The following is a 42,331-nucleotide window of genomic DNA, read 5'->3' on the forward strand; positions in this document are numbered from 1 at the left end:
GACGGGGTGACGGGGAGACTGGGGTGATAAGGTGCACGGGAAAAACGGACACAGGAAATAATAAGCGCACAAGATAATAAATACGCGAACTTCGTACGGCTTTCCTGAAAAAAAACGGGAGATTGCCGTATCGATAAGAAAGAATATGTGGTCAATTTTTCTCAGAGAAACAACAGCTTAACAGGATTTATTTATTCAAATCCGTATTACGCAATCAGTCTGTTATAATCTCTTCAGCGCTTCTTTAATTACGCCCTCCACCGGTAATGCGGGTGAATCCTTTAATATCTTTGATACTACTTTCTGTGAAGCGGATTGTACGAATCCGAGCATCACCAGTGCAGATACTGCCGCATGGCCGGTCTCGGAAAGGTCGCTTTTCGTGGGTAGTTGAAGGGTTCCGCTTTCGTCGGTCATTTTGATTTTGTCTTTCAAGTCGACGATAATCCTTTGTGCCGTCTTGGCTCCGATTCCTTTTACCGATTGCAGTACGGAGGCATTCTCGGTGGCAATCACATTTTCCAGTTCCCTTGAATTGAGGGAGGACAGGATTATCCTTGCGGTGCTGGGACCTACGCCTGATACCGAGATAAGGTGAAGGAACAATTCCCGTTCATGTTTATCCCTGAACCCGAACAACACATGGGCATCCTCACGGATGGACTCGTATACGTAGAGTTTTGCCGTAGGTTCCTGGCTGATCGCACCGTAAGTGTTCAGCGAGATATTCAGCTGATAGCCGATGCCGCCGCATTCAAGTGTCACATTGGTCGGAGTAAGATCCGTCACCTCCCCTTTGATATAATCTATCATTTTAATTGTATTGAGTTCTGACTATTTGCAGTAACGGCAGAACCCTGCTTACACAGCATCTGTCCATGTTACATGATGAAATAGTTTTAACAGGTTGATTACGTAATACCGCTGTTATAACGGTAAAATTAAAAGAAAAGTATATGGGATCCCCGCAAAATATCCAAAGGTCTTCCCGCTTAACCACCTAACCACTTAGGCACCTAACCACTTAACCACTTAGGCACCTTTCCACTAAAACAAATGTCCCTTCGCCAATCCTCCTTCGCCGGTTTCCTTATAGAGTGAAGGCAGGTCGTGCCCCGTCTCCTTCATTACATTTACTACACGGTCGAACGAAACCCTGTGGATCCCGTCGGTGAACGACGAATAGAGGTTCGCATCCAAGGCTCTTGCGGCAGCATAAGCATTCCGTTCGATACAGGGGATCTGTACTAATCCGCATACCGGATCGCAGGTCATTCCCAGATGGTGCTCCAGCCCCATCTCCGCCGCATATTCTATCTGGGCGGGACTTCCTCCGAAGAGTTGGCTGGCTGCCGCTGCGGCCATCGCGCAGGCAACGCCTACCTCTCCCTGGCATCCTACCTCTGCACCGGAAATAGAGGCATTCTCTTTCACTATATTGCCTACTAACCCTGCCGTAGCCAATGCACGAAGCATCCTGTTCCTGCTGAAACTGCGGCTCTCTTCCAGGTGGTAAAGCACTGCCGGTATCACCCCACACGAACCGCACGTAGGTGCGGTGACGATCTCGCCGCCCGATGCGTTCTCTTCCGATACCGCCAGGGCATAGGCAAAAACCCGGCCCCGCGATTGCAGCGACGCCTTATATCCCTTGGCCTTGATAAAGTAGCTTGCCGCCTTGCGATGCAGGTTCAAGGGCCCTGGGAGTACTCCCTCATTATCGAGTCCCCTTTCCACGGCAGCTTTCATCACTTTCCATACCTCTGCCAGGTAATCCCAGATTTCTCTGTCTTCATGCTCTTCTACATATTCCCAATAGCTTTTACCGGTTTTTTCGCACCACTCCATCACTGCTGTCATCGTGGTCATCGAGTAGATATCTTTTCCTTCATTTCCGGTTACACCAATAGTCTTCTCACCATCGGAAATTTTACCACCACCTACACTGTAGACGGTTTGTGAAGCAATTGTCCTGTCATTGCCGTCATATGCTTCCAGTTTCAGGGTATTGGGATGGAAAGGCAGGAATGTTTTCGGTAACCAGTCTATAGTGGTGGGGGCAACCGGTTCCAAAACGCCCAGAATCGCTTCGTCGGTCAAGTGTCCTTTGCCCGTAGCGGCCAGGCTTCCGTAAAGTGTGACAACAAATTTCTTTGCTTCAGGATGATCTTGGGCAAACATGGCTGCTGCTTTCTTGGGTCCCATAGTATGACTGCTTGATGGCCCGTTCCCGATGCGGTAAAGTTCTCTGATCGATTGCATGGACAAATGTAAAATTATGTTTCTATACTCTTTGCAAAGGTAATGATTAATTCCATGCGGAAAAAGAATTCTCATAAGCCGCCACCTGATATTAATATGGCTGTTTTTGGATATTTTTGTACCTTTGGAGTTTAAAAATCAAGTTAAACTCTAAATATTTCAGTTCATTGTCTGAACGGAGAAAAACGTTCTGGGAATACTTTGCTCGTTTAGTTAAACCAAATAGTTCAAGAAGAAAGAATGGGTGCGAAGAAAAAATACAGTTATGATATTGAGGCACAGGATATCGATTTCCGGCGTAGGGTTTCGTTAAGGTCGCTCACCAATATGATATTGATGACAGCCGGACGGAATGCGACTGAAAACGGTTTTGGCCTGCTGGAGTTGCAGGAGAAACACTATACCTGGGTGCTGTCGAGGTTAGTGGTCGACATGGAACGTTTCCCGACCGAACAGGATTCGTTTTCTGTGGAGACATGGATAGAATATGTGGGAATTGCATTCACCACGCGTAATTTCCGGATGAGGGACGGGGCCGGGACGGTAATCGGGCATGCCAAATCCCTGTGGGCCGTCATCGATATGCATACACGTCGCAGTGTGCCGTTGGATACCATTCCCACGATGCAACAATTTATCGTGGATGAAAGTGTTCCGGTAGATGAACCGGGCAGGATTGCCAATGTGGAAGGGGCGATTGCCAACAGTTTTACCGTGAAATACAGTGAAATAGATGTCAATGGGCATGTCAACAGCTTGAATTATGTACAGTGGTTGTCAGATTGTTTTTCGCTCGATTTTTACCGGGAACATTATATACGGCGGTTTGAGATCAACTTCCTGAAAGAGATCACTTACGGCGACCGTGGAGAAGTCCATCGGCAGATGATTGCTCCTGATGATTATCTCTTTCAGGTTGAAACAAAAGAAAAAGGAACCGCCTGTCGTGCCCGGATCGTTTTCTTTCCCCGTTAATCTTTTCCTCCAAAATTAAATACGATAGGGATTGCTGCGGGTGATTTAAGGACGGTATTACCCACAGTCAGTTTAGGCCATAGCTTTACAGTCACAGAGGTTGCGTTGGGAGTGATACCGAGGAAAGCACTCATCTCATTGGCGACCCGCTGTTGGGAATAGCGGTTCATCACATTCTTTAAATCTACGCTGACAGGGATAGGCACTACTTTGGTCTCTCCCGGTTCAATGCGGATAGGGATATCCATTTTCCCTTCCACAAATTCCATCTCATTGATCTGGATGGCATAATCCAATGCATCAAGGAAAGCGGCGTTTTTATTGGGGTTGGTCACATCCATATTGAGGGTCATGCTGAACGGTATAGTTTGCAAGGAAGATCCTCCGGCCAGCGCGGTGGCTATGGATGCCAGTTTCGATACCGAGATGACGGAAGCATTTCCTAAATTTATCCCTGCCAGCTGGATATTGTCTAATGAATGGTAGCGGTATTCACTCTGTGAAAGTTGGTAGGCTCCTCCGATTCTGTTTACTACGTCGCAGCCGTTGAACAGGAGGGCTACACTAAGGAGCAGGATCATCTTCTTCATCTGATTGAATATTTATTTTTATTTAATAGTCACCATGGTAGCTCCGTAGCCATATTCACGGAAAGAGGCGTCCTGGTGAAAACATTTTGGATAATTCCTTCTTAACTCTTTGATGAGGGCATTTCTGAGTACACCATCACCTTTACCATGGATAAATACAATTTTGTGGTTTTTACGATGGATGTATTCATTCATCACCTCATTGAATTTACTCAACTGATATTCCAATATTTCTGCATTATTCATTCCCGCGGTGGTGTCGAGCAACTCGTTAATGTGAAGATCGACTACGGCCGTTTCCTCTTTTTTTACTTTTTCGATCTGTGCCTTCCGGGGTCGGTTGTCCTGTCGCTTTTTTTCTTTCATAGCCTGCTCCAGAGCGTCGGTAGGAATGCGGAGTTTATCTTCCGGGATATCGTTCCGAATGATGAAACAGGTAAGGGCATCGTCCTCGAAATAATCGTTTTCGTGAAAACTGTGCAGCTTATAGAACTTTACAGTATCGATACGGAGTTCTACCGAGCAGGGAGGCTTTACATTGAATGGTTTGTTTCGTTTGAATGCGATGAATTGCACGGTTATCCTCTCTATCTCATTCAGATCTCCTTTTTCGAGTTCCTCTAAAAAAATTTTGGTGTTGGGTTCGATAAGCCCGCTGTAACGGATTTTCTCAGAATTTCCCTCACGGCTCATATAGTTAAAAAAGAGGTAGTAATTACTGTCGTTCACGAAATAACATTCGTAGGTTGTGGACGACAGGTTCTTTATATCCATGGGAAGCCATGCCAGGCAGGCGGTGATCTTTTCACCTTCCGGCGTTTCTTCGGGAAGTTCTTCCTCTTTGGGCTTTTCCCAGTTTGCCGTAGTGCTGGTTCCTGGGGTATCATGTGTGGTAGCGTAAGGAACTTCCTCCTCTGACGGTGACTGTGTGAGCTTTTCGTTCCCCGCAGGTTGTACTACGACACATTCCGAGATCAACACCGGCACGTCGAAACCATGTTCGTCTTCAACGATCACCACCTGTTTATTCCGGAATCCTTTTACGGTTCCTCCCCCCACAGTATTGAGAAACCGCACTGTGTCCCCTATTGATAATTTATTCATGCAATCTTTTTTGTTATGCGTTGCAAAGTTGATTAATTTTGCGGAATAAATGCATTAATTATTACGAAAAATCATTTTTCTGATAGTGAAAAAATGTAAGATTTGGAATTTGAGAATTAAAAGTGACTTCTTCACTTCTCCACTTCTTCACTTCTCAAAAAAAAAGAATTATGCAAAAAGAGAATATAGCACAACTGCAAATATCCCGATATAATTATCCTCTTCCCGACGATAGAATCGCGAAATATCCCCTTGAACAGAGGGATGCATCCAAACTGTTGGTGTACGGTGGTTCGGGGATCCATACCTTTCGATTCGGTGAATTACCGGAGTTGCTTCCGGAAGGGAGCCTGCTCCTGTTCAATAACACCCGGGTGATTCATGCCCGGTTGTTATTTCACAAGGAAAGCGGCGCTCAGATCGAGGTATTCTGCCTCTCCCCGCATATTCCGGCGGACTATGTGGTGAGTTTTCAGCAACGCCGCCAATGTTCCTGGCATTGTATGATAGGAAATGCCAGGCGTTGGAAAGATGAACCGTTATCGATGGATATACCTGTCGATGGCGGTTTGGTGCGATTGAAGGCCGAAAAAGGCGGTGTAACAGGAAGTGATACAATCGTACAATTCTCCTGGGATAATGATGAACTTACCTTTTCAGAACTGTTGGAAATAGCGGGGAAGCTTCCCATCCCCCCCTATCTGAACCGTCCTTCGGAAGCGAAAGACGATGAGACTTATCAAACAGTCTATTCCCGCTCTGAGGGTTCTGTAGCGGCACCTACGGCAGGATTGCACTTCACGGAAAAAGTGATGGATGAACTCCATGAAAAGGGAATCAAGATGGGTGAAGTTACCCTTCACGTCGGGGCAGGGACCTTCAAGCCCGTGAAAACTGAAACTATAGCAGGCCATGAGATGCATACCGAATTTATCTCGGTACCGAAAGAGACCATTGAGCAATTGTTACACCATTCCGGGAAAATTGTAGTGGTGGGAACCACTTCAATGCGTACCGTGGAAAGCCTTTATTATATTGGGAAAAGGCTTTTTGCAGGTGCTGATATTGCGGCTGGCGACCTGGGGGTGAAGCAGTGGGAACCTTATGAAGATACTGTTGAGATTACTCCGGAACAGGCGCTTCTCAGTATTTTACATTATCTTGATGAAACCGGACAGCAACGGCTCATCTCTTCCACGCAACTAATGATTGCCCCTGGTTATACATTCCATTATCCCGATGCGATCATCACTAACTTTCACCAACCTCAGAGTACATTGTTACTGCTTATTTCAGCATTTGTGGGTGATGATTGGAGTAAGATATACAACTATGCACTGGGAAACGATTACCGGTTTCTGAGCTATGGCGATAGTTCTTTATTGTGGAAACGGAGAAATGGAATTCAAAAAGAGTAAATAACCCTGTTTTTTGGTTAAAAAAATCGTGGAATGCTGATTTATACCCCCATTTTTTTGTATCATTGCATCGTTTAATTAAAAAGTCAATTCAGTTGGTCGCTAAAGTAGTCACTAAAATTGTCCGTATATTCGCCATAATCATTGTCAGTATTGTATTGTTGAATGTAATACTTGTCATTACTTTCAGTATTCCTGCTGTACAGAAGGGTGTGGCTAACATGGCATTGGACAAATTCAGACCACTCATTGGAACGAAAGTCGAGTTGGAGGGTATCCGTATCCGCCTTATTAATACCGTGGAACTCGATGGAATTTATCTGGAAGACCAACAGCAGGATACCTTGTTATACGTGGGTAAAATAGCAGTCCGTATCCATGCCATGGATCTTTTAAGGAATAAGGTGACGGTACACAAGGCGGGCATTGAGAATTTCACAGCCAACATACACCGCGCGTCGCCGGATGACCCCTTCAATTTCCAGTTTATCATTGATACCTTTGCCAAAGAGGATACGGTAAAGGTGGAAAAAGAGGGAAAGCCTTGGCATATTACCGCTAACGAAGTGATATTGAAAAATGGAAAACTCCGGTATGATATTCATTCGGTTCCGGAGACTCCCGGTGCCTTTAATGTCAGTCATATAGATCTGGAAGATTTTAACTTTAAGGGAAAAGCGGATTTCCTGAGTATGGAAAATATGCAGGCGGATGTGAGCCTGCTCCGTTTTCTGGAAAAGAATGCCGGCCTATCGCTTAATAATTTGAGGGTGCGAATGAAGGGTGAAGGCTCCTTGTTGAGTAGTGACGGGGTGACTGTCAGTATGAACGGGTCACGTATCCAGATTAAGGATGCTTCTTACGATCTGGAGTCGAAAGCATTTTCCCTTACCGCGGAAAGCAAGCAGACCGATCCGCGCGATATAAATATTTTTGTGCCACGTTTTGGGGATCTTGACAAGCCTGTCTCATTTGAAGTCAAGGCGGAGGGCGCATTGCCCCGGGTGGAAGTGAACAATTTGGGCTTCCGATATGGTCCTGATACGGAGATTAATCTCTCCGCATCGATCTCCGATTACAGTGACATCAATAATGGAGAATTGCATGTGAATCTCAGGGATCTGTATGTTTCCCAGGAAGACCTGCAGGCGTTAATCCGCATTGGTGCGCCGGACTATACTTCTCCCGACGCATTGGTTGCCATGGGCGATCTCAATCTGCGGATGAAAGCCGACGGAAGGTTGCAGCAATTCCTCTACGATGGAGAAGTAATTACCGGCCAGGGGGATGTGGCTCTCAATGGAACCGGGCGTATCGGTGAGCAATTCAAGCGTCTTGTTTTTGAGGGGCCGGTGAGGGCCAATAATATAAAAGTGGCCAATATCATAGGAGAGGGCGCCGGGGTAGGCAACACTACCCTGGATACAAATATCAAATTATCCGTCATTCAAGACTCAACGATTACGGTAGCTGCCGATGGCCAGATTGAATCTACATCATTCAAAGACTACCATTACGGCAATATCTTCTTCAACGGGGTGTATAGCGGTGATAATATTGTGGCAGATATCCGCACCAATACCGAAAGGAATACGTTTAACCTCTCCGGTGACATTACATTCGGTGAATTGATGAAATATACTGTAAAGGGTGATGTGGAACGTCTCGATCTGTCGCCTTTCGTGGCGGTTGAGAGTTGGAAAGATCCTTATCTCAAGGTGAATATCGATGGGGATCTTTCAGGCCGTTCGTTGGATGACCTGGTAGGCATGGTGGTGATTGATAACCTTTCTCTGGCCGATAGCAACTTCTTTTATAGTCCCGGCGCTATCTATCTCCAGGCATTGGCCGACGAGGGTGAAGGAAAAAAGATAGAGATCAGCTCTTCTTTCCTCGAAGGGAATATCACCGGCGACTATTATTTTTCGACCATTGGGGCTGAACTGATGCGGGCAATCCATCCTCACCTCCCTTCTGTAATAGTAGAGAAGGATAATCAACAGTCACAGCCGCCGGAAACAGGTAAGAATAATTTTCAACTCAATATCGAGCTTCAAAATACGGAAGATCTCTCCTATGCGCTTTCACTTCCTTTCTATAATGTGGAACCGGCGACCATTTCCGGCCGTGTGGATATGACGGCCGACGAATCGCTACGCATCGACGCGCACCTTCCCCGGGTAATGGTAGGGAATAATGATATCCGGGAGACAAAGGTGGGCCTGCTCAACCGTACGTCTGACCTGAAACTGGATGTGAACAGTTATCTGGTACAAAATAACGGATATATCAATCTAAAACTGAATAGTGATGCAATATCGGATTCGTTGAATAACCGCTTGTCGTTCGATATGAAGCAAAATAATACCAACTCCCGGGGGGATCTGTTGGTGGCGATAGGATTCCGGCGTGATAGTGAAGACCAGTTGGCGATGGACATCCGTATCCCTCCTGCCAGAGTCCTCTTCAACAATAAGCAAATCGATTTCAACGATGCATCCATCGCTTATAGCAAAGACCGTATTGGGGTCTCCAATTTCGGTATCCGGGAAGATAATATGCTCTTGTTGGGGATAGATGGGGTAGCATCGAAGAGCGAAGCGGATAATATCCGTATCTATTTTAATAATACGGAGTTGGCAAATATCCTTAATGCGTTTAATGTAACTAACTTCGCGGGGGCTATCAATGGAGATATCTATGTGCGCCAGGCATTGGATAATCCAATGATCCGCACCGAAGAGCTCCGGGTGGAGAATGTAACTGTGCAGGGTGATACTATTGGCACCTTCCGTATTGATGCGGATTGGGACAACCTCCTTTCCGGCCTTAATTTGAATGCATGGCTGGAGGATGGAGGAAAGCGCAGCCTCGATGTAAAAGGATATATTCCTACCGGCGATAACAGCCCATTTCCGATGGATGTGAACCTCACCATAGCTGATTTTAAACTGATGGCCATCCAGCCGTTGACCACAGGTATTTTCAGCGAATTGAACGGGCATTTGAATTCTAATATACACGTTACCGGTACGCTTTCTGAACCGATAACGGAAGGATGGCTGGGAATTGATGAGGGTATGATGAAGGTGGCATTTACCAATGTGACCTATTACGTATCTGATACCATAGAGATCAGCAGGGACAATGTGGGGTTGAAAGACTTGGTGATCCGTGACCAGAACAACCATACCGCTACATTGAATGTGAGCCTGTCCCATACTAATTTCGGACGGATGGTTTATAATGCAGGCATCCGCCTCAACGATTTCATGCTGCTGAATAATTCCAACCGTACCGACCTGATGGCTTACGGTAGCCTGAAACTGTCGGGAGAACTCAATGTGACGGGATCTCCTGCCGGCATATTCGGTAACGGGAATCTGACCAGTTCAAGTCGGTCGGACGTCACTGTGGTCCTTCCCCAAACGGCAACAGCTACGCAGTATAGCGGTATAATCTATGTGGATAGTAGAGTAAAGGAGCCAGATTCACTGGCATTCTTGCGTAAAAATGAAGAATCATCCGGAGGACAACTTAACACGAATGTGTCCCGCGGTATTCCTATCGTGATGGCCATCACAGTGAACCTGACTCCGTTGCTCGAAGCCGGAGTGGTCCTTGACCCGACTACCGGGAACGCGCTTCAGGTGAGTGGTGAGGGAGAACTGAATGTCAACTTCAACTCAAGATCCACCCCTTCGGTATTGCTTTATGGGGATTATGTGCTTAATAGTGGAAAGTTTCATTATAACCTGCAGAATCTTCGTTCGATAGAGTTTAATATTCGCGAAGGAAGCAAGCTCACGATGGAAGGTAACCCGATGAATACGCAGTTCGATGTAACTGCTTACCGTCCTGTAAGGGCAGATTTAGCTACACTCAGCTCCACATTCACCACCGAGTTGCCTAATACCCGGGTGCCGGTGAATGCCATACTCCAAATCAAAGGTAACCTGCAAGGGATGGACCTGCAATTTGATGTGGAGTTGCCGGAGAATTCAAGTGATGTGCAGCAGCGGGTGAAAAGCTTTATGCCGAACGAAGAGACGAGAATCCTTCAGGTGGTGTACCTGGTGACCGCCGGCAGCTTTATGCCAACCGAGGGGAGTTCTACTGATATGAATTTCGGTTCGTCGATGGTCACGAATATCGCGGCCAGTACGCTGTCCAAAGGGTTGGATGCTCTCTTTGCCAGTGCATTGAGGGATAACTGGTCGATCAGTACCAGTCTGGAATCGGTGGATGGGAGCTTCGATAATGTAAGGATGGGGGTGGATGTTTCTACTCGTTTGATGGACAATCGGTTGCGTATAAACACCAACCTGAGCTATGGGGATAACAGTATGCTGGTGGAGGGCCAGCAGCAATTCCTGGGAGAGTTCGAACTGGAATATGATATCAACAACTGGCTTATGTTGCGGGCTTTTAACCGTGCCAACCAACGGGTTTACCGCCGTTCACTCACTACGCAAGGAGTTGGAATCATGGTTACCAGAGAGGCCAAAGAGTTCAGAAAACTGTTTGATTTGAGGTTTACCAAACCGAAGGAGGAAGATTGATTCAATTGTAATTCGGTTGTTATTCAGTTGTAATTCAGTTGTAATTCAGTTGTAATTCAGTTGTTATTCAATTGTAATTCGGTTGTTATTCAATTGTAATTCAATTGTAATTCGGTTACGGTTCGGTTGTCGGTTGCACTACGCGCGAAGCGCGAATAACGTGAGTGAAGCGAACGAATAACTATTGAATAACGGCGAAGCCGAATAACTATCGAATAACTGTTATGATTCGGGGATGTAGTAAGATAATTGGTAATTATTAGTTTTTGTCGACTATTGTATGAGAAAATATATAGTAATTATATTGTGGATATGTATATTGGGCGCATGTAGTGTGACCAAGAAAGTGCCTGATGGGAGTTATCTTCTCAATAAGACTGATATAAAATCAGATGTGAAAGGTATCAGCTCATCCGCATTGAAGCCATACCTGCGACAGAAACCCAACTCCTCGATGATTTTGGTGGGAAGGGCGAAGCTGCATATGTACAATATTCCCAATGACACCTCTACATGGCTGAACAGGTTACTCCTCAAATATGGTGAACCGCCGGTGCTTTATAATGAGCAGTTGGCCGTTATTTCGGCAGAGCAGATACGATTGCACATGAAAAATAAGGGATACCTGAATGCGGAGGTGGATACCACCGTAGTGAAAAAAGACAAGAAAGCTAATGTCACTTATAATGTGACGGGCAATGAACCTCACCGTATCCGCACTTTTACCGATACCATTCATTCGGTGGATACCACCATCTACAATATCCTGAACCGAAGCAGGCAGCTTGCCCTGATGAAAGAAGGTGATATCTTTGACCTCTCTGTCCTGGAGGACGGAAGAGAGCGGATGACTACCATACTGAGAAACAGGGGATATTACAGTTTTTTGAAGGATAACTTTTATTTTATTGCGGATACTACGGTAGGAACAAACCAGGTGGATGTGACACTTTCACTCAACAATCCTTCCGATTCAACTCGCCACCGGCAATACTATATAGGAGATGTGACCGTGATCAACGGGGTGGATCCGGTTCTCTTGCAGGATTCTGTCCGTCGTTCTTCTTTGGATTTGGATACGGTGGACTATAAGGGGATGAGGATCATTTCCGGGAAAGAGCGTTTTTTGCGCCCCCGGGCAATATATTATAATACTTTTTTGCGTCCCGGACGACTTTATGCCGACAGGGTACAGGAACGCACCTATGGGTCCCTCAACGGTATGGGACCGATCAACCAGACATCGATTAATCTGACACCCACCATACGGAACGACTCGGCATATATCGACTCAAGGATCACCCTCTTCCCGGGAAACCTGCATTATATACAGTTCGGAGTGGATGGAACCAATTCGGCGGGAGATCTTGGTGTGGCAGGGAATGTAAGTTATGAACACCGTAACTTCCTGAAAGGAGGAGAGACATTCCGTGTACAATTGAATGCGGCTTACGAATTTATTACCTCCGACAGCCTGAATCTTCTTGATAACAGTTTCTATGAATATGGTATAGAAACATCACTCTCCATCCCGCAATTACTACTTCCCTGGATGATAAGAGAACTCAGAGACCAGCCCTCGGCTTCGACTGAATTCTCTGCGGGTATCAACTTTCAGAAACGGCCTGAATACCTGCGCCAATTCTTTAACCTCTCTACCCGTTTTCAATGGGCATCTCATGAGTGGCGATTACAACACATGTTGGAGCCGGTAGGGGTTACCTACATCAGGATGCCCTGGAAATCCAAAGAATTCGAAGATCTTTACTTCAATGAGGATGTCAATCCTATCCTGCGGTATAGTTATGATGACCAGTTGATTGTCCGCAGTGCGTATACCCTCAACTATAGTAACTTCAACCGTCTTGGACGGCGGAGCATGCCGACTGTTCCTTTCCGGATCCGCTCAGGTATCGAAGTGGCAGGATGGTTGCCCCGTCTCGCGACGAGCCTGGGAGGTGGAGAAGTGAATGACAAAGGATTCCATACATTTTTCAAACAACCTTATTCGGAGTATGTGAAAGGTGATTTCGATATTGCCGCTTCGTATGCCTTTGATGACAGGAATACTATTGCTTCACATATTGCTGTGGGCCTGGCGTATCCCTACGGGAATTCAAACGTATTACCTTTTGAAAAACGCTATTTCGGCGGAGGGGCGAACAGCGTGAGAGGGTGGAGTACCCGTACCCTGGGGCCGGGTACCTATAGTAACGATACGATTACGGGCTCCGATTTTGGACGTAAGATCGGGGATGTGAAACTCGATTTCAGTGTAGAATACCGGCACAAGCTGACCCATATGTTTGAACTGGCCGCCTTTGTCGATGCCGGGAATATATGGACGGTCAAGAACTATATGGAGCAACCCGGCGGTATGTTCCGGTGGAATAGTTTTTATAAGGAGTTGGCCGTAGCATACGGACTTGGGGTGCGCTTAGATTTTAATTTCCTGTTGATCAGGGTGGACGGTGGTATGAAAGCGCATAACCCCGGTCTTCCCGAAGGATCCCGGTGGACCATCTTTAAACCCGATTTCAGCCGCGATTTTGCCTTCCATTTTGCTATCGGTTATCCGTTCTGATGCCTCCCTAACTCTATGGAGGCCTAATTTTTTTGTTAACCAAATGTTTATTATTCAATTCCGGTTGTCTTTTAATTGAATCAAGTGAAACTTATCTATTGAATTCAGATAGGCGTTGCTCCTTATATCTGTAGCCCCCCCCCCGATTTATTATTAACTTTTATTTTCTTTGTGCTTTTTGACAGGTGGGATGTTAAAAGTTTTATTTTCTGTCAGTAAAATTGCTTTTTATTGATCAAAATGATTTAAATTTGCGCTTAATGTATCAAAAGGTATTATTGGTGGGTTATCAAAGATGCAAAAGATATCATTATTGTCCTTTAATTATAACTAAAAAGAGTAGAGTATGAAAAGAAAGTTAATGATGTTATTGACCCTGTTTTTTGTAGGGATAGGGATTATTATTGCTCAGACACAAGTACGAGGAGTGGTTGTGGATGAGACTGGAGAACCGGTGATCGGTGCCACCGTTCAGGTGAAGGGCTCTTCACAGGGAACGGTCACCGATATGGACGGAAATTTCAACCTGTCTGTGTCATCCGGAGGAACTCTTGTTATTTCGTACGTAGGAATGCAGACACAAGAGGTGCCCGCCACTGCAAATGTGCGGGTAGTATTGGTATCGGATGCCGCATTACTGGACGAGTTGGTGGTGACGGCATTGGGTATTAGCCGTGATAAAAAGGCATTAGGATATGCCGTGAGTGAGGTCGCCGGTGAAGAGATGATCAAGGCCCGTGGTGGTTTATCTAATCCGGTAAATGCTTTACAGGGTAAAGTGGCCGGTTTGCAGATATCAAGCGGTACCGGCTCAATGGGTGGATCGTCCAAGATATTGATTCGCGGGGTGACATCCATCTCCGGGAATAACCAGCCGTTGTTCGTGATTGATGGTGTGCCGGTGGAAGGAACTGATTTTAACTCAACCGATACGCAACGAGGCGGTGGCGGGTACGACTATGGCAATCTTGTGCAGGATATCAATCCGGATGATATTGAAAATATATCGGTATTGAAAGGAGCCAACGCTTCGGCACTTTACGGTTCCCGTGCCAACAACGGTGTGATTATGATCACTACCAAAAAGGGAGCGAAAGGTGAAGGTCTGGGCGTTTCATTTAGTAGTTCCGTGGGTTTTGAAGTGGTCAATAAATTACCGAAATTGCAGAAGTTATACGGGGGTGGATCCAAGGAATCTTTTGGACAAGAGACCATTAATGGCAAGAACTATAATATTCCAGAATATGAGGTAGATGAAAGTTGGGGACCTAAACTGGAAGGACAGGAAGTTCTTTCCTGGTACGATTTGGCGAAGTGGGAGGCCGGTGGGAAAGTGGGAAATCCCACTACTTCCAGATGGGTAGCGCCTGAACATGATGTCAAAGATTTCTTTGAAACGGGGGTATCCTATACAAATAACCTTTCCATTTCACAGGCTACTGACCGCGCCTCTTTACGGTTATCGTTCACGAATACCGATTTAGAAGGTTATCTGCCTAACAGTTCAATGACCAAAAACGTGTTTTCATTATCGGGAACGACGACCAGTGCCGATCAGAAACTGGAAGCATTTACCAATGTGACCTATTTTAACTCGCGTGCCAAAGGACGTTCGGAAATAGGTTACGGTGATAATAATGTGATGGTGAAATTTGTACAGTGGGGACAGCGCCAACTGGATATGGCCCAGTCAAAAAATCTCTATATTATGCCTGACGGTTCACAAGCTACATGGAATCGTGTGGCATGGGATGATCCCACCCCTAATTATAGCAATAACCCCTATTGGAGCCGTTTTATGAATTATCAGAACGACTCGCGTAACCGTGTATACGGGAATGTGGGCTTTTCGTATAAGATATTACCGGAACTCAAATTCCAGTATAAGACCAATCTCGATTTCTTTGTCGATAAACAATACGAGCGAAATGCCGTTGGTTCCCAGGAACAATCCCGCTATATGGAAATTTCCCGCCAACAATATGAACTGAACCACGAATTTATGTTGATGTATAACAATCACTTCGGAGATTATTCGTTGATTGCCAATCTGGGAGGGAATATAATGAATAGCCGCTATGAATATGTATATGGTGAAACGGTAGGCGGACTTGCCATCCCTTTATTTTATAATCTGAAAAATTCTATTTCTCCTGCGGATGCCTATAATTTATTAAGGAAAAGAGGAGCTCATTCTGTCTTTGCCAACGTAAGCGCCGGTTGGAAGAATATGCTCTACCTAGAGGCAACGTTGCGTAACGATAAGTCCTCCACGTTACCCGACGGGAATAACTCATACTGGTATCCCTCGTTGACCGGTAGTTTTATTTTCTCTGAAATGCTGAAAGAACAGTCCGACTGGCTTTCTTTCGGAAAATTGCGTGCCGGTATCGCAAAGGTGGGTAACGATACGGATCCTTATAGGGTATTTACCACATATACCCAATACACGAATATCGATTCCTCAACACCCGGTTACCGTTTGCCCAACACGTTGAATAATCCTGACCTGAAGCCGGAGTCTACTACTTCTTTTGAGGTAGGCCTCGAGATGTCTTTCCTCAATAACCGGTTGGGTTTTGATGTTACCTATTATTCGACCGAAACAAAAGACCAGATTATCCCATTATCGGTGTCAGGGACTTCGGGATATCTTAATAAGGTCGTCAACTCCGGTGTCATAACCAATAAAGGTGTGGAATTGGTGTTGAATGGAACCCCTGTGAAGACCCGTAATTTTAGTTGGGAAACGTCGTTGATGTTGTCATCCAATAAAAATAAGGTCAAAGAACTGATAGATGACCTTGATTATTACCGGCTCGTAAATGCTCCGTTCAGCGTAGAAATTGGGGCACTGAAAGGTGATGCGTACGGTGTGATTATGGGGAGAAATTATGTCTTTGATAAAGATGGGAATAAGATGATCGATTCCGAAACCGGATTGTATCTGGCAACTGATGGGTATGAGAATTTAGGAAGCATTTATCCTGATTTCAGTGGCGGTTGGACAAACACATTCAGGATCGGCAATGTGGATGCAAGTATTTTGCTTGATTTCTCCAGGGGAGGCCATTATTTCTCCACTTCGTATATGTGGGGAATGTATTCCGGTATGCTGGAGGAGAGTGCCGCCAATGGAATTCGTGAAAATGGTATCTTGCTCAAAGGTGTGATTGACGAGAATGGCACCCCAAATACGACAATTGCCGACGGATATGATTATGCCGTTGATTATTACACAGGACCGGCAGCACAGTCAGTATTCAAGTCGGATTATATTAAGCTTCGGGAAATAAATGTAGGCTATACCTTCCCGTTGAATAAAGATAAATTCGTGAAATCGCTGCGCATCTCGGCTTATGGCCGTAACCTTGCGGTATGGGGCCCCGATACAAAGCATTTCGATCCCGAAATGATGGTTACCAGCTCCGGGAATATACAAGGTATAGAGGGTGGAGCTATCCCTTCCATTGCTAATTTCGGCGCAAGCGTAAGTCTCAAATTTTAATCAGGAGGACAAAAGATGATGAAAAGAATATATCAATATCTGTTATTAATAGCGCTCGGTTTTTCGGTTGTAACATGCGAAGACCTGGATACATTGAACCAGGATCCGAATAACCCGCAAGAGGTGCCTACGCATATGCTGATGAACGGTACTCAGAAATGGATCATGGATAACGTGTACGATGTGTGGTTCAGTGGACGACAGAATCTGCTTTATGCCCAGTATTGGGCGCAGAGGAACTATACCGAGGAAGACCGGTACCAGATACGCGAATCTACCAATAATAATTATTTCAAATATTTGTATATGGGCATCGCAAATCTTGAGAAGATAATCAAGCTGAATACCGATGAGGCCACAGCGGCTCCGAATTCGATATACGGGGCGAATGTCAATCAGATTGCTGCAGCGAAGATTCTCAAAGTGTGGCTGATGAATATTATTACCGATACATGGGGAAATGTTCCCTATACTGAAATTGCCGGTTTGGAAGATGGTGTGTTATACGCTAAATATGATGACCAGAGCGATATCTATGGCTGGATGTTAGAGGAGTTGACGGATGCGATAACGATGATTGACGAATCGCAGGAGGCGTTTGTCTCGGGAGATATTATTTATGGTGGCGACGCTTCTAAATGGAAGAAATTCGGGAACTCGTTGAAATGCCGCCTGGCCATCCATCTGTCCAAGGTGGATCCGGACTGGCGTACCTATATATCAGAGGCCATAGCAGACGGAGTATTTGAAGGAAACGGTGATGCGGCTGCATACAAATATTCCACCACAGGAACGGACTATTGCCTGTTTTATAGTGGATTCTTTGTAAGTAATCGGAATGATTTTACCATCACCAAACCGTTTGTTGATCTCCTTCAGGGAACGAAGGACGAGTTGAATGAAAAATCCCATCCCTGGGAAGGAACTGTGGATCCGCGGTTGAAAATGTATACAACTTCCGTGGAAGGTGCTTATAAAGGAATTCCTTATGGTATCCCGAGTGGAAATACCGCGACGCTTCGTGCGGGAACACCTAACTGGTATGCTGTCCCTCCGGTGCTTTTGGAAAAAGACTTCGCAGTTCCGCTGATGACTTATGCTGAGTTGAAGTTTATTCTGAGCGAGTATAATAATTATTCTGAGAGTGACTATAAAGAGGGGATTGAGGCTTCCATCAATTATTGGTCTTCATTGGCCGGGGTTGCTGTTGCACAGGCAGATATCGATGCTTATGTAGATGCGGTCTCCCGGAATGTGGATGCTGAGGCTGTTGCCGTACAGAAATACATCGACCTGTATATGAACGGTACGGAGGCTTGGACTGAGATCCGCCGCACGGGTTATCCCGAACAGGTTCTTCGTCCCGGAGAAATATCATCTCTTCTGGATATAAAAAATGATGAGGGCACTATAATCAGAACTGATGAGGTTAAGTTTGAACCTCTATCCGAAGTGAAAGGAGATATTGTTGCCCGTGTGAAATATCCGACCGATGAAAGTACGCTGAACGGTGTTAATTGGACTGAAGCAGTCTCTAAATTGGATGATGGTACCAATAACTATTATACGAAAATGTATTGGGATGTGCGTACTTCCACATACGATCATCCTGCCAATAAATAATCAGACGGAACCCTTTTCGCCGATTTTATCATGAACTCTACGTAAGACCGGTATTATTGAAAAGGGATGGAACAGGATAGGGAGCGATTCTCTATCCTGTTCTTTTTAATGTCTGGCCTTTGGGGAAAAGAGGTGGTAACCAGCCATTCAATTTGGACAGTGGAGCAAAATATTGTACCTTTGCAGTCCGTTGGGATAGCTGCCCGCTGAGTTTTTAGGTTATATGGATATTGATTCACATCCTGCCAGGTTATGGACTGGTGGATATATAAATGTTTGCATTGCCAATTTTCTGATGGCATGTTCTTTTAATTTGTTGATGCCGACCATTCCGTTGTATATTACGGAAGTATTAGGTGTTCCCCAGTCCCGCACAGGGATCGTGCTAGCCTCCTATGCCATCGCCCTTTTGTTTGTACGTCCTTTTTCAGGATATTTCGTCGATTTGTATTCCCGCAAAAAAATCCTGCTGGTCAGTTTTATCGGTTTTGTTGCCATATTTTCCGGATATTTCTTCGTCACAACAGTTTTATTTTTCGTAGCGATTCGTTTCCTTCATGGCATCACCTGGGGTTTTACCACCGTCTCGTCCAGTACGCTGGCAATCGACCTGGTCCCGTCGGAAAGACGGGCCGAAGGAATTGGTTATTATGGCACATTCACGAATGTAGCGATGGCGATAGCACCGTTTATTGCCATACATATTTATGGGGCTTATGGTTTTCCGGTGTTATTGGGTTGTGCCATGGGAATGGGCGTTTTAGGGATATTGGCGGTTACATTGATAAAGGCACCTGTGCGTGAAAAAACGGTGCGTAAGAAATTATCTTTAGACCGGTTCTTCCTTCTTCGTGCGTGGCCTATTTTTATTAACCAGTTATTTCCCAGTTTTGCCTGGGGTACCATAGGTCCGTTTGTGGCACAGTACGGAAAGGAGATTAATATCCCTAATGCAGGGATCTATTTTTTGTTCTGGGCAGGAGGCATCATGTTATCACGGGTATTTGCCGGCCGGCTGGTGGACCGGGGACATATCCATAAGGTGAATATGATCGCCATGGTGATAGTGGCGTTGGCTTTTTTCGGATTTGCCCATTATCATAATATTTATGCTTTTTGTCTGGCAGGATTTTTTATCGGTATTGGATTCGGTATGATGTTTCCGGCGCTGCAGACTCTTTATATCAATATGGCTGATAATAACCAGCGGGGGACAGCCAATTCCACCTATCTGGTGGGTTTCGATATAGGTCTTGCAATAGGAATGTTGCTTGGCGGATTTATTTCGGGGCATCATTCCTTCGAAGCCTTATTTATGGTCTCCGGACTTGTGTGTTTGATCAGTGTCGTTATATATGGGGCGATATCGAAACCTCTATTTGAAAGAAAACGATTACGATAGCATACGGACAACCCGTGCAATGGCATCGTTCATCTCCGCAATACTTTGAAAACCGAGAGTCATGCAATGTATGTTGGATTCCGCTAAAGCGTAACGCAGTGATTGTTCACGCTCTTCGTCTTTCACCCGGCTCCCTTCGCCGAATATCTTCATCCCGATCACACCTTTTCCTTTCCGGCGTGCTTTCCCCAATAGCTCCCGGATGGTATCGGGCGTCCCATCCATATGCGACTGGAACGGATTGATACGGGCCAGTATCACGTCTACCCAAGGGGATTCAACAGCGTCCTGAAGTGCTTCAAAGTTATGTGCGGATATACCGACTGCTTTTACAATACCTTCTTCTTTAGCCCTTGACAATCCCTCCATAACTCCCTGACGGCTGTCGGCCCATCCCCCCGAGGTCATGCAGTGCAACAGGATAATGTCGATATAATCCGTGCCGAGTTCCTTACGAAAAGAGTCAATCTTGGTTCGTGTCTCATTGGCCGAAATTCCATCGGTTTTGGCTATTTTGGTAAGAAGTGTCAGTTCCTCCCGCGGCAGACCTTTCATGGCTTCTCCAAAAAAAGGATGAGAGCCGTACGATTCAGCCATTTCAAAAAATTTCATTCCCCGGTTGTATGCGTTTCTTGCGAGGCTTACAAACGGTTCCATACCCATGCGGGTCTGATTGGAGGAGTTGTTCCAGCCCGAAGTGCCGGAACCCATGGCCATAAGGGGCACGGCAAGCCCGGTGGATCCCAGGACAACTCTACTCCCAAGATAAGCATTGTCAACTGTGACGTATTCCCTTCTCTTGTCAAAGGATTGAGCATAACCGACATTCAACATATCGGCACCTATCAGTGTTCCTGCTACGATTCCTGTCTTTATAAATCTACGCCTGTCCATATTTGTTTCCTCCTAATTGGTAGTTTATTGATACAAAGATATTTTCTTCTGAATAAAAACAAAAAAATTAGCATATTTTAATTATTGAGGGGCTGAAATTATTTTGCTGTCAGGTTTACTGATCCCCGTTGTTAAATCAGTATAATAAAACAACAAAATGAATGTTCTGTTGTTCATGAATATGTACATTAACAGAATTATAAAAATAGTATACATCTAAAAAGTAAAGTTATGAGTTACACATTACCTGAGTTGCCTTACGCTTATGACGCGTTAGAGCCTCATTTTGACACTACAACGATGACTATCCATCACCAGCGTCATCATCAAGCTTACGTAGACAACCTGAATAAGGCTATTGCCGGCACCGATGCCGAGTCGAAAGAATTGGAAGATATTCTGAAAGAGGTAAGTAAATATGCTCCTGCAGTCAGGAACAATGGAGGAGGACATTACAATCATTCTTTTTTCTGGAAAATTTTGTCAGCGACGCCAAAGACTGCTCCCACAGGGAAACTGGCGGAAGAAATCAATACACATTTTGGAAGCCTCGACGAATTGAAAGCGCAGGTCAAGCAAGCCGGTTTGGGACAGTTTGGATCTGGTTGGGCCTGGTTACTGGTAAAAAGTGATGGATCTTTGGCCGTTGCCGCTACGCCCAACCAGGATAATCCCTTAATGGACACCAGCGCGAATCAAGGCTGTCCTATTTTGGGAGTAGATGTATGGGAACATGCTTATTACCTGAAATATCAAAACAAGCGTGCCGATTATCTCGATGCTTTCTGGTCCGTACTCGATTGGGCTGTAGTGGAGAAGAATTACGAGCAAGCCCTTTCGAAGGGTAAGTAATTATTGCCCTCTTTATATTCAAAAGTTACGTCTTCCCCGTATGCTCAGGGAAGACGTAATTGTATCTACCCGGAGGATTTCTGATGCATTGGGGATCCGATTGGAATTGAAGGTTCAATGATCAACACAAAAAAATGTCGGACCGATGAATTATCAATCCGACATTTAGTTGTATTCCTCAGTAAAATATTGATTCTTAGTTAATTTTGTTGTCTTGCCAGGATTCGAACCTGGACAAACAGGACCAGAATCTGTTGTGCTACCGTTACACCACAAGACAATGGGAGTGCAAAGGTATAAAAAATTGCCACAACACAAAAAAATGTGCGAAAAAATTATTTATCGGTTAAACCTTAACCACCGAATAACCATTGAATAACCACCGAATAACCACTGAATAACAATTGAATAACCACCGAATAACAATTGAATAACAATTGAATAACAACCGAACCACTACCGAATAATCACCGAATAACGATTCTTTTCCCTGTAAAAATCGAGCAGGGCAACATAGACGGGTGATTCCCGCAGGATTGAGGCATTGCCGACAAGAAAGAGTTGCCGGCGTGCGCGGGTGATGGCCACGTTAAGTTTTCTGTCCACCGTGCCGTCATGGTTGAAGTTGCATAGGAAATTCATCTGGTAAGGTTTATTGGCACAGAGCGACATCAGGATCACATCGCGCTGGCTCCCCTGATATCGCTCAACAGTATCGATCATGATATTCTCCCAGTCAGGGATTCCCGACATAGACAGCTTATGCCTGATTAAGGCAATCTGGTTCCGGTAGGGTGCTATGATTCCGATTGATCGTGTATCAAACAGATAACCATTTGCTTTATATACATTCCGGATAGATGTCAAAAGCGTGATGATCAGGTCGGCTTCAACCTCGTTGATTTTGTCGGAAGTAAAGGACTCATTGATTTTTTCCGTCGAAAAAAAGACTGTACGTTCCGTGGCTATCCACCGGTCAAATTGATCATTCGACGGGCTGAGAAGACTCCATGCTGAGGTTTGCCAGTCGAGCACCGGAAAAAGATTCCCGGAGTAAAAACTGGTTGCGGGAAAAGCAGCGATCTCGTTGTGCATTCTCCCCTGATGGGTGAGTTGGGCATAGGCATGATGCCATCCTTTCGTTTTGCAGCGGCGCAAAAGCCGTTCAAATAGTGAATCACGGCAATCCATAAATTCAGCTTCATGTAAGGCCGGCTCATGGATACCTGAAAATTGACGATCCTGCAATACAATCGTAGATAATTGATTATGATCGCCGATCATAATGAAACGATCGAAACGGGGCAGCAGGCCGATGATCTGCGGCTCTAATATCTGTGATGCCTCATCGATAATGGCTACATGGAAATGCTTGAGGTTGAAAAGTTCCATCCGTCCGTTGATGGAGGCGAGGGTAGAGATATAGATCCGTGTCCGCTCAATCTCGTCTCTCAGCGATTCCCTATCCTTGGCTTTCTCGGAAATCCTTTGCAGTAACCGGTGACGATAGGGTTCTGCACATGAAAGTTCCGTCCCCACCCGGATATAGGCATCACATTCCCCCTTCCGGCATCCGAAAGCGGCGTTGATGGCGTCGCACAATTCGTCCACAGCCCGATTGGTGTATGCCAGTACCATGATATTCTTCTGCGGTTGTGCGTGGTATTCTTCAATCAACCGACGGGCAAAGATGGATGTCTTTCCCGTACCGGGAGGACCCACGATCAGGAAATAGTCTTCAGCGCTCATCGCCTTACGGATGATATTTTCCGGATAACTTACTTCCGGACCGGTTTCTTGCGGACCAGCTTCTTTCAGATATCCCTCTTTTGGAAAATTATCCTGATTCAATATGCCGGCATTTGTCCCGGGAGATCTTACTCCCATCAATATCTCTTTCTTTTTTGCGGAAGCGGAGAGAAAAGAAAAGAGACCCTTGTACATGCTGTTGTAAGTGGTATCCAACGAATCGTGTTCTACCGCCCAGAGCCGGTTCTCTTCAAAGAAGCGGCGGTTTTTCTGCTTATAACGAAAACGTACTTCTACTGACTCTGAGGTGATCCGTGCGATGGTACCTTTCAGTATTTGACGGTTGAGTACCGTATCGTTTTCATTTTCTCTCGGGTAGACAATACATATTTCACCTTCCCTGAAATTGACAATATCGTTTTCCGCCTGGTTACGTGCGAATAAGATGGTCATGTCGTTTCCCGAATCGTCGATGCGGATGATGGAAAGATCGAAAAGTATGTCCAATGCATCAGCCCGTTCGCTGAAGGCACTGTTCCAAAGTGCGGCCGTACCCGTCGGCGTTTCATAGGCGATATCGCCTATCTTCTGATGATACAGTTCTCTTGATATAAAACGGATATAACGGTAGAAGAAGGAGAGTTCCGTTTTGCTGCAACCCGATAACTGTGAACGTATCCGTTCGATTTTTCCGATGAAGAACGCAGGCAGTTTCTCTCCGGTTTCAATAAGATTGAACAAGGAGGTAAACAATGCCTCTGCATCCCGGTTTTCTCCTTGTATCAGAATCTGTTCGTTGATCACGATCAGGTTACGGATATTCAGTACCGATTTCTCCAACTCCCCATCAACCGGTGCGGTGCGAAGGTTCTCGCCCGGACGGGTTCCCACCGAATAGAGGATAGCGGTATCCGCTCCCTGTACCTTTTTTCCGAAAACAGTCTCTATCATCAGACGGTAAACAGCCGTCTGCACTTCATGGTTGAGCGCAATCCTGGCGGGGTCTGAAGAGGGAAACGGCAATCTGCCGGATTTCAACTCCACAATCCGGGCTTCGGTTTCTTCGGAATGGAGTTGTAGCAAGTCGAGTCGTCCCTGAAATCCGAACCGCTCGCAAAAGAACGAAGGCTCCAATGTGCAGTGATGCAGGTCGATACCCCGTTCGGGGAAATCTTCACGGATCACCCGTCTGATATTTTCAAACTGGGTTCGTGCTTTTTCCATAAATAGGCGGAAATCATTTTCGGAGCGGATATCTTCGCAACTGGTGTATTCGAAAGGCGACTGTCTAAATGATCGCAGAAACACATCCCTGAAGGAAACTGACTCCGGATTTTCAGCAAACACCAGTTCGTCAAGGAAAAAATTAGCCAGGTTCCCAAGTAGCAGATAGGAGCGGTTTTCTTTCTCCTCGAATTTGTTACGGAAATAGTGGAGTGGGGATATCGAATAATCCTGGAAGCATTCCGCGATAGCGGAAGCATCGATCAGGTAGTCAGGCTCAAGGATGATATAGTCAGGGATCAGAAAACCATCCTCATCAATCACACAATCGATCAGATTCAGGTTGGCTCCTTCCCGGAATCTTTCAATAGAAGGAGTAAAAGCACTGTTCTCCGGTGAAATTCCGTACCTGGCAATCAGTGGCATGCCGGGATCCTCAGCCCTCACACAGATAAGCAATTTCCTCTCACGGTCAACCTTAAGAAGTTGCACACGGATAGTATCGGTTGCGATATCTGAGGGAAAGGGTGAAATTTCAGTCATGTATGGTCAGAAAATTTTAGGTAAAAAGATGATGAGCCCGACCGCGACAGCAACCAAAGCCATAATCAGGACTGCGGCGGCGGAGAGGTCTTTCACTTTTTTAATAGTGGGATGAATCTCTTTCTTACAGGCGTAATCCGACAATCTCTCCAATGCGGTATTCATCGTCTCCATGGAGAATACGGCACCTATGGTAATGATGATGGCAAGCCACTCCCCGGAGGAAATTCTATATAGGAATCCCAGTGCGACTGCGATGATAGCCACAATCAGGTGGATCTGCGCATTGGGTGTCTCTTTGTACAACGTATGCATACCCCTGAATGCGTGACTGAAAGATTGAATGCGTTTCCGTATATAAGACATTTTGTTGATGTGATGATTTACTGATCCCGACGAGTCGGGACAGATAGTGTTGATTTGTTGATTCCCAAATTGAAAATTCGTATTCAAATGTACAAAATTTGGGCCTATTCGCAAAATAATTTCTTGTCAATAGGGTGAGCATCCTAAACCCGATACTTTATTTTTAAATAATAAAATATATAGATATAACTATAAGAAAAAATCATTTTTTTTGTCCGTACATCCCTTCCTCCTGTGGAAGGCATATTTTTCAATGGGTAAATATTTGATGTATTCCTTCACTTGAGAATAACTCACTCCATTGTAAATCGTACAAAAAATATTATCTTTGTGCACATCCAAGCCGCATATTTTCTTCATGTTGAATGTTTTAATGGTTAATAATCTTCAAATACGAGGAAAGTGGTGGCTTCTTTCAAATCGTCCTCCCCGAACGGAACGAAGTGGAATGAGATAAAATAACCAATTTTTATTGGTCTGTGTATATGTTTAAACTTTTATGTACATTTGATACAAATTTGAAACTATGTCTCAATTTTGCCCCCTTTGTGGAAAAACCAAACTGGAAGAGGCTCTTTTTTGTGATGATTGTGCAAAGAAGATCCATACTGAATATGAAGTAGAGGCTCCGAAGGAGATCAGCAAAGAGAATACTCCATCCAATGAAGACGCTATAGATTTACCCTCATTCCGTAAGGGAACAGTCAATCAAAAGGATACCGAATTAAAAGATCTTGCCGGCAAGGACGGTAAACCGGAATCAGTGTTAGTGGCGGAAGGCCCGGAGCCGAAAAAGATGGAGCCGAAGAAGAAAAAACGGGCAGGAGTCCCGCTCCTGTTCCTATTAGTGGCCGCTCTCCTGGTCGGTGCCTTTTTTGTATACAATGGCTCTATCCGCAGGAATAACCTGGATCGGGGTGGCTGGGATGCAGCGGTAAAGGAGAATTCCATTGAGGGATACCTTGCCTATATGGAAGCGCATCCCAAGGGAACCCATTTCGATGAGGCGCAGGCAGGTCTTTACAAGTTGAAATCGGAAGAATCCATTGCATGGGAGAGGATGAAAGAATCGGACAATGTTACAGAGTTGCGGGATTTCTTAGACCGGCATTCAAATAGCCCATACATTCCGTTAGTGAAGTCGAGGCTTGATTCGCTGGTCTGGATGGGTGCTTTGCAGATGAATACGCCGGAGTCATACTCCGATTATATCATGCTGACGGAGGACGGTGGTATCGGGGGTGATTATATTGCAGAAGCAAGGAAGAGATATGATCTGCTTTCCCGGTCGCAAACGGCGGATGCCGTCACATTGGATAGTATACGTGCTACAATAGACGTTTTTTTTATGGCCCTTTCTGCGTTGGATCATAACAGTCTGGTGCGTTACCTGGCACCTACCGTATATCGTTTTTTCAATTCGGGTGCTGCTACCCGTGAAAGAATTGCCGGTGAATTGCTTGTGACGGGTGCACAGACAGAGGATACTACCCTGAAATTTATACCGGACCTGGAGTCGGTACAATATAGCGTGACGGGTAGTCATCATTATAAAGTGAATGTGCCAATGCAAAAGTCATATCCGAAAGATGGCGTCACAAAAGAGGTATATGGCTATATTGCCCATATTGAGTTGGATCCGCTTTTTCAGATTGTCAGCATTTTTGAAACAAAGCCTTATCCCGAAGCTCCTTAGCGGTGGTGTTGGCAGGTACTATCTCGGATTGCAGGTATGAAAACTAATTGAACGCCTGTTTGTTTAAGAATATCTATGGAATTTCAACTTACGTCAGCATATCAACCTACCGGCGATCAGCCGGATGCCATCGCCGCACTGGTAGAAGGCCTGCAGCAGAAAGTCCCTTATCAGACCCTGTTGGGTGTTACCGGATCAGGGAAAACTTTTACGGTGGCCAACGTGATTGCACAGATCAATAAACCCACCTTGGTGTTGAGCCACAACAAGACACTGGCGGCACAACTTTATAGCGAGTTCAAAAGCTTCTTTCCGAATAATGCGGTGGAATATTTTGTCTCCTATTACGATTATTACCAGCCGGAGGCTTATCTTCCGACCACCGATACCTATATCGAAAAGGATCTTTCTATCAACGATGAAATTGAAAAACTGCGGCTCGCCGCAACTTCCTCACTGCTTTCGGGAAGGAATGATGTGATTGTGGTTTCTTCGGTTTCCTGTTTGTATGGTATCGGTAATCCCGAAGATTTTAACAAGACCACCATAGATATCCGCGAAGGTCAGGTGATGGAGCGTGACCGGTTGTTGCGCCTGTTGGTGAACAGCCTTTACTCACGCAACGAAACTGCCGACTTCAACCGTGGAAACTTCCGGGTGAAAGGCGATACGGTAGATGTCTTCCTGGCATACCACGATTATATTGTCCGTGTGATTTTCTGGGGGGACGAGATAGAAAGTATCGAGTCGGTGGATCCGCTCAGCGGCATCACCATCGAGCGGTTGGACTCATACCGTATCTTTCCCGCCAATCTTTTTGTTACCACCCAGGAACGTATTAACAGGGCAATTGATGAGATACAGATCGATTTGGGAAAACAGGTGGAATTTTTTCAGGAAATTGGGAAACCCTATGAGGCTAAACGGCTTTACGAAAGGGTGACCTATGACCTGGAGATGATCAAGGAGATAGGTTATTGTTCAGGGATAGAAAATTATTCCCGTTATTTCGACGGCCGCGCCGCCGGCACACGCCCTTTCTGCCTCCTTGATTTCTTTCCTGACGATTATCTCACCGTCATCGATGAGAGCCATGTCACCATTCCTCAGATACGTGCCATGTACGGTGGCGACCACTCGCGCAAGATCAATCTTGTGGAATTCGGCTTCCGGCTTCCGGCAGCGATTGATAACCGTCCGCTGAAGTTCGAAGAGTTTGAAGCCCTTACCCCTGAGATTATTTTCGTGAGTGCCACTCCCGCCGATTATGAATTGGAGAAATCGGAAGGTATTGTGGTGGACCAGTTAATTCGGCCTACAGGATTGCTTGATCCACCGATTGATGTACGCCCCAGCCTGAACCAGATCGACGACCTGATGGAAGAGATCCGCCAGCGGGTGGAAGTCGATGAGCGCATATTGGTAACGACCCTCACCAAACGGATGGCGGAAGAACTGACCGATTACCTGACAAAGAACGGTGTGCGGTGTAATTATATCCATTCCGATGTGGAGACGTTAGAACGGGTGAAGATCATGGATGAATTGCGTAATGGCTTATTCGACGTGTTGATCGGTGTGAACCTGCTGCGGGAAGGGTTGGATTTGCCGGAAGTATCGCTTGTGGCGGTACTGGATGCCGACAAGGAAGGATTCCTCCGTTCCCACCGGTCCCTTACCCAGACGGCCGGACGTGCGGCGCGTAACGTGAACGGAAAGGTGATTTTCTATGCTGACAAGATGACCGACAGTATGCAGATGACTATTGATGAAACCAATCGCAGACGAGAAAAGCAGATAAAATATAACGAAGAGCACGGTATCACACCACAGCAGATAAAGAAGGCTCGTTCATCGGCATTGAGCAGGGAATATAAAATCACAGCCGAGGTAAAAGCATATATAGAACCGGATTATTATGCATTGGCAGCAGAACCGGTACCCGAGTATGCTTCGAAAGACGACCTGAAGAAAAAGATTGAACAGACCCGCAAAGCGATGATGGCAGCGGCAAAGAAGCTGGAATTCTTAGAAGCTGCGCAGTTGCGGGATCAGTTGATCATGCTGGAGGAAAAGTTGAAATAAGGTGGAAGGGTGAGAAGGTGGAAAATAAATAGGAAAAAATTAAATGATGTGATGATGATGTAAATAATTACCAATTAGTCTTGATTCTTGGTTTTTGACTCCAAAAATATTGGCTCTAAAGTCTTTATTCTTTATTCTTTACTCTTTACTCTAAAAAAATGAACTCAGACATTCAAATTGCAAGGGAAACACCCCTGAGAAAAATCAAAGATGTGGCGGAAAGCATCGGGATCGATCGCGAAGAGGTGATCAGTTTTGGGAGGCATATGGCAAAGATACCTCTTCATCTTATCGATCAGGAAAAAGTTGACCGTAGTAACCTGATATTGGTGACAGCCATTACTGCGACTAAGGCGGGTATTGGTAAAACGACAGTGTCCATAGGATTGGCATTGGGATTGAACAAGATCGGGAAAAAAGCGATTGTCGCTTTGCGTGAACCATCGTTAGGCCCCGTTTTTGGGATGAAGGGCGGCGCCGCAGGCGGCGGATACGCGCAAGTACTTCCGATGGAGAATATCAACCTTCATTTTACAGGTGATTTTCATGCGGTAACCACAGCGCATAATACTATTTCTGCCTTGCTCGACAACTATATCTATCGTGTGCAGGGTACGGGTGAAGAGATCAAAGAGGTGCTTTGGAAACGGGTGTTGGACGTCAATGACCGCAGTCTGCGATATATTGTTACCGGACTTGGGCCGGGTAACGGTATTCCACAGGAAGGTGGTTTCGATATTACTGCCGCCTCGGAACTAATGGCTATCCTCTGCCTGGCGGAAGATGAAAATGATCTCCGTCGGAGAATTGAGAATATCCTACTTGGATACAGGATCAATGGTGAGCCGTTTACCGTGAAAGACCTGGGTGTGGCAGGCGCCATCACCGTACTGATGAAGGATGCCATCCATCCCAACCTTGTGCAGACTACGGAGAATACGGCTGCTTTTGTGCACGGTGGCCCGTTTGCCAATATCGCACATGGATGTAATTCGGTATTGGCTACCAGGATGGCAATGACATACGGTGAGTATGTGGTCACCGAAGCCGGCTTTGGTGCTGATCTGGGAGCAGAGAAATTCTTCAATATCAAGTGCCGTAAGAGTGGATTATGTCCGAAACTGACGGTTATTGTCGCTACCGCACAGGGATTGAAAATGCATGGAGGCACACCGGAAAAGGTGATCAGGGAATCAGATCTGGAGGGTTTGAGAAAAGGGTTGGAAAACCTTGGGAAACATCTTGATAACCTGGTCGGTTTTGGACAATCCATCGTGGTAGCATTCAATAAGTATGCTTTTGACACAGCTGAAGAGATCGATACCGTGCGGGCATTCTGCCATGCAAGGGGAGTGCCGTTCGCAGTCAATGAAGCGTTTACCGACGGTGGGGCCGGTGCAGTGGCACTGGCTGAAGCGGTAGTGGATGCTGTTGAAAACAGGTCTTCGGAAAAATTGAAATTTACTTATGACGACGAAGACAGTATAGAGACCAAACTCACGAAAGTGGCTACACGCATTTACGGTGCACGCGACGTGGTAATGGGCGAGAAAGCATTGAAGAAACTCAAGCTGATTGAGGGTACACCTCTTGAAAGGATGCCGGTTTGCATCGCTAAAACGCAGTATTCCTTCTCGGCCGATCCCAAATGGTATGGTGTCGCAAAAGACTTCCGGTTCAAGATCAATGATCTGGTGATTAACCGTGGCTCGGAGTTTATCGTCGCCATTGCCGGTGAGATGATGCGCATGCCCGGGCTGCCCGCCGATCCGCAGGCCAAACGGATAGATATCATCAACGGGAAAATAGAAGGGCTGAGTTGATCATCATTTTTTTCGCGATATGTTTGGGATATCATCTTTTTTTACGACATTTGCAAAAAGAGGTGTGTATACCAAAAATCATTTTATTGCACTATCGATTGGATCATATCATCTTCAAGAAAGATAAGATAATTTTTATTTTAACTTTATTTGTTTGTCTCTCTTCATGTAATTTGAAAAATAAAGAGGGCATATCTACCTATGCTGTTTCCAATACCGACTTTGAGAATTCAATCCTGATTGAAGGTATAGTTGAACCTATCCGGTTCACAACCCTTACCTGTCCGGGGAATGTGGACGGGATCGTTACCTTCCTGATCGACAATGGTACATACGTGGACGAAGGAGATGTCGTCTGCGTTATTGAGGATAATGATCAACAGAGTAATTATGATAACCTGAAAATTACATTAGAAAATGCGATTGCTGAACTGAATAAGGTCAATGCCGATTTGAAAATGCAGTATGCTTTGTTGGAAGCACAGGTGAAAAATAATGAAGCCGATACGAACATCGCCCAACTCGATTCTCTGCAACTTGAATTTGCCACGCCAACCCAACGGAGGATCAAGGAATTAGAACTGGAAAGGGCAACCATAGAAAAAGTAAAATTTGAACAGAAACTGAATGCCCTTGATATCATTAACCAGTCGGAAATAAAAAAGTTGGAAATAAATATCCAGCAGTTGACCAACCGGCTGCAATCGGCAGAAAAAATTCTTGAAGCATTGACTGTCAGGGCTCCCAAAAAAGGTTTAGCCATTGTAGCCGATTCCCGTATGACAGGTGACAAGTTAAAAGTAGGGGATAATGTCTGGAATAATATGCCAGTGGTTATTATCCCTGAAATGTCGGAGATGAAGGTGAAAATGGCGGTCAACGAAACCGATTTCAAACAGATCAACGAAAATGATTCGGTGGTCTACTCCTTTGATGCCATGCCGGGGAATAGCGCACATGGCAGGATAACCAAAAAATTACCCGTGGGACAACCCTATAAGAGAGATTCAAAAGTGAAGTTTTTTGAGGTAGAAGCCTCTATCGACAGTGTCATGGAACTTCCTGAACCGGGATTTACAGCAAATAGCCGTGTAATTACAACCTATATCGGCGATACCATCGTGGTACCCCGGATAGCCATTTATGAGGTGGATTCGATGAAAGTAGTGTATGTGCGGAATAACAAGAAATATGATATGCGCCAAATTGTAACCGGCCCATCATCAATGAAAGAATCAATAATCACCGCCGGTTTGAAAAGGGGGGAAGTTATTTCATTGATTAAGCCGCCTGCTTCATTTGTAAGAGGGAAGCAGTTGCTTTCGGACTCAATCCGATAGGGTGAAAGATGGCATTCACTGATTTTTGCAATAATAAGATAAATACTGGTAAAATGAGGAACAAGTGTATTAAGCTTTCTTTTCTCCTTTTTGGTTTGATATTCTTTGCTGCTTGCGGTCAAAAGGAAACTCAGCAGATACCTGTAGGAAAAGTGGCAAAAGGAACCCTTTTTCTTGATTTGTACGAAGAGGGAGAAATCGAAGCTGTGCAATCTCTTAATATTGTGGCGCCTCTTATTTCCTGGAGGTATGGCAATCTGAAGATTACAGAACTGGTAAAGGACGGACAGGAGGTAAAAGCCGGGGACACGCTGATTGTGTTTGATCCGTCGGAAGTCCTCAAAGGCATTGTCGAAGCAGAATCGAGTCTGGAAATAGCCAGGGCTGAATTTGATAAGATGATTGCCCAGCAGAAGTCCGACCTGGAAGAACTGAGAGCCGGATATGAGGTGGCGCGGATATCCCATGAAATATCTAAAATACGGTTCGAATCGGCAGAGTATGAGTCGGAGATAAAGAAGAAAGAAATACAACTGAATCTCGACAAGGCTGATATTGCCTTGGAAAGGGCCAAAGAGCAAATAGACAACCGGATAAAAATACAACGGGAAGAGGTAAAGCAAAAAAACCTATCCATTATGCAATTCCAGTCCAGGCTCGATGAGGCACACGAGACGTTGAGCAAATTGTCCGTGGTCACTCCTTCATCCGGAATAGCCATCATATCCCGCAACTGGAGCAGTAACAATAAGTTTCAGATTGGCGATCAATGCTGGGGCGGATTTCCCATTATCCAGCTTCCCGACCTGTCACAGTTAAAGGCGACGGTAAGGATCAACGAGGTGGATGTGGCAAAAATCAGTAAGGGACTGAAAGTCGAAATTAAACCGGATGCATTTTCGGATAGCACCTTTACCGGAACGGTCCATTCAATTGCCAATCTTGCTGTGAACAAGGATGGATCATCGAAGATAAAAATATTTCCTGTTGAAATATTACTGGGTGAATCGGATAAGCACCTGCTTCCCGGCCTCACCGTAAGTTGCAGGATCATAATAGACAAGATAGAGGATGTGCTTTATATCCCTTTGGATGCGCTGAGACCGGAGGGGGACAAGAATTTTGTCTATAAGAAAAGTGCAAGTGGTTATGATAAAGTAGAGATTGAAACCGGACAGAATAATACCGATTACATAGTGGTGGTAAACGGTCTGAAAGAAGGGGATGAAATCGCACTGGTAGATCCTTTCGCTGTGGAGGTGGAGGAGAAAAGTGGAAGAGTGGGTGATGGGGGGGCTGAGTGACTGGGGGACTGGGAGGCCAAATTTTATTTTCAATTTTCAATTAATTAAATGAATCATACAATAATATACACTCTTTCGGTGGTGTTTTCCCTTTTATTTCTTTTTTCTTCCTGCAAAAACAGGGTTGGATCGGATGATAACGAAAGGAAAATATCGGATGGAAGCACCATCATAGAAACGGGCGAACTTGCCGCGATCAATTCCATATCCTTTATCATACCAAGGTATGGACGACATTGGTATCAAATGAAGATCATCGGCCTGTTGAACCATGGGGAGATTGTGAAAAAAGGAGATTCGATCGCCCAACTGGATCCTGCCGATATCAATAAATTTATTCTTGACCAGGAAAGTAACCTGGAGACACAATTGGCCGTATTGGAAAAATTGTATGTGGAACAAGAAAACAGGGAACAGGAAAGCGAATCAAGGATCAGGAATGAACTGGCATCATTCGATTTAAAAAAGATCGAATTGGAAGCATCCCGCTTTGAATCGGAACGGTTGCGACGGATAAAACAATTGGAGTTCGAGCAGTCGGAGATCAACCTTGAGAAGGAGAAGCAGATCTACGACCTTAATAAGGTCATCAACACAAATGATTTAAAAATTCAGGAGATCAGGGTCGAGCAGATCAGGAAAGAGATAGAAAATGCAAAAGCACTGGTGCCGCAACTTACTTTACGGACACCCGTATCGGGCGTATTCCAGGTTGAATGGAACCGACAAGGCCCCACCAGAAGTTTATACAAGATAGGGGATAATATTTATGCAGGAAACAATTTGGCCAACGTTCCCGAGCTGGAGTTTATGAAAGTAAATACCCAGGTGAATGAAACCGACTTTCTGAAGATAAATGTCAATCAAAAGGTGTCAGTTCGTTTGGATGCGTTGCCCAAAGTGGTGTTCGAGGGAGAAGTAGCCTATATCGGGAAGTTATGCAGGCTAAAAGACCAGAAATCCCGGCAAAGGGTCTTTGATGTGGAAGTCCGGATATTGGAACCGGATGATAGGTTAAAGCCGGGAATGACAGTGAGTTGTGAATTTTTATAGAACAGGATATGCAATACGGTGAAAATATTCGTTTGGCGCTTCAGGGACTGGTCGATCACAAATTCCGCTCCTTCCTGACCATGTTAGGGATCATATTTGGAGTGGCATCGGTAATCACGATGTTATCGATCGGTGAAGGTGCGAAACGTGAAGCGATTGCGAAATACCAGGATTTGGGTGTCAATAATATCATCATCAGGGAAAAGTCGCTTTCCGATGAAGAGTTGGAAGAGGTGCGGGCTAAGTTTTCCCAGGGGCTTTCCATCCAGGATGCCAATGTTATCCTGGAGATCGTGCCGGGAGTGGAAAAGGTGGCCTCACAGGCGGAAAAAAATACCGAAGTGAAGTTTGATGACAAGTCGGTGAAATCTACGGTTATAGGCATTACACCCGATTTTCTCAGTTTGATGAATTATACAGTACAGCAAGGCTATTTCATCAATGAAAAACATTATAACGAACGGTTGAAGGTATGTGTGCTGGGTGCAGGTGTGGCTGCCACTTTTTTTAAAGGCGAAGATCCTGTCGGTAAGCTGGTGAAGATAGACGACCAATGGTTGGAAGTGATTGGTGTGCTGGCTTCGAAAAGTCTCTTTACGGAAACCGTGGGTGAGCTGGCGGCCAGAGACCTGAACAGGGATGTCTATGTGCCATTGTCTTTGTTCTTGAACCGCTTCACAAGAGAGAATGTCCTTTCCAGCGAAATACAGCAGATTACGGTTCAGATCAATAACTCGGATAAATTGATCGAGGCGTCCAGAATTATTGATGAGATATTAAAAAGGCATCATTTTAATAATGACGATTACAGCATTGTAATTCCTTATGAACTTCTTAAACAGGAAGAAAAAGAACGGCAGATCTATAACTTCCTTTTGGGCGCCATTGCTGCCATATCACTACTGGTAGGCGGTATAGGCATCATGAATATTATGCTGGCAACGGTCATGGAGCGTACGCGTGAAATAGGGATCCGCAGGTCGGTGGGTGCCCGTAAGATTGATATTATGGGACAGTTTGTCACCGAATCGGTGGCCATCAGTATTACCGGTGGACTGATAGGAGTGTTGATCGGCATAATGCTTTCGTTGGTGGTTACCTTGTTTACCGACATCACCACCTTTATCAAACCCTATTCGGTTTTTATCGCATTCTCTTTTTCGGTAATCGTGGGGGTTAGCTTTGGATACCTGCCGGCAAAGAATGCTGCCAATTTGAAACCGGTGGACTCTATCCGTTATGAATAAACTAAAATGATATGCTGATAGAAATAAAAGACCTGAAGAAGAGTTATTCTCTCGGAGAGAGTGAGATTCCCGTCATACACGGCATCAATCTTCATATCGAAAAAAATGAATATGTGGCGATTATGGGCCCTTCCGGTTCGGGTAAGTCGACGTTAATGAATATCCTCGGTTGTCTGGATACCGCATCGAGCGGTCACTACTATCTCAATGATATTGACGTAAGCACTTTGGATGATGATGCCCTTTCACTCACAAGGAACCGGGAGATAGGTTTTATCTTTCAGAACTTCAATCTGCTGCCCCGGTTAAATGCCATCCAGAATGTGGAATTGCCTCTGATTTACGCGGGAGTTCCGGGTAATGAGCGACGGGAGAAAGCGTTGAAGGCTTTGGAAAGGGTGGGGCTGTCCGACCGCCTGCATCATAAACCCTCTGAACTGAGCGGCGGGCAACGGCAAAGGGTGGCCATTGCCAGGGCTTTGGTGACCAATCCCGGAATATTGCTGGCGGACGAACCTACCGGGGCGCTCGACTCCAAAACGGGGGTGGAAATCATGCGTCTGTTCGAAGAGTTGCATAAAGAAGGGAATACCATTATCTTGATTACCCACGAACAGGAAATCGCTGATTATGCCCATCGGAATATCTATCTGAAAGACGGAATGATCCATTCCGACAAGCCGAATCAACACCGGCGGGAATTGATGAGCCAATGAGTCAATGTGCCAATAAGACTAATGAGATAATTGGGAATTGGTAATTAGTAATTCAAAATTTTAGAGTTATGCGAAAGTTATTTCTATTCTGTATCGGTTTATTTGTCTCTAACCTGTTATTATATAGCCAGACAGTACATACCCTTACTTTGGAGGAAAGTATCGGGATAGCTAAAAGCAAAAGTTTTAGTATGTTGAAATTAGGAGAAGACCTGAAAATTGCCGAATACAATCTGAAGTCTGCTACCAGCCGGTTAAAGACGCATATCGACATGACTATTGGGGCTCCTCAATATACTGAGACCATTGAGAGTTGGAAAGATACCACGGGAATTACTTTTTATTATCCCGTGAAGGAGTTGGGTTACTCCACCGTGCTGACTATCAACCAGCCTTTGCCGACAGATGGTAACATTTTTATACAGAATATGTTATCAAGCGGGGAGAATATAAATAGCAATTTTCGCTCTTCCCGCCTGCGCTCACGTATAGGGTTTACTCAGCCACTCCATTCCTTTTATGCCTACAATAGCATCCGGTCGACACTCAAAAGGGCGGAACTGGATTACGAACGCTCCAACAAACAATACAAAAGGGAAGAATTGAATCTGGTATACCAGGTGAGTAGCGCCTACTATAATTTATTGTCCCTTCAAAGGAGTACTGAGATCGCCCATCTCGACCTGGAGCGGCAGATGGAAGCGCATGAAATATCGCAAAACAAATACGCCGCCGGCTTGATACGTGAAGTAGATGCCTTGCAGATGGAGGTCGATTTGGCTGAAGCTCAAAACAATTACGATATTGCCGTTTTAAACGAAGTATCTGCCAAAAATTCCTTCAAGGAATTATTGGGATTGGATTTGAATGATAGTGTGACATTGGATAACGATTTGGATTATCAGATCGTGATCGTTGATCCGGAAAAGGCCATTGACATGGCTTTGAAAAACAGGCTGGAGGTAAGGGAACAGGAGATACAGATAGAATTGCAGAAGTTGAATATAAAGCAGCAGAAATCAAATGGAATGATCAAGGGGAGTATCGATGCTTATTTTGAAAAGGCCGGTATAGACCAGCGAACCGATGTCGGCCTTTTTTCTTCCATTAAAAACTCATACAATAACCTGATGGATAGAAATGCCAGTTACGGCGTCGGGTTGACCATTACCATACCTATTCTTGATTGGGGAGAAAACAGGGCCTTGGTAAGAGCCTCCGAATCACGGTTAAAACAATATAACTATCGGAAAGAAGAGGTTGAAAGGGAGATAGAAACTGAAGTGAAAAACCTTATAGCGAGCATCAACAGTAATTTAAAAAGATTGCAAGTGTTGGAGAAAAATGTGCTGGTTGCTGAAAAGAGTTTTGAGATAACACGCCAGCGCTTTTCCGATGGAGATATCGACAGCCAGGGATTGGCATTGGAAAGGAACCGTCTGAACAATGCTTATACATCCCACCTGAGGGCCTATATTAATTATCAGTTGTCGTTGGCCGATCTGATGAGGAAGACTTTTTATGATTTCCGGCATCAGATGGAAATACTGTAACCATCAATCAATCCACATCAGGATATCGTTTATTTCCACGATATTTTGGTGTATCGTTTATTTCCACGATATTTTGACATATCGTTTATTTTTATGATATTTGCATTATGATAGCTGTTATAAAAGGGGATATTATATCATCCCGGAAAGTGAATAATTCGGAAAGCTGGTTGCTTCCACTTAAAAATCAGCTGAATGAATGGGGTCAATCGCCAAAACAATGGGAATTGGTGTGGGGTGATTCTTTTCAGTTGGAAATAGATCGTCCCGAAGAGGCATTGAGAAAATCGCTTATAATTAAAGCGTTGGTGAAAAGAGTTGTTCCGGAAGATCAAAAAAGGAAATCCGGTCTCCTTGATGTGAGGATGGCTATAGGGATCGGTAATAAGACATATACGGGTGAGCGCATTTCCGAAAGCAATGGGGAGGCTTTTATTTTTGCAGGGGAGAAATTCGAAGAACTGGAAAAAGGAAAAGTGAACTTACTTATTAAAAGTCCTTGGGAAGCATTCGATGAAGAGATGAACCTTTACCTGAAGCTAGCCTCTCTTTTTATGGATAATTGGATGGTTGCTTCCGCAGAGTTAATAGGATGGGTGTTGAAATATCCCGATTACACGCAAAAAGAGATTGGAGACCGGTTAGGAATAAAGCAAAATTCGGTCAGCGGAAGATGGAGAAGAGCCCATGTAGAAGAACTATTGGCTGTGGATCAGATGTATAGGCGTAAACTGAAAAAATTACAGTCGTGATTGTGTTGGTGAAACTTATATTGGCACATTTGATCGGTGATTTCGTCCTGCAGCCGAAATCATGGGTGGAAGAGAAGGAGATGAAAAGGATCAAATCTCCCAAGCTCTATTTGCACGGCCTTATACATGGCGCGCTTGTGTGGTTGTTTCTATGGGATTTGCGTTTCTGGATGTTGGCTCTCATAATGGCTGCCGTTCATATTATAATAGATGTTGCCAAGTCATACCAACAGAATAAACGTTATAAAACGCGATGGTTTTTGATAGATCAGTTGTTGCATCTGTTAACCATATTGGCACTGTGGTATCTTTTTTTCAATCAGGAGATAGCATATACATATTTTTTTACCAATCCCGGTTTTTGGATATATCTTACCGCGGTTATATTTTTGACAGTCGTTTGTGGAATTGTGATACAAAATATACTAGGTAACTGGGAAGACAATATTGAACCGGTGAAAGAGAAATCATTGCCCAATGCCGGTAAGTATATCGGCATTCTGGAAAGATTGCTAGTGTTTATCTTTGTTGTATCGGGGCATTGGGAAGCAATAGGCTTTTTAGTGGCAGCCAAATCGGTTTTCCGTTTTGGGGATTTGAAAGACTCCAGAGACAGAAAACTTACGGAGTATATCTTGATTGGGACGCTTCTGAGTTTTGGGATAGCGATTGTTACGGGAGTGATCGTGGTAGCAATAACAACCGGATGAGATTCTAACCGACCCACATCAGGTTGCTCATGATACCGTCGGAAATAAAGATGCCATCACGGGTCAGTTTCAATGTGCCGCCTTCAGTTTTGAGCAGGTTCATGCGGAGGTATTTTTGTGCGTTTTGCAGGCAATAGCGGTAGAATTCATCGCCGAAACGGGCCGCAAGTTCAGTGAGGTCAAGCCCCCACATGGTGCGGAGACCGGTGAGCACAGCCTCATTATATTTTTCGCTGAGGCTCAGGTGTTCCGTTTCCCGGTTCAATACGCCCGATTCCACACCTTTGATATACCGGATAAGTGAAGGGACATTCAATGAACGGTTGTCGCCATCGAACGAATGGGCTGCAGGCCCTAAGCCAAGGTATTTTTCGTTCTTCCAGTATGAACTGTTATGCCGCGAAAAATAACCCTCCTTGCCAAAGGCCGAAATCTCGTAGTGGATATAGCCATGTGTGGTGAGCCGGTCGATCAGCATGGCAAACATTGCGGTGCTGACCTCTTCTTCTGCCGGTTTTATTCTGCCTGCCTGCAACAGCCGGTACATTCTTGTTTTCTCCTCGTAAATAAGATGATAAGAAGATATATGTGGAACATTGAGGCTGGTGGCTTGTGTCAGGGTATGCTGCCAGGTTTCCTCCGTCTGTTGTGGTAACCCGTACATCAGGTCGATGCTGATATTCCCGAAACCCTGTTGTTGGCATCTCTTTACCGCGTCAATGGCTTGTTGTGCAGTATGCCGTCGGCTCAGGAACTTCAACTCATCATCGTCGAAACTCTGTATGCCGATGCTGAGGCGGTTGACGGGTAACCGGGAGAGCATCTCCACATAGGTATCCGAAAGGTCGTCGGGATTTGCTTCGACGGTGATTTCCGTGGTAGGTTTGATAGAGAAATGGCGATGCAGCGTATTAAAGATTTTGTCGAAATGCTCCTTTCGAAGCCGTGAAGGGGTTCCTCCGCCAAAATAAATGGTCCTCACCGGTTCGGAGATCTCATCCTTCCTTATTCCGGCTTCGGTACAGAGTGCATCAACGAAAGCATCCATCTGCTTTTCGTTGGTCCCGGTGTAAAAATCACAGTAGGTGCACCGGGTTTTGCAGAAAGGGATGTGGATATATATGCCTGCCACTTCTTTACTCTTTCAGAGATACTGTCAGCCTCATTTTCCCTGTAGTATATCTTTTACCAACAATGGTTCATCGGTAGTGATATAATCCACTTTCAGGTCAATGATCTTTTGAATATCTTCCGGACTGTTCACCGTCCATACATTCACTTTTTGCCCCAGCGTATGTGCTTCCTTCACCCATTCCGGTTTCTGGTACAACACATTAAAATGATAGTCGAATCCGTTCATTCCCATTTTGGCAAGGACACGCGGTGACAAATCCCCATTGAGATAATAGACAGGAGCATCGGGGGCAAGTTTTCTGGCCTGTTGGACGAAATTAACGCCAAAAGAAATATATTCTACCTTATCTTGTAAGCCCCGTTCATTGACCATGTCAATCACCTTTTGGGCCAATTCGTCTTCTCTTTCTTTCTCTCTGTGCGTCTTAAACTCTATGATCAGTTTGGTATGTTTGCATTGGGCGAAAGCATCCAGATACTCTTCAGCGGTAGGTAACGGCTCTCCGTTGGCGAGTCTTACCTTTCTGAGTGTGGCGGCGGGCGTATCCTGTACAACCAACTTCTTTCCGTCCAGGGTGACGTCTGCATCGTGGTTCACCACCGGGATGCCATCCGAAGAGAGCCATATATCCACTTCCGAACCATATACACGGATGGAGTCGGCCTTCAACAGGGCAGTAATGGAATTTTGTGCCGATCCGTCGGTTTTCCAGTAACCGCGGTGGGCGATAACTTCTGTTTGTGACCAACCATAAACCGTTGTAAAAAGAATAAACAGACAACTTAGATAAATTTTTTTGTTCATATTGATAATTGCTTGTAATATTATTAAAACAAATATACATTATTAAGTCTATATTCTGCTATATTTTAGTGAGAAATTATGGATTGACGATAAAAGTACCGGGTGGATAGGGACAATAAGTTTGAATGAAACGCCGATACAAGTCATTTGTTTATTATTAACTGATAATGCTTAAAAAATGTGTAAAATAATTGTTCAAAATGGCTGTGGAAAAGAGTTGTTTCAGGGTTTTATATATTGCAACCAGATAGAAAGATGTTTCTTGATATATTTAAGTGAAATTTATTTCTAATTTAATTTGTTTAAATCAATTAAAATATTTACTTTTGTTTTGCCTAAAAACATAAATATATATCAAAAATCGGAGGATATGACGGTATATAGCATAAAAAAATCAATATCTATTCTTTTCACGCTCTTTTTGTTAACTAACGTTAATGGGGGGGGGGGGGGTTTT

General features: G+C 44.9%; 29 protein-coding genes and 1 tRNA gene. 20 read left to right on the plus strand and 10 right to left on the minus strand.

The window, feature by feature from the left end; translation table 11 throughout:
- Positions 1–222 precede the first annotated feature (222 nt).
- Together ruvA and ABV001_RS12305 are read right to left on the minus strand one after the other, a co-directional pair.
- Complete coding sequence (gene ruvA / locus ABV001_RS12300; protein WP_352423080.1) at positions 223–813, minus strand: Holliday junction branch migration protein RuvA; 591 nt, start codon at positions 811–813, stop codon at positions 223–225.
- Positions 814–1,047: 234 nt separating this feature from the next.
- Positions 1,048–2,262: an L-serine ammonia-lyase gene (locus tag ABV001_RS12305; protein ID WP_352423081.1), complete on the minus strand. Its 1,215-nt coding sequence runs from the start codon at positions 2,260–2,262 to the stop codon at positions 1,048–1,050.
- Positions 2,263–2,502: 240 nt separating this feature from the next.
- Between ABV001_RS12305 and ABV001_RS12310 the strand changes: the two genes are divergently transcribed.
- On the plus strand, positions 2,503–3,237 hold the full coding sequence (locus ABV001_RS12310) for an acyl-[acyl-carrier-protein] thioesterase (RefSeq protein ID WP_352423082.1): 735 nt from the start codon (positions 2,503–2,505) through the stop codon (positions 3,235–3,237).
- Here ABV001_RS12310 and ABV001_RS12315 read toward each other — a convergent pair.
- Entirely contained in the window at positions 3,234–3,827 is a 594-nt protein-coding gene (locus tag ABV001_RS12315) for an LEA type 2 family protein (RefSeq protein WP_352423083.1), read from the minus strand. The genes ABV001_RS12310 and ABV001_RS12315 overlap by 4 nt on opposite strands.
- Before the next feature lie 18 nt (positions 3,828–3,845).
- Positions 3,846–4,931 carry a DUF2027 domain-containing protein gene (locus tag ABV001_RS12320; RefSeq protein ID WP_352423084.1) on the minus strand — a complete coding sequence of 362 codons (1,086 nt, stop codon included), beginning with the start codon at positions 4,929–4,931 and terminating at the stop codon, positions 3,846–3,848.
- Positions 4,932–5,101: 170 nt separating this feature from the next.
- On the opposite strand from ABV001_RS12320, the gene ABV001_RS12325 reads away from it, so the two are divergent.
- From ABV001_RS12325 to ABV001_RS12355, 7 genes are all read left to right on the plus strand, one after another.
- The gene (locus ABV001_RS12325) at positions 5,102–6,349 is read left to right on the plus strand and encodes an S-adenosylmethionine:tRNA ribosyltransferase-isomerase (RefSeq protein WP_352423085.1); all 1,248 of its coding nucleotides are present in this window, start codon (positions 5,102–5,104) and stop codon (positions 6,347–6,349) included.
- A 95-nt stretch (positions 6,350–6,444) separates the two neighbouring features.
- Positions 6,445–10,911 carry a translocation/assembly module TamB domain-containing protein gene (locus ABV001_RS12330; protein ID WP_352423086.1) on the plus strand — a complete coding sequence of 1,489 codons (4,467 nt, stop codon included), beginning with the start codon at positions 6,445–6,447 and terminating at the stop codon, positions 10,909–10,911.
- Positions 10,912–11,191: 280 nt separating this feature from the next.
- Complete coding sequence (tamL, locus tag ABV001_RS12335) at positions 11,192–13,495, plus strand: translocation and assembly module lipoprotein TamL (RefSeq protein ID WP_352423087.1); 2,304 nt, start codon at positions 11,192–11,194, stop codon at positions 13,493–13,495.
- Positions 13,496–13,841: 346 nt separating this feature from the next.
- Positions 13,842–17,003 (plus strand): SusC/RagA family TonB-linked outer membrane protein, encoded by a 3,162-nt coding sequence (locus ABV001_RS12340; protein ID WP_352423088.1) that lies wholly within the window; start codon positions 13,842–13,844, stop codon positions 17,001–17,003.
- Positions 17,004–17,018: 15 nt separating this feature from the next.
- Complete coding sequence (locus tag ABV001_RS12345; protein ID WP_352423089.1) at positions 17,019–18,626, plus strand: SusD/RagB family nutrient-binding outer membrane lipoprotein; 1,608 nt, start codon at positions 17,019–17,021, stop codon at positions 18,624–18,626.
- 66 nt (positions 18,627–18,692) lie between these two features.
- Positions 18,693–18,836, plus strand: a complete 144-nt coding sequence (locus ABV001_RS12350; protein WP_352423090.1) for a hypothetical protein — start codon at positions 18,693–18,695, stop codon at positions 18,834–18,836.
- Between the two features lie 13 nt (positions 18,837–18,849).
- Entirely contained in the window at positions 18,850–20,028 is a 1,179-nt protein-coding gene (locus ABV001_RS12355) for an MFS transporter (protein ID WP_352423091.1), read from the plus strand.
- Here the strand turns inward: ABV001_RS12355 and ABV001_RS12360 are convergent.
- Complete coding sequence (locus ABV001_RS12360) at positions 20,020–20,922, minus strand: aldo/keto reductase (protein WP_352423092.1); 903 nt, start codon at positions 20,920–20,922, stop codon at positions 20,020–20,022. The two genes, ABV001_RS12355 and ABV001_RS12360, sit on opposite strands and share 9 nt — an antisense overlap.
- Positions 20,923–21,153: 231 nt before the next feature.
- On the opposite strand from ABV001_RS12360, the gene ABV001_RS12365 reads away from it, so the two are divergent.
- A complete protein-coding gene (locus ABV001_RS12365) occupies positions 21,154–21,774 on the plus strand; it encodes a superoxide dismutase (RefSeq protein WP_352423093.1) in 621 nt (206 codons plus the stop codon).
- Between the two features lie 209 nt (positions 21,775–21,983).
- Here ABV001_RS12365 and ABV001_RS12370 read toward each other — a convergent pair.
- The 3 genes from ABV001_RS12370 to ABV001_RS12380 form a co-directional block, all read right to left on the minus strand.
- Positions 21,984–22,054 (minus strand) — tRNA-Gln (locus ABV001_RS12370).
- Between the two features lie 176 nt (positions 22,055–22,230).
- Positions 22,231–25,290 (minus strand): DEAD/DEAH box helicase, encoded by a 3,060-nt coding sequence (locus ABV001_RS12375; RefSeq protein WP_352423094.1) that lies wholly within the window; start codon positions 25,288–25,290, stop codon positions 22,231–22,233.
- Positions 25,291–25,296: 6 nt separating this feature from the next.
- The gene (locus tag ABV001_RS12380) at positions 25,297–25,656 is read right to left on the minus strand and encodes a diacylglycerol kinase family protein (protein ID WP_352423095.1); all 360 of its coding nucleotides are present in this window, start codon (positions 25,654–25,656) and stop codon (positions 25,297–25,299) included.
- 526 nt (positions 25,657–26,182) lie between these two features.
- Here ABV001_RS12380 and ABV001_RS12385 point away from each other — a divergent pair.
- The 11 genes from ABV001_RS12385 (at position 26,183) to ABV001_RS12435 (ending at position 39,935) form a co-directional block, all read left to right on the plus strand.
- The gene (locus ABV001_RS12385; protein ID WP_352423096.1) at positions 26,183–27,352 is read left to right on the plus strand and encodes a hypothetical protein; all 1,170 of its coding nucleotides are present in this window, start codon (positions 26,183–26,185) and stop codon (positions 27,350–27,352) included.
- Positions 27,353–27,427: 75 nt separating this feature from the next.
- Positions 27,428–29,437, plus strand: a complete 2,010-nt coding sequence (gene uvrB, locus ABV001_RS12390) for an excinuclease ABC subunit UvrB (RefSeq protein ID WP_352423097.1) — start codon at positions 27,428–27,430, stop codon at positions 29,435–29,437.
- A 158-nt stretch (positions 29,438–29,595) separates the two neighbouring features.
- Positions 29,596–31,260 (plus strand): formate--tetrahydrofolate ligase, encoded by a 1,665-nt coding sequence (locus tag ABV001_RS12395; protein ID WP_352423098.1) that lies wholly within the window; start codon positions 29,596–29,598, stop codon positions 31,258–31,260.
- Positions 31,261–31,433: 173 nt separating this feature from the next.
- Positions 31,434–32,600 carry an efflux RND transporter periplasmic adaptor subunit gene (locus ABV001_RS12400; protein ID WP_352423099.1) on the plus strand — a complete coding sequence of 389 codons (1,167 nt, stop codon included), beginning with the start codon at positions 31,434–31,436 and terminating at the stop codon, positions 32,598–32,600.
- A 53-nt stretch (positions 32,601–32,653) separates the two neighbouring features.
- Entirely contained in the window at positions 32,654–33,904 is a 1,251-nt protein-coding gene (locus ABV001_RS12405; RefSeq protein WP_352423100.1) for an efflux RND transporter periplasmic adaptor subunit, read from the plus strand.
- A gap of 48 nt (positions 33,905–33,952) precedes the next feature.
- Positions 33,953–34,957 carry an HlyD family secretion protein gene (locus ABV001_RS12410; protein WP_352423101.1) on the plus strand — a complete coding sequence of 335 codons (1,005 nt, stop codon included), beginning with the start codon at positions 33,953–33,955 and terminating at the stop codon, positions 34,955–34,957.
- 8 nt (positions 34,958–34,965) lie between these two features.
- Positions 34,966–36,204: an ABC transporter permease gene (locus tag ABV001_RS12415; RefSeq protein ID WP_352423102.1), complete on the plus strand. Its 1,239-nt coding sequence runs from the start codon at positions 34,966–34,968 to the stop codon at positions 36,202–36,204.
- A gap of 11 nt (positions 36,205–36,215) precedes the next feature.
- Complete coding sequence (locus ABV001_RS12420; protein ID WP_352423103.1) at positions 36,216–36,920, plus strand: ABC transporter ATP-binding protein; 705 nt, start codon at positions 36,216–36,218, stop codon at positions 36,918–36,920.
- Between the two features lie 68 nt (positions 36,921–36,988).
- Positions 36,989–38,473 (plus strand): TolC family protein, encoded by a 1,485-nt coding sequence (locus ABV001_RS12425; protein ID WP_352423104.1) that lies wholly within the window; start codon positions 36,989–36,991, stop codon positions 38,471–38,473.
- A gap of 107 nt (positions 38,474–38,580) precedes the next feature.
- Positions 38,581–39,225 (plus strand): hypothetical protein, encoded by a 645-nt coding sequence (locus tag ABV001_RS12430; protein ID WP_352423105.1) that lies wholly within the window; start codon positions 38,581–38,583, stop codon positions 39,223–39,225.
- A 2-nt stretch (positions 39,226–39,227) separates the two neighbouring features.
- A complete protein-coding gene (locus tag ABV001_RS12435) occupies positions 39,228–39,935 on the plus strand; it encodes a DUF3307 domain-containing protein (RefSeq protein ID WP_352423106.1) in 708 nt (235 codons plus the stop codon).
- Between the two features lie 4 nt (positions 39,936–39,939).
- Here the strand turns inward: ABV001_RS12435 and hemW are convergent, their stop codons facing one another.
- Together hemW and ABV001_RS12445 are read right to left on the minus strand one after the other, a co-directional pair.
- On the minus strand, positions 39,940–41,067 hold the full coding sequence (gene hemW / locus ABV001_RS12440; protein ID WP_352423107.1) for a radical SAM family heme chaperone HemW: 1,128 nt from the start codon (positions 41,065–41,067) through the stop codon (positions 39,940–39,942).
- A gap of 30 nt (positions 41,068–41,097) precedes the next feature.
- Positions 41,098–41,874, minus strand: a complete 777-nt coding sequence (locus ABV001_RS12445; RefSeq protein WP_352423108.1) for a glycerophosphodiester phosphodiesterase — start codon at positions 41,872–41,874, stop codon at positions 41,098–41,100.
- Positions 41,875–42,331 lie beyond the last annotated feature (457 nt).

This window comes from Proteiniphilum sp., assembly GCF_040307845.1.
Lineage (GTDB): Bacteria > Bacteroidota > Bacteroidia > Bacteroidales > Dysgonomonadaceae > Proteiniphilum.

Coding starts and splice junctions, on each gene's coding strand:
- ruvA (WP_352423080.1), bottom strand. CDS start 813: ATGATAGATTATATCAAAGGGGAGGTGACGGATCTTACTCCGACCAAT.
- ABV001_RS12305 (WP_352423081.1), bottom strand. CDS start 2,262: ATGCAATCGATCAGAGAACTTTACCGCATCGGGAACGGGCCATCAAGC.
- ABV001_RS12310 (WP_352423082.1), top strand. CDS start 2,503: ATGGGTGCGAAGAAAAAATACAGTTATGATATTGAGGCACAGGATATC.
- ABV001_RS12315 (WP_352423083.1), bottom strand. CDS start 3,827: ATGAAGAAGATGATCCTGCTCCTTAGTGTAGCCCTCCTGTTCAACGGC.
- ABV001_RS12320 (WP_352423084.1), bottom strand. CDS start 4,931: ATGAATAAATTATCAATAGGGGACACAGTGCGGTTTCTCAATACTGTG.
- ABV001_RS12325 (WP_352423085.1), top strand. CDS start 5,102: ATGCAAAAAGAGAATATAGCACAACTGCAAATATCCCGATATAATTAT.
- tamL (WP_352423087.1), top strand. CDS start 11,192: ATGAGAAAATATATAGTAATTATATTGTGGATATGTATATTGGGCGCA.
- ABV001_RS12340 (WP_352423088.1), top strand. CDS start 13,842: ATGAAAAGAAAGTTAATGATGTTATTGACCCTGTTTTTTGTAGGGATA.
- ABV001_RS12345 (WP_352423089.1), top strand. CDS start 17,019: ATGATGAAAAGAATATATCAATATCTGTTATTAATAGCGCTCGGTTTT.
- ABV001_RS12350 (WP_352423090.1), top strand. CDS start 18,693: ATGGAACAGGATAGGGAGCGATTCTCTATCCTGTTCTTTTTAATGTCT.
- ABV001_RS12355 (WP_352423091.1), top strand. CDS start 18,850: ATGGATATTGATTCACATCCTGCCAGGTTATGGACTGGTGGATATATA.
- ABV001_RS12360 (WP_352423092.1), bottom strand. CDS start 20,922: ATGGACAGGCGTAGATTTATAAAGACAGGAATCGTAGCAGGAACACTG.
- ABV001_RS12365 (WP_352423093.1), top strand. CDS start 21,154: ATGAGTTACACATTACCTGAGTTGCCTTACGCTTATGACGCGTTAGAG.
- ABV001_RS12375 (WP_352423094.1), bottom strand. CDS start 25,290: ATGACTGAAATTTCACCCTTTCCCTCAGATATCGCAACCGATACTATC.
- ABV001_RS12380 (WP_352423095.1), bottom strand. CDS start 25,656: ATGTCTTATATACGGAAACGCATTCAATCTTTCAGTCACGCATTCAGG.
- ABV001_RS12385 (WP_352423096.1), top strand. CDS start 26,183: ATGTCTCAATTTTGCCCCCTTTGTGGAAAAACCAAACTGGAAGAGGCT.
- uvrB (WP_352423097.1), top strand. CDS start 27,428: ATGGAATTTCAACTTACGTCAGCATATCAACCTACCGGCGATCAGCCG.
- ABV001_RS12395 (WP_352423098.1), top strand. CDS start 29,596: ATGAACTCAGACATTCAAATTGCAAGGGAAACACCCCTGAGAAAAATC.
- ABV001_RS12405 (WP_352423100.1), top strand. CDS start 32,654: ATGAGGAACAAGTGTATTAAGCTTTCTTTTCTCCTTTTTGGTTTGATA.
- ABV001_RS12410 (WP_352423101.1), top strand. CDS start 33,953: ATGAATCATACAATAATATACACTCTTTCGGTGGTGTTTTCCCTTTTA.
- ABV001_RS12415 (WP_352423102.1), top strand. CDS start 34,966: ATGCAATACGGTGAAAATATTCGTTTGGCGCTTCAGGGACTGGTCGAT.
- ABV001_RS12420 (WP_352423103.1), top strand. CDS start 36,216: ATGCTGATAGAAATAAAAGACCTGAAGAAGAGTTATTCTCTCGGAGAG.
- ABV001_RS12425 (WP_352423104.1), top strand. CDS start 36,989: ATGCGAAAGTTATTTCTATTCTGTATCGGTTTATTTGTCTCTAACCTG.
- ABV001_RS12430 (WP_352423105.1), top strand. CDS start 38,581: ATGATAGCTGTTATAAAAGGGGATATTATATCATCCCGGAAAGTGAAT.
- ABV001_RS12445 (WP_352423108.1), bottom strand. CDS start 41,874: ATGAACAAAAAAATTTATCTAAGTTGTCTGTTTATTCTTTTTACAACG.